Source organism: Polaromonas sp. P1_F8, assembly GCF_056405635.1.
The window spans coordinates 280,353-337,439 of sequence record NZ_JBFUBS010000004.1; the positions used below are offsets into that span (position 1 = coordinate 280,353).

Annotated in this window: 49 protein-coding genes (2 of these 49 running past the window's edge); 21 read left to right on the plus strand and 28 right to left on the minus strand. The window is 63.9% G+C overall.

The features are described 5' to 3' along the window. Positions 1-1,267: the 3' portion of an acetoacetate--CoA ligase gene (locus AC1D1J_RS16245; RefSeq protein ID WP_477695239.1), read on the plus strand. It extends 905 nt beyond the left edge of the window; only the last 1,267 of its 2,172 coding nucleotides appear in the window; its start codon lies off the left edge, out of view; it ends in the stop codon at positions 1,265-1,267. A 12-nt stretch (positions 1,268-1,279) separates the two neighbouring features. On the opposite strand, the gene AC1D1J_RS16250 is transcribed toward AC1D1J_RS16245, so the two are convergent. The 8 genes from AC1D1J_RS16250 to AC1D1J_RS16285 all read right to left on the minus strand — a co-directional run bounded on the left by AC1D1J_RS16250 (position 1,280) and on the right by AC1D1J_RS16285 (position 12,478). Further along, positions 1,280-2,239 carry an alpha/beta hydrolase gene (locus AC1D1J_RS16250; protein ID WP_477695240.1) on the minus strand — a complete coding sequence of 320 codons (960 nt, stop codon included), beginning with the start codon at positions 2,237-2,239 and terminating at the stop codon, positions 1,280-1,282. A gap of 112 nt (positions 2,240-2,351) precedes the next feature. Next, positions 2,352-3,491, minus strand: a complete 1,140-nt coding sequence (locus AC1D1J_RS16255; RefSeq protein ID WP_477695241.1) for an ABC transporter substrate-binding protein — start codon at positions 3,489-3,491, stop codon at positions 2,352-2,354. After that, positions 3,488-5,911: an efflux RND transporter permease subunit gene (locus AC1D1J_RS16260; protein WP_477695242.1), complete on the minus strand. Its 2,424-nt coding sequence runs from the start codon at positions 5,909-5,911 to the stop codon at positions 3,488-3,490. Before AC1D1J_RS16260 ends, AC1D1J_RS16255 begins: the two co-directional genes overlap by 4 nt. 39 nt (positions 5,912-5,950) lie before the next feature. Then, positions 5,951-7,030, minus strand: a complete 1,080-nt coding sequence (locus tag AC1D1J_RS16265) for a WD40/YVTN/BNR-like repeat-containing protein (RefSeq protein ID WP_477695243.1) — start codon at positions 7,028-7,030, stop codon at positions 5,951-5,953. Beyond that, positions 7,030-8,388 (minus strand): DUF1329 domain-containing protein, encoded by a 1,359-nt coding sequence (locus tag AC1D1J_RS16270; RefSeq protein WP_477695244.1) that lies wholly within the window; start codon positions 8,386-8,388, stop codon positions 7,030-7,032. Before AC1D1J_RS16270 ends, AC1D1J_RS16265 begins: the two co-directional genes overlap by 1 nt. 23 nt (positions 8,389-8,411) lie before the next feature. After that, positions 8,412-10,091: a DUF1302 domain-containing protein gene (locus tag AC1D1J_RS16275; RefSeq protein WP_477695245.1), complete on the minus strand. Its 1,680-nt coding sequence runs from the start codon at positions 10,089-10,091 to the stop codon at positions 8,412-8,414. Between the two features lie 84 nt (positions 10,092-10,175). After that, positions 10,176-10,943 (minus strand): coniferyl-alcohol dehydrogenase, encoded by a 768-nt coding sequence (locus tag AC1D1J_RS16280; protein ID WP_477695246.1) that lies wholly within the window; start codon positions 10,941-10,943, stop codon positions 10,176-10,178. 80 nt (positions 10,944-11,023) lie between these two features. Next, positions 11,024-12,478, minus strand: a complete 1,455-nt coding sequence (locus tag AC1D1J_RS16285; RefSeq protein WP_477695247.1) for a benzaldehyde dehydrogenase — start codon at positions 12,476-12,478, stop codon at positions 11,024-11,026. 267 nt (positions 12,479-12,745) lie between these two features. Between AC1D1J_RS16285 and AC1D1J_RS16290 the strand changes: the two genes are divergently transcribed. After that, positions 12,746-14,548, plus strand: a complete 1,803-nt coding sequence (locus tag AC1D1J_RS16290; protein WP_477695248.1) for a sigma 54-interacting transcriptional regulator — start codon at positions 12,746-12,748, stop codon at positions 14,546-14,548. Positions 14,549-14,568: 20 nt separating this feature from the next. On the opposite strand, the gene AC1D1J_RS16295 is transcribed toward AC1D1J_RS16290, so the two are convergent. The 4 genes from AC1D1J_RS16295 to AC1D1J_RS16310 are packed head-to-tail and all read right to left on the minus strand — an operon-like array spanning position 14,569 to position 17,691. After that, entirely contained in the window at positions 14,569-15,189 is a 621-nt protein-coding gene (locus tag AC1D1J_RS16295; RefSeq protein ID WP_477695249.1) for an ATP-binding cassette domain-containing protein, read from the minus strand. Between the two features lie 5 nt (positions 15,190-15,194). Further along, entirely contained in the window at positions 15,195-15,941 is a 747-nt protein-coding gene (locus tag AC1D1J_RS16300) for an ABC transporter ATP-binding protein (protein WP_477695250.1), read from the minus strand. Continuing rightward, positions 15,938-16,681, minus strand: coding sequence for an ABC transporter ATP-binding protein (locus AC1D1J_RS16305; protein ID WP_477695251.1), 744 nt, complete (start codon positions 16,679-16,681; stop codon positions 15,938-15,940). Before AC1D1J_RS16305 ends, AC1D1J_RS16300 begins: the two co-directional genes overlap by 4 nt. Beyond that, positions 16,678-17,691, minus strand: a complete 1,014-nt coding sequence (locus AC1D1J_RS16310; protein ID WP_477687674.1) for a branched-chain amino acid ABC transporter permease — start codon at positions 17,689-17,691, stop codon at positions 16,678-16,680. The genes AC1D1J_RS16305 and AC1D1J_RS16310 overlap by 4 nt, the downstream gene beginning before the upstream one ends. 171 nt (positions 17,692-17,862) lie before the next feature. On the opposite strand from AC1D1J_RS16310, the gene AC1D1J_RS16315 reads away from it, so the two are divergent. From AC1D1J_RS16315 to AC1D1J_RS16345, 7 genes are all read left to right on the plus strand, one after another. Then, positions 17,863-18,753, plus strand: a complete 891-nt coding sequence (locus AC1D1J_RS16315; RefSeq protein ID WP_477687675.1) for a MurR/RpiR family transcriptional regulator — start codon at positions 17,863-17,865, stop codon at positions 18,751-18,753. Continuing rightward, entirely contained in the window at positions 18,750-20,693 is a 1,944-nt protein-coding gene (locus AC1D1J_RS16320; RefSeq protein ID WP_477695252.1) for a bifunctional 5-dehydro-2-deoxygluconokinase/5-dehydro-2-deoxyphosphogluconate aldolase, read from the plus strand. Before AC1D1J_RS16315 ends, AC1D1J_RS16320 begins: the two co-directional genes overlap by 4 nt. A gap of 33 nt (positions 20,694-20,726) precedes the next feature. Further along, positions 20,727-21,629, plus strand: a complete 903-nt coding sequence (locus AC1D1J_RS16325) for an NAD(P)-dependent oxidoreductase (protein WP_477687677.1) — start codon at positions 20,727-20,729, stop codon at positions 21,627-21,629. A 40-nt stretch (positions 21,630-21,669) separates the two neighbouring features. After that, entirely contained in the window at positions 21,670-23,022 is a 1,353-nt protein-coding gene (locus tag AC1D1J_RS16330) for an ABC transporter substrate-binding protein (RefSeq protein ID WP_457281808.1), read from the plus strand. Between the two features lie 25 nt (positions 23,023-23,047). Further along, positions 23,048-23,977, plus strand: a complete 930-nt coding sequence (locus AC1D1J_RS16335; protein ID WP_457281807.1) for a branched-chain amino acid ABC transporter permease — start codon at positions 23,048-23,050, stop codon at positions 23,975-23,977. Positions 23,978-24,116: 139 nt separating this feature from the next. Then, a complete protein-coding gene (locus tag AC1D1J_RS16340) occupies positions 24,117-24,860 on the plus strand; it encodes an SDR family NAD(P)-dependent oxidoreductase (protein ID WP_477687678.1) in 744 nt (247 codons plus the stop codon). Between the two features lie 51 nt (positions 24,861-24,911). Next, positions 24,912-25,721 (plus strand): SDR family NAD(P)-dependent oxidoreductase, encoded by an 810-nt coding sequence (locus tag AC1D1J_RS16345; protein WP_477687679.1) that lies wholly within the window; start codon positions 24,912-24,914, stop codon positions 25,719-25,721. A gap of 3 nt (positions 25,722-25,724) precedes the next feature. On the opposite strand, the gene AC1D1J_RS16350 is transcribed toward AC1D1J_RS16345, so the two are convergent. Both AC1D1J_RS16350 and AC1D1J_RS16355 read right to left on the minus strand, forming a co-directional pair. Further along, complete coding sequence (locus AC1D1J_RS16350) at positions 25,725-26,915, minus strand: pyridoxal-phosphate-dependent aminotransferase family protein (protein ID WP_477687680.1); 1,191 nt, start codon at positions 26,913-26,915, stop codon at positions 25,725-25,727. Positions 26,916-26,924: 9 nt separating this feature from the next. Then, positions 26,925-27,827, minus strand: coding sequence for a DMT family transporter (locus AC1D1J_RS16355; protein WP_477687681.1), 903 nt, complete (start codon positions 27,825-27,827; stop codon positions 26,925-26,927). Positions 27,828-27,914: 87 nt separating this feature from the next. Between AC1D1J_RS16355 and AC1D1J_RS16360 the strand changes: the two genes are divergently transcribed. The 4 genes from AC1D1J_RS16360 to AC1D1J_RS16375 all read left to right on the plus strand — a co-directional run bounded on the left by AC1D1J_RS16360 (position 27,915) and on the right by AC1D1J_RS16375 (position 32,198). Further along, the gene (locus AC1D1J_RS16360) at positions 27,915-28,817 is read left to right on the plus strand and encodes a LysR substrate-binding domain-containing protein (RefSeq protein ID WP_477687682.1); all 903 of its coding nucleotides are present in this window, start codon (positions 27,915-27,917) and stop codon (positions 28,815-28,817) included. Between the two features lie 85 nt (positions 28,818-28,902). After that, positions 28,903-29,910, plus strand: a complete 1,008-nt coding sequence (locus AC1D1J_RS16365) for a Bug family tripartite tricarboxylate transporter substrate binding protein (protein ID WP_477695253.1) — start codon at positions 28,903-28,905, stop codon at positions 29,908-29,910. Positions 29,911-30,119: 209 nt separating this feature from the next. After that, complete coding sequence (locus AC1D1J_RS16370) at positions 30,120-31,202, plus strand: asparaginase (RefSeq protein WP_477695254.1); 1,083 nt, start codon at positions 30,120-30,122, stop codon at positions 31,200-31,202. A gap of 3 nt (positions 31,203-31,205) precedes the next feature. Then, the gene (locus AC1D1J_RS16375) at positions 31,206-32,198 is read left to right on the plus strand and encodes a M14 family metallopeptidase (protein WP_477687685.1); all 993 of its coding nucleotides are present in this window, start codon (positions 31,206-31,208) and stop codon (positions 32,196-32,198) included. 23 nt (positions 32,199-32,221) lie between these two features. Here the strand turns inward: AC1D1J_RS16375 and AC1D1J_RS16380 are convergent, their stop codons facing one another. Beyond that, on the minus strand, positions 32,222-32,740 hold the full coding sequence (locus AC1D1J_RS16380) for a flavin reductase family protein (protein ID WP_477687686.1): 519 nt from the start codon (positions 32,738-32,740) through the stop codon (positions 32,222-32,224). Positions 32,741-32,837: 97 nt separating this feature from the next. On the opposite strand from AC1D1J_RS16380, the gene AC1D1J_RS16385 reads away from it, so the two are divergent. Continuing rightward, complete coding sequence (locus AC1D1J_RS16385; protein ID WP_477687687.1) at positions 32,838-33,710, plus strand: M14 family zinc carboxypeptidase; 873 nt, start codon at positions 32,838-32,840, stop codon at positions 33,708-33,710. Positions 33,711-33,732: 22 nt separating this feature from the next. Here AC1D1J_RS16385 and AC1D1J_RS16390 read toward each other — a convergent pair whose 3' ends face one another. Beyond that, positions 33,733-34,029, minus strand: a complete 297-nt coding sequence (locus AC1D1J_RS16390) for a hypothetical protein (RefSeq protein WP_477687688.1) — start codon at positions 34,027-34,029, stop codon at positions 33,733-33,735. Between the two features lie 97 nt (positions 34,030-34,126). Beyond that, positions 34,127-34,693: a flavodoxin family protein gene (locus tag AC1D1J_RS16395; protein ID WP_477695255.1), complete on the minus strand. Its 567-nt coding sequence runs from the start codon at positions 34,691-34,693 to the stop codon at positions 34,127-34,129. 96 nt (positions 34,694-34,789) lie between these two features. Here AC1D1J_RS16395 and AC1D1J_RS16400 point away from each other — a divergent pair, with 96 nt between their 5' ends. Then, the gene (locus tag AC1D1J_RS16400) at positions 34,790-35,239 is read left to right on the plus strand and encodes a VOC family protein (protein WP_457281788.1); all 450 of its coding nucleotides are present in this window, start codon (positions 34,790-34,792) and stop codon (positions 35,237-35,239) included. On the opposite strand, the gene AC1D1J_RS16405 is transcribed toward AC1D1J_RS16400, so the two are convergent. Next, positions 35,208-35,843: a LysE family translocator gene (locus tag AC1D1J_RS16405; protein WP_477687690.1), complete on the minus strand. Its 636-nt coding sequence runs from the start codon at positions 35,841-35,843 to the stop codon at positions 35,208-35,210. The two genes, AC1D1J_RS16400 and AC1D1J_RS16405, sit on opposite strands and share 32 nt — an antisense overlap. A gap of 17 nt (positions 35,844-35,860) precedes the next feature. Continuing rightward, the gene (locus AC1D1J_RS16410; protein ID WP_477687691.1) at positions 35,861-36,382 is read right to left on the minus strand and encodes a hypothetical protein; all 522 of its coding nucleotides are present in this window, start codon (positions 36,380-36,382) and stop codon (positions 35,861-35,863) included. A gap of 98 nt (positions 36,383-36,480) precedes the next feature. Between AC1D1J_RS16410 and AC1D1J_RS16415 the strand changes: the two genes are divergently transcribed. Then, positions 36,481-37,431 carry a helix-turn-helix transcriptional regulator gene (locus tag AC1D1J_RS16415; RefSeq protein ID WP_477695256.1) on the plus strand — a complete coding sequence of 317 codons (951 nt, stop codon included), beginning with the start codon at positions 36,481-36,483 and terminating at the stop codon, positions 37,429-37,431. Positions 37,432-37,446: 15 nt separating this feature from the next. On the opposite strand, the gene AC1D1J_RS16420 is transcribed toward AC1D1J_RS16415, so the two are convergent. After that, positions 37,447-38,799 carry a D-amino acid dehydrogenase gene (locus AC1D1J_RS16420; RefSeq protein ID WP_477695257.1) on the minus strand — a complete coding sequence of 451 codons (1,353 nt, stop codon included), beginning with the start codon at positions 38,797-38,799 and terminating at the stop codon, positions 37,447-37,449. Between the two features lie 107 nt (positions 38,800-38,906). On the opposite strand from AC1D1J_RS16420, the gene AC1D1J_RS16425 reads away from it, so the two are divergent. Further along, positions 38,907-39,851: a LysR family transcriptional regulator ArgP gene (locus tag AC1D1J_RS16425; RefSeq protein WP_477687692.1), complete on the plus strand. Its 945-nt coding sequence runs from the start codon at positions 38,907-38,909 to the stop codon at positions 39,849-39,851. A 158-nt stretch (positions 39,852-40,009) separates the two neighbouring features. After that, complete coding sequence (locus tag AC1D1J_RS16430; protein ID WP_477695258.1) at positions 40,010-44,080, plus strand: PAS domain S-box protein; 4,071 nt, start codon at positions 40,010-40,012, stop codon at positions 44,078-44,080. A 227-nt stretch (positions 44,081-44,307) separates the two neighbouring features. Here AC1D1J_RS16430 and AC1D1J_RS16435 read toward each other — a convergent pair whose 3' ends face one another. Both AC1D1J_RS16435 and AC1D1J_RS16440 read right to left on the minus strand, forming a co-directional pair. Next, complete coding sequence (locus tag AC1D1J_RS16435) at positions 44,308-44,859, minus strand: hypothetical protein (protein ID WP_477687694.1); 552 nt, start codon at positions 44,857-44,859, stop codon at positions 44,308-44,310. A 277-nt stretch (positions 44,860-45,136) separates the two neighbouring features. Beyond that, complete coding sequence (locus AC1D1J_RS16440) at positions 45,137-45,988, minus strand: metallophosphoesterase (protein WP_477687695.1); 852 nt, start codon at positions 45,986-45,988, stop codon at positions 45,137-45,139. A gap of 117 nt (positions 45,989-46,105) precedes the next feature. On the opposite strand from AC1D1J_RS16440, the gene AC1D1J_RS16445 reads away from it, so the two are divergent. Next, positions 46,106-46,519 carry a DUF1801 domain-containing protein gene (locus tag AC1D1J_RS16445; RefSeq protein ID WP_477695259.1) on the plus strand — a complete coding sequence of 138 codons (414 nt, stop codon included), beginning with the start codon at positions 46,106-46,108 and terminating at the stop codon, positions 46,517-46,519. Between the two features lie 33 nt (positions 46,520-46,552). On the opposite strand, the gene AC1D1J_RS16450 is transcribed toward AC1D1J_RS16445, so the two are convergent. Beyond that, a complete protein-coding gene (locus AC1D1J_RS16450) occupies positions 46,553-48,094 on the minus strand; it encodes a sensor histidine kinase (RefSeq protein ID WP_477695260.1) in 1,542 nt (513 codons plus the stop codon). A 190-nt stretch (positions 48,095-48,284) separates the two neighbouring features. On the opposite strand from AC1D1J_RS16450, the gene AC1D1J_RS16455 reads away from it, so the two are divergent. Next, a complete protein-coding gene (locus tag AC1D1J_RS16455) occupies positions 48,285-48,461 on the plus strand; it encodes a hypothetical protein (RefSeq protein WP_431099058.1) in 177 nt (58 codons plus the stop codon). Between the two features lie 136 nt (positions 48,462-48,597). On the opposite strand, the gene AC1D1J_RS16460 is transcribed toward AC1D1J_RS16455, so the two are convergent. The 4 genes from AC1D1J_RS16460 to AC1D1J_RS16475 all read right to left on the minus strand — a co-directional run bounded on the left by AC1D1J_RS16460 (position 48,598) and on the right by AC1D1J_RS16475 (position 55,437). Then, entirely contained in the window at positions 48,598-49,599 is a 1,002-nt protein-coding gene (locus tag AC1D1J_RS16460) for a Bug family tripartite tricarboxylate transporter substrate binding protein (protein ID WP_477687698.1), read from the minus strand. Positions 49,600-50,003: 404 nt separating this feature from the next. Beyond that, complete coding sequence (locus AC1D1J_RS16465; RefSeq protein WP_477687699.1) at positions 50,004-50,891, minus strand: hypothetical protein; 888 nt, start codon at positions 50,889-50,891, stop codon at positions 50,004-50,006. Positions 50,892-50,972: 81 nt separating this feature from the next. After that, the gene (locus AC1D1J_RS16470) at positions 50,973-53,753 is read right to left on the minus strand and encodes an autotransporter family protein (protein ID WP_477695261.1); all 2,781 of its coding nucleotides are present in this window, start codon (positions 53,751-53,753) and stop codon (positions 50,973-50,975) included. A gap of 727 nt (positions 53,754-54,480) precedes the next feature. Then, a complete protein-coding gene (locus AC1D1J_RS16475; RefSeq protein ID WP_477695262.1) occupies positions 54,481-55,437 on the minus strand; it encodes a LysR family transcriptional regulator in 957 nt (318 codons plus the stop codon). 182 nt (positions 55,438-55,619) lie between these two features. Between AC1D1J_RS16475 and AC1D1J_RS16480 the strand changes: the two genes are divergently transcribed. Then, positions 55,620-56,276 (plus strand): hypothetical protein, encoded by a 657-nt coding sequence (locus AC1D1J_RS16480; RefSeq protein ID WP_477687702.1) that lies wholly within the window; start codon positions 55,620-55,622, stop codon positions 56,274-56,276. 138 nt (positions 56,277-56,414) lie between these two features. Here AC1D1J_RS16480 and AC1D1J_RS16485 read toward each other — a convergent pair whose 3' ends face one another. After that, a protein-coding gene (locus AC1D1J_RS16485) for a phosphoenolpyruvate carboxykinase (GTP) (RefSeq protein WP_477687703.1) crosses the window boundary here: on the minus strand, positions 56,415-57,087 show its end. 1,220 nt of this gene lie beyond the right edge of the window; only the last 673 of its 1,893 coding nucleotides appear in the window; the start codon falls outside the window, past its right edge; the stop codon is at positions 56,415-56,417.

The following is a 57,087-nucleotide window of genomic DNA, read 5'->3' on the forward strand; positions in this document are numbered from 1 at the left end:
CGGTGTGGCGCTGGTGGGGCTCGCGTTGCTACGCCTGCACAACGACCTGGCGCCCAGCTACGCCGACCCGGCCAATCCCGAGCGCTTTCACTGGTACAGCTCCACTGGCTGGATCATGTGGAACGTGCAGGCCGCCAGCCTGCTCAACGGCACCACTTGCTGCATCTACGACGGCAACCCGGCGGGCGTGAACAAGGACAAGCCCGACTGGACCACGCTGTGGCGCTTTGTCGCCAACACCCGCGCTACCTTCTTCGGAGCGGGCGCGGCCTTCTTTGCCAACTGTATGAAGGCGGGCATTGACCTCGCGCAGTGCGGAGACCTGAGCCGGCTCAGAACTTTAGGCACCACGGGCTCGCCGCTGAGTGAAGATACGCAGCGCTGGGGTACAGCGCAATTCGCAAAGCTACATGATCGGGAAAACCGGACGCGGCTGGCCGCCGGGCCGTCCCAAGGCCCGCCAGCCCCCTCGGGGGGCAGCGTATTACACGAAGTGAAAAGCGTGGGGGCACCAATCTGGTGGTGCAATATTTCCGGTGGGACTGATTTCGCCGGTGCGTTTATAGGCGGCAATCGCGAACTGCCCGTGGTCCCCGGCGAGATGCAATGCCGCATCCTCGGCTGCGCCGTCGAAGCCTGGAACGACAAGGGCGAGTCCGTCGTCGATGAAGTCGGTGAGCTGGTCTGCACGCAGCCGCTGCCGTCCATGCCGCTTTACTTCGTTGGCGACAAGGACAACCAACGCTACCTCGCGAGCTACTTCGACACCTACCCCGGCGTGTGGCGGCATGGCGACTGGCTCAAGGTTACGCCCTCGGGCAGCTGCATCATCTATGGCCGCAGCGATGCCACTATCAATCGCCACGGCCTGCGCATGGGCACCAGCGAGCTCTACAGCGCGATTGAGGCGCTGCCCGAAGTATTGGACTCCATGGTGGTCGACCTCGAATACCTTGGGCGTGAAAGTTATATGCCGCTCTTTGTCGTGCTGCGGCCCGGCCATGTGCTTGACGAAGCGATGAAGATGCGCCTGAACCAGGCCGTCAAGACCGCGCTGTCGCCGCGCTTTGTGCCTAACGACATCTTCGCCGTGCCAGAAATTCCGCGCACGCTCTCGGGCAAGAAGCAGGAATTGCCGATCAAGAAGCTGCTGCTGGGCCAGCCGCTGGAGAAGGTGGTGAACCGCGACGCGATGGCCAACCCCGGTTGCCTGGACTGGTATGTGGACTTCGCGCGCGGACGTGCCGCACCCGATTTGAGGGATTAAGCCCGGAAGCCTTTACACCCGAGCGCGCAACCACTGCGCCAGGTCCGTCATGACCCGCAGGCCGACAGGCGATACGGCAGTGAAATGGATACAGGCATGAATCGCCTCCGGGTAGTGCCGGTGCGCCACCTCCACCCCGGTCGAGGCCACGCGCAGTGCGAGGGCATGGCCTTCGTCACGCAACGGGTCGTGGCCCATGGTGGCCACCCAGATGGCGGGAAGGTTCGCCAGGCCCCCTGAGTCCAGCAAGGCAAAGTCAGGATGCTTGTCCGCACCGGCCTGCTTGCCGAGATAGCTGGCCATAAACCACTGCATCACGCCCATACTGAGAAATTTGCCTTCGTTCTCCGGGTAGGAGGCACTGGGCTGGCTGGGGTGTTGTGCCACCGGATAGATCAGGCCGAGCGCGCGAACGGCTTTTGCGTTCACGCGCCGTGATGCCACCAGTGCCAGCTGTGCGCCGGCGCTGTCGCCGGCCATCGTGATACGGTTTGCGTCGCCGCCCAACGCGGATGCATTTGCCAGCACCCAGCGCAAGGCGGCCTCGACGTCGTCAGGTGCGGCGGGGAAGGGGTGCTCCGGCGCCAGCCGGTAATCCACCGCCACGACCAGCATGCCGGTGTGGTGGCACAGCGTGCGGCAGACCTTGTCATGGGTCTCCAGGTCGCCGATTACAAAACCACCGCCATGCGCATACAGCAGCACAGGCCAGGGGCCGATGGTGTCGGGGCTGTACACGCGCAGGCGCACGGGGCCGCCCGGACCGGGAAAGCTGGTGTCATCCACCTTCCCGATGGCCGGGGCCGGCAACCCCAATGTGTCGGCCAGCTCGCGGTAAACCTGTCGAGCGACGGCAGGGGGCAGGCTTTCCAGCGGCGGGTTGCCTTGTGCAGCGGCCTGGGCCAGAAAGCCGGCTAGCGCGGGGTCCAGGGGAGCCGTCTCGAGCGCGGTGGGAATGGCAGATGTGGTCATTGCAGTCCTTAATGGTTCACAGTTGCAGTACAAGGGCCAGCGCGGAACCGGCTTTGCCGGGCCGCTGGTGGCGCCCCCTTGAGGGGGAGGCGCCGCAGGCGCTTCGGGGGTGTCATCTGATCAATTTGCCGTCACGGGCGCGCATGCCGATCTCGACATGGTCCGAGGCGTGGTGCCGCTCCCGGCCGAACGAGAGCCTGAAGCCGCCCAGGTCCAGTGCTCCAAGGCTTTCAATCGCCTCGCCGAGGCGCAGCCCGTCGGCGCGGGGCCCGGCGCGGCGCAGTGCCTCCGTGCAGACACGCAGATTCAGGTAGGACTCCAGGCCTTCGAAGGTCATAGCCTCGGGGCCGATGAAATCGTCTGCATCGCGCTCGAGCTCGCGCACGATGGGCAGGCGGGCCACCTCGGGATTCGGCACCACGCTGGTGTAGCCCACCAGCCGGTTGCGGAACAGCCGTGTCAGCTGCGTCAGCCCCGCCGTCGACAAAGTGGCGACGGTGGACGGCACGCTGTCATAGGCTGAGGCCGGAAGCCGCCCCAGCGCATCCAGCACCTCGTTGCCCAGGTTGAGGACCAGGGCCTGCGGCGCGGCCTTGGCCACGTCGCGGAATGCCGCTTCGATGGACGCCAGCCGCGCGTCGGCGATGATGCGCGTGACCTGCCGGCCATCGCGTTGCAAGGCTGCCACCAGCGCCTCGGTGCGCGCCGGTTCGGAACCGTCGGCCAGCACCGCCACCCGGGTGACGCCGATGGATGCCAGCTGGCGCACCAGTGCATCGGCCTCTCGCGCATCATCCGGCCGCAGGCTGAAAACATGGCGGACATCGGGAGAACGCAAAGCCGACGCGCCCGACATCGGGCCGACCAGCGGCACGCGAAGTTCGCGCGTGGCCTGGGCAGCCTCAAGGCAGGCTCGTTCACCGAGGCAATTGGCGATCAGCACCGCCTTGTGCTGGCTCACCAGGGTGCGCAGATTGGCCGCCACGCGCCGTGGGTCTCCGCCGTCATCCAGGGTCACCAGTTCAACGCGTCGCCCGGCAATTCCGCCCGACGCATTGACGCGCTCCACATGCGCGCGGGCGCCGGCCAGCACACGGTTGGCGACCGGAAAACCCGCGCCGGTGAGCGGCAGAGACTGGCCGATGACCAGGGCCTCGGGCGCGGCATGGCCTGCCGCGGCCGCGCCCAGCAGCATTGCCGCCGCAAGAAGCCTGCGCGTGCGGCGCGCCAACGTGTCGCTACGTGGGTTCATACCGGTACTCGTGCATTAACCGGCGTGGGCAGGGCCACTGCCGGCCGCAGCAGGAAATACCCGAGCGCGGGCAGCAGGATGAGCGCCCCCACCATGTTCCACACAAACATGAAGGCCAGCAAAATGCCCATGTCGGCCTGGAACTTGATGGGCGAAAAAGCCCAGGTGCCAACGGCTAGCGCCAGCGTGATGCCGGTGAGCAGCACCACGCGGCCGGTGAACTGCAGCGCGTGGTGGTAGGCCTCGGACAGACTGGCACCTTCGCGCATGCGGGCCAGCGTGATGCTGAGCACGTAGAGGGCATAGTCCACGCCAATGCCGACGCCCAGCGCAATCACCGGCAACGTGGCGACCTTCACCCCCATGCCCAGGCCCACCATCAGTGCCTCGCACAAGATCGAGGTCAGCACCAGCGGCAGCACCGCCACCACCACGGCGCGCCAGGAGCGAAAGGTGATCCAGCACAGAATCACCACCGCCGCATACACCCACAGCAGCATCTCGCGCATGGCCTTGCCCACCACGATGTTGGTTGCCGCATCAATGCCAGCGCTGCCCGCGGCCAGCTTGAAGGTGACGTCCTGCGTGTTGTTGACTGCCGCGAAGCGGTCCACATCAGCCACCACGCGTGCCAGGGTTTCAGCCTTGTGGTCTTTCAGGTAGACGTACAACGCGAGGAATGAGCAACTCTGGTTGAAGAGTTCGCGCGGTGCGCGCGTCTGCACGCCGCCCAAAGCGCCTTCGTTGGGGAGCAGCTCAAACCACTTGAAGTTGCCCTCGTTGTAGCCCACCATGGCCAGCTTGGACAGTGCGGCCATCGAGTTGGTGGACTCCACCCCGGGCAATTGCTCAAGCTGCCAGGCCAGGGCGTCCACCTTGGCCAGCGTGCCGTAGGCCGTGCATTTGTCCGCAGGCGTGGTCACCATCACGGTCAGGATGTCGGCACTCGCGGCGTAATGGGAAATCTGGTAGGCGTTGTCCTGGTTGTAGCGAGAGCTGGGCCGCAGTTCGGAGGCGCCGGGGTCGAGGTCGCCGATTTTCAAATGCAGGCTGATGGCATAGCCGCCTGCGGCCATGAGCGCCGCAACGACCACTGCTGCTGTGGCCCAGCGCTTTTGTGTGAAGTGGTCCAGCAAGGCCCACAGCCATGAACGTTGCGCCCCTTGCGATGCTTCCTGGCGCAGGCTGCGCGCCGCCGCCGCGGGTGCCACGCCCACGTAAGACAACAGGATGGGCAGCAGCACGAGGTTGGTGAAGATCAGAACCGCCACACCGATGCTGGCAATCAGGGCCAGGTCCTGGATGACCTTGATCTGGATGATGACCAGCACCGCGAAGCCCACAGCATCGCAGAGCAGAGCGGTCAGGCCCGCGACGAAGAGGCGCCGGAAGGTATAGCGGGCCGCCACCACCCGGTTTGTGCCGCGGCCGATGTCCTGCATGATGCCGTTCATCTTCTGCGCGCCGTGACTCATGCCGATGGCAAACACCAGGAAGGGCACCAGAACCGAATAAGGGTCGAGCTCGTAACCCAGCAGTGCCAGCAGACCAAACTGCCAGACCACCGCCACCAGCGAGCACGCCACCACCAGCGCGGTGCTGCGGGCGCAGCGGGTGTAGGCAAACAGCACCGCGCTGGTGATGGCGAGAGCCAGCAGGAAGAACAGCAGCACCTGGTGCAGGCCCTCGATCAGGTCGCCGGCCACTTTGGCGAAACCGGTCACGCGGATCTGCAGTGCATCGCTGCCATGCTTGGCGCGCAGGACTTCGATCTGGCGCGACAGGTCGCCATAGTCCAGCGCCTTGCCGGTTTCGGGGTTGCGGTCCAGCAAGGGAACAAACACGATGCTGGACTTGAAGTCGCCCGCTACCAGCTGGCCGATTTCGCCCGAGCGCTCGACGTTGGCACGCAGCCCGGCCAGGCTGGCGGGTGAGCCATCGTAGGCATCGGGGATCACCGGCCCGCCGTCCAGGCCTTCTTCGGTCACGGCCACCCAACGGGTGTTGGATGTCCACAGCGACTTCATGAAAGGCCGGTCTACGCCGGGCAGCAAAAAGATTTCGTCGTTGATCTTCTGCAGCGCATCGAGGTAGGTCTTGTCGAAGATCGTGCCCTGCCGGGCCTCCACCACCAGCCGCAACGCATTGGCCTGGCCGCCCAGGTCGGCTTTGTGGGTCAGGTAGTTGACGATGTAGGGATGGCCCGTCGGTATGGTTTTTTCAAAACTGGCGTTGAGCTGTAGCTTGGTGGCCCGCCAGCCCAGTACCAGGGTCAGCAGCAGGCACACCGCCATGACCCAGGGCCTGTGATTGAAAAAAGCGCGCTCAAGCAGCGTGCCCGAACGCGTGTCGAAATCTTCAAGCCGGGCGACGACGGGCTGGGTATCTGAAGGGGAAGCGGGGGAGGAATCGGCGTGCATAAAGTTTCGCCGTTGGCGGCGCGTGTCTCTTTGTTGTTTTCAATTAGCCGGCAGCGCGGGCAAGCGCCGCATGCCGCGCAGGCTTGCCAGCACCAGGCTGCCGTCGGCCGCCAGGGCAACGCCGGAAACGGGAACCGGTTCACGTGCCGGGATGCGCCGCAGGCTGGGCCCGCCTGCGGTGCCCATCAGGGCATCACCCGCCTGGCTCATCAGCACAAAACCGCCATCGGGCAAAGCCATGCCGGCCCCCACCGCCATGGGCACGCCGGTGTCGAGCTTGTCCCAGTGCGCGCCTTCGTCTGTCGAGCGGTAGGCCGAGCCGCGCAGGCCATAGGCCACCAGCGCGCCGCCACGGGTTCGCAGCAAACCGAAAAAACTGCCCTTGTACGGCGACGCCAGTGCGTTGAAACTGGCGCCCCCATCGGTGGAGCGCAGCAGCAAGCCCTGCTCACCGGCGACCACCAGCGTGCGGCCGTGGGCGCGCACGCCATACAGGTGCAGGGCTTTTGGGTTGGGTAGCCGCGGCCCCCAGGCGGTCCAGGTCTTGCCGCCGTCTTCGGTGGCAAACATCAGGTTGTAAGCGCCGACGGCAAAGCCGCGCCGGGCATCCACAAACTCCAGGTCAAAAAATGGTTTGTCCGCACCTTCTTCCACCAGGTGCTCTGCCTGCGCCATGGCCTGGGTGTCGCCGCTGCGCTGCGCAGCCTGCTTCACCAGCTCGGCCGCCTGGATGCCATCGAGCTGCTTTTCCCAGGTGGCACCGGCGTCAACGCTGCGCAAGATGACGCCCAGATGTCCTGCCGCCCAGCCGTTGCGTTCGTCAGCGAAACACACGGCCGTCAGGGTGGCTTGCACAGGCACCTGCGCCTGTCGCCAGGTGGCGCCATGGTCATCCGACAGCAACACCGTGCCGCGCTCTCCCACCGCCACGAGCCGGGTGCCGGCCCGTGTCACGGCCAATGTGGCCGCGCCTGACGCCTTGGGCGTGACCAGCGCCGGCTGTGACAACACGGCGGGCCCGTTGGCAGCCCACGCGGGGAGTGCAGCGGAGGCCACCCAGCCGAGCAGCCCCATCAGGGCTGCCCGCCGCGCAGCGCGAGGCTGGGCACTTCCGGTCATCAGCGAGCGCCTTCGCTGGCGAGCGATTCAGCGCTGAAGAAGGAGCGCGGAATCGGCGGCTGCACTTCGTACTGCTTGGGCAGCTCGTTGGAAGCCATGTTCAGGTAATAGGCGCCGGTCTGCATGTCATAGCCGCCCCACAGCACGACGTTGCTCACGGCCGGAATGTCCGGTGCCGTCAGCATCAGTGCGTAGTTGGTGCGCCAGAGCTGGCCTTTGGCGTCCCAGCCGTCGAACAGCGCGATCTGCCAGGAGTCTTCGTCGATGTAGTACTTGCGCTTGGGCACCACGTGGCGCTTGCCGGCAGCCAGTGTGGCTTCCACTTCCCATACCCGGTGCAGCTCCCAGCGTACCTGCGCAGGGTTCAGCGTGTTGGGCGTCACCAGGTCTTCGATCTTGGCGGAAGCTGCGCGGTTGTTGTTGTAGGGAATGTAGATTTCTTTCTTGCCAATCAGCTTGAGTTCGTGCTTGTCGATGGGGCCGAACAGCGTGAACGCTTCATCGAACAAACCGATGCCCGAGGTCACCGAGTCGGGCGTGTCATAGGCCACGGAAGGCGCTTTGCGCACGCGGCGCTGGCCCACCAGGTACTGCCACAGGCCGCGCGGCGCGGCATCCGAAACACCGTCGAGCGCGAGAATGGCTTCGCCCGCCTTGGAGCCCGGCGCGTTGACCACCAGCTTGCCGTACTGGTAATAGCCGTCGAACTTCTCGGCGGTGCCGTCCTTGTCGTAGAAGGCCTGGCGTATGGTTTGCGTGCCGCCGGAGGCCATGGTGCGCTTGCCGTCGGACGTTACCACCCACACGCGCATCGGCATGGAAAAGTTGCCGCCGCGCCAGGCTGTGCGCTGGTTCCACATGGCTTCATAGCCGTCTTTGGGAATCGGAAACGGCGTGCCGCCAAAAGCGCCTTCCATGCCGTAGCCACCTTCAATGGTCTTGGCCCGGGTGGCGTTCCTGAAGGTGTTGTCGTACACCGACTGCGGCGCCGCCGCGGTGCGGTGCGTGGGGTACACGTCGACGCGGAAGTCGGGGTACTTCTTCATCAGGGCCTGCACGCCGTCGGTCAGCTTGTCGACGTGCTGCGCCATGTTTTTGGCGTTGATCGACAGGATGGGTTTTTCGTTGGGGTAGAGGTCGGGCCGCGCGTCGCCGTTCTTGTAGCCCGGGGTGGCCTTGGCGAGGCCCCCTTCCCACGGCGGAATGGTGCCTTCCTTGTTGCCGGCTTTCTCGGCGCCCATGGGCGTCAGCGAGGATTTGAGTTTGGCGGCCTCTTCGGCGGTGACAGCGGCCTGGGCGGACATGGCGCCGGCCAGCAGGGCGGCCACGAGCAATGAAAGTTTTGCGGTCTGCATCATGATGGTTGTCTCTGTAATGTTTTTCAGAAAGTGCGGGAAGCGGTGAAGGAAACGTAGTTGCGGTCTTTCAGTGTTTGCCCATAAGACAGCATGCGGGTGGGGGTTCTGGGGTCCGTGACGGTCAGGGTGTTTTCCTTGCCGAAGAAGGCGGTGTAGTTCAGGGCGAAGTTCCAGACGTTCTGGTATTTGCCCTTGATGCCTATGCTCACGTCGCCCGCTTGGCTGGCCCCGCCGGCAAAGTTGATAACGGCTGCGGAACGGCCGCCGAAGTTGTAGCCCAGGCCCAGCGGGATGGACAGGTCCAGGCCCGGCAGCACCTGGAAGTACTGCGGCTCAAAGATCATGCGGAACGCCGCGGCGTTCCGCGTTGCGTTCGGGTCCAGCCCGCCGAAGCCAACGGCGCTGGGGTTTTTTGTCACGCTCATGAGCCGGTTCCAGGCCAGTTCGGCCACCAGGGCGCCGCCGTCCCACAGGCTGGACTTGTTGAGCACGTAAATGCCCGACAGATTCAGGTGCGCCGTCTTGCCGGTTGCATAGCACGGGTTGGAGGGCGAGCCGTCGCAGTTGACTGGTGGCATGAAGGGTGCGCCGCCCAGCACGGCGGGATCGCTGGCCAATGGCGCGTCGGTGCGCACCGAGCCCTCGAGTGCCCAGTTAAGCTGTCCTATCGATGACGTGACGCTGGCACCAAAAGTCTTGATGCCCTTGGCATAGACGTTGTGCACATTGCTGTTGATCAGGTCAAACACCGGAACGGCCGGGGTCTTGTCGTTGTAGCGTGCCGCGTACACGCCGAACTCATAGTTGCCGCCGGCCGGCGCCCAACGCAACTGGGCGCCGAACTGGCCGCTGTCGCCCGGCTTCTGGTCGCGGCTGGTGTCGGTGGGCAGCACCGGCCCGCCGAGATAGACACGGCCGCCGCCTATGTAGTCCTGGTTGGAAAAATAGCTGCCGACCCCGGGAATCTTGCTGGGCCGCCACTTGAGCTGGTAGTAGCCGCCCAGCGTCACGCCCTCGGCTACCTGCAGCGTTCCGGAAATCTGCTCCACCGGCAGCAGCACTTCCTTGAACTGCCAGTTCGGCACCGAGACGATTTTGGCGATGTCCACCGGGCCCTGCGCGTTGGCAATGCCGTTCTGGCCGAAGAACACGCTCTCGCCGTACTGCAGCGCGTGTTTGCCGACGCGTATCGAGGCCGGCATGCTGCCTATCGATCCTTTACCCCAGACGAAGGCGTCGAGGAATTCGTCTCCGCGGCCGTGCTGGTCCCGTGTTGCCGGGACGAACTGGTTGGCGGCCTGGCCGGCGAAGTTGCTGACGCCGGCCGTGCCGTCATTGGCATTGGCGCGCAGGTACTGCGAGTCGTACCAGGCGGAGTGGCTGATGCGCAGGCCCCAGTTGCTGCGGCTGTAGTCAAATTCGGTCAACAGGTCGGCGCGGTTGGAGATCAGGCCCTTCTTGAAGTTGAGGTCGCCGTCATTCTCGTTGGTCACACCGCCATCGCCGCGGGCGGCCGGCGAGGTGAGAAGCGCGGACGGGTCTTTCAGCCGCCAGGCCAGGCTGTACTTGGGTGTGAAGTCCAGCCGGATTTTGGTGTCGGGGTCGCCGTTGTCCAATTCCAGGGCGTGGGCCGGCAGTGCGCAAGTCAGGCCGCAGGCCAAGGCCAGCGCGGCTGGCCTGAAGGGGGTGAATACCTTGTTCATCGAATGTCTCCTCGTTATGTGTAGTTGTTGCGTGAATGGGGGATGGGTGCCCTCGCACCCGCGGCGTGTCAGCGTTAGATGTAGTTAGATATAGGTGGAGGCCAGGCCGCCATCGACGGGAATGTTGGTGCCGCTGACCCAGCGCGCGGCGTCGCTGCACAGCCAGGCGATGACGGGTGCGATTTCGTCGGCAAAGCCGGGGCGCAGCATGCGATGCGCATCGGCCTGGACGCGCTCCTGGCCCAGCATCGCGACGAAGTCACCCAGGATGGGCGTGAACACCGGGCCGGGCGCCACGCAGTTCATGCGCACGCCTTTGCCCAGGAACCACTCCTGCGACTGCACGGCGTTCCAGACGATCAGGGCTTCCTTGAAATACTGGTAGCAGGTCGCCTGCGGCACCGGGTGGCCGCGCAACCATGCGGCGCCGGCTTCAAATCCTTTGGCTGCCGCCAGCTCCTTGTGCAGGGCCAACCGCTGCGGCCATTCGGCGCCCAATATGGACGCTACGTTGACGATGCTGCCGCCGCGTGGCATGCGCGCCAGCACCTTTTCCGTCAGGTGTCGCAGGCCCAGGTAGTTCACGCGGGCCACCAGCTCACCGTCGGCCGTGCCGGGTACGCCGGCAATGTTGCACAGGGCATCGACCTGCGGCGGCAACTGGGCCACTGCGGCATCGATGGCCGTGGCGGTGCCGAGGTCGGCCTTGATGAAGCCGTCCAGCGTGAGGCTGGGATCGTTGCGGTCCATGCCGATGACCGTGGCGCCCTGGAAGCGCGCCAGCCTGGCCACCTCGGCGCCGATGCCGGACGAGGTGCCGGTGATGACAATGGTTTTGCCTTGCAGGCTCATAAAGCCTCCCGGGTATGCGGATTCATGAAGGTCTCCTTCAGGTGGTGAGTCAAAAAAGTCGGAAAAAGCGAAGCGTTCCGTTAGAACGGGAACATGGGCGCGGTGTCCTTGACGGTCATCCACTGCCATTGCGTGTATTCCTCCCAGTCGGACGGGCCGCCCACGCTGGTGCCGTTGCCCGCGATGCCGGGGCCGCCGAAGGGGTTGACGCAGTCGTCGTTGACGGTCTGGTCGTTGATGTGAACCATGCCGGTCTTGAGCTGCTGCCCGACCGCCATGGCTCGGCCCACGGAGCGGGATATCACGGCGCAGGCCAGGCTGCCGCTGTTGTTGTTGGCCAGCGCGACCGCTTCCTCGTCACTGCCGAAAGTGACGATGTTGGCCACCGGGCCGAAGGTCTCTTCGTCGAACACGCGCATGCCGGGCTTCACGCCGGACAGTACCGTCGGCTTGTAGAACAGGCCGTCATAGCTTCCGCCGGCTTCCAGCTTGGCACCGGCCTTGATGCTGTCCTGCACGATGGCATGCACGCGATCACGCTGGCGCGCATCGATCAGCGGCCCGAGCGCGACCTGGCCGGTGGCGCCGTCGCCGACCGGCAGGTGCGTGGCCTTGGCGACCAGGCGCTGCAGCAGCGGGGCCGCGATGCTCTGGTGAACCAGGATGCGGTTGGCGGCCATGCAGATCTGGCCCTGGTGCAGGTAGGCGGCCCATGCGGCGTTGCTTGCGGCGATGTCCAGGTCGGCGTCGTCCAGGATGATCAGCGAGTTCGCGCCGCCGAGTTCCAGCGACACTTTCTTGAGGTGCTTGCCCGCGAGTTCGCCGATGCGCCGGCCCACCGCGGGCGAGCCGGTGAAGGCGATCATCGGCACCAGCGGGTCGGTGACCAAAGCTTCGCCGGCTTCGGCGTCGCCGGGCAACACGTGCAGCAAATCCCTGGGCAGGCCGGCCTCCGCAAAAATGCGCGCAATCATCAGGCCGCCGGTCACCGGTGTGCGGGTGTCGGGCTTGATCACCACGGCATTGCCCGCAGCCAGCGCCGGTGCCACCGCGCGCAGCGTCAGGATCAGCGGAAAGTTAAAGGGCGAGATGACACCCACCACGCCGTGCGGCACGCGGCGGGCGATGCTGGTGCGCCCCGGCACGCTGGGCAGCACATGGCCCTGGGGCTGCAGCGGCATGGCGGCGGCCAGGTGGCAGATGGTGATGGCTTCGCGAATCTCATGCTGCCCCTTGGGCAGGATGCCACCCGTCTCCCGCGTGGCATACAGCGCGAGTTCGTCGAAGTGCTGCTGGAACAGCGCGCCGGCACGGCGGAAGACGTCGGCCCTCTCGCGCGGGGGCAGGGCGGCCCAGGACTTTTGCGCGTTGGCCGCCGCCCGCGTGGCCGCGGCCACATCCGCCGCGTTGGCGATGCCCACCGTGCACATCACTTTGCCGGTCGCAGGCTCGACCACGTCGCGCTTCCCGCCGCCCAGCGGCACTTGCGCCAGCGCGGAAAAATCCAGAAATGCCATCGCGTCGGATACACCCATTTGCTTTTGTCCTTACGGTTGTTTGATCAGCTCGCCACATCGGCGCGTCGTGCTCCTGTATCGCAATGCATGTACCAGCGCCGCGCGAAAGAGTCCGCTTGCTGCGCTGCACCCAAAGTTTTTTCACTGGGAAACCCGGGACATACCCTAGGTATGTTTGCTGCGGCGCAGCACATGGAAACCACCCATGTTTTCCTGATCAAATGGTTATAAAGTTGAATCAAATTTCACCAATTGATCAAATCAGTCAAATCGAGGAGCAGAGCCATGCGCGCATCCGATCGCATTTCCCTGGCCGAGGTGGCCCGGGCCACCGGGGTCGCGCTGGGCAGCTTCGACAGCGCGTCGGTGGCCAAAGCCATGGGCGGGTTTGCCAGCACGCATATAGGCGGCGACACGCACCCGACGATCGCTGACATCAGCGAATGCCTGTTCTTCTCGCCGGGCGACGGGCGCATCTGGCTGCAGGACCAGCGCATGGTGCTGCTGCACACCGAGGCGCTGGGCTCCATGCGCCGCGAAATGATTGACAGCCTGGGCATCGAAAAAGCCCGCGGCCTGTTCACCCGCGCCGGTTACGTCAGCGGCGCCCGCGATGCCCAACTGGTGCGCAAGCACTGGCCCGACGCCGACCCGCCGGCCGCCGCCATGGCCGGCACGCGGCTGCATGCGCTGGAGGGCGTGGTGAAGGTCGAGCTGGTCAGCGTGACCTACGACCCGGACACCAGCGGCTATGAGGGTGAATTCATCTGGCACAACTCCAGCGAGGACGATGAACACATCGCCGCCTACGGCATAGGCGGCTCCCCGGCCTGCTGGATGCAGGTGGGTTATGCGACAGGCTACGTCAGCACGCTGTTCGGCCGCCTCATCGTTTTCCGGGAAACCATGTGCCGGTCCATGGGCCAGGCGCAATGCCGGGTGGTCGGCAAGTCTGCCGACAAGTGGGACAACATTGAAGAGGACATGCGTTACCTGAACGCCCGGGAGTTTGTCGACACCGCGGCCTATGCGCGCAGCGAAGCGAGCCCGGCTGACCTTGCGATCAGCGACGTGCCGGCCGGCGACGCGATGGTGGGGGCCTCATCTGCCTTCAACGCGGCCTGCCATCAATTGAGCCGGGTGGCACGCACGACCGCTACCGTGCTGTTCACCGGCGAGTCGGGCGTGGGCAAAGAAAAGTTCGCGAGCATGCTGCACAGGATCAGCCCGCGCAAGGACCAGCCTTTCATTGCCGTGAACTGCGCGGCCATCCCGGAAACCCTGATCGAGTCCGAGCTGTTTGGCGTGGAGCGTGGCGCCTACACGGGGGCCAGCCATTCGCGGCCGGGCCGCTTTGAGCGGGCCAGCGGCGGCACCCTGTTCCTGGACGAAATCGGCATGCTGAGTTTTGTGGCCCAGGGCAAGCTGCTGCGTGCCCTGCAGGAGGGCGAGGTCGAGCGTGTGGGCGGCACGCGCGGCATCGCGGTTGACGTGCGTGTGGTGGCCGCCACCAATGAGGACTTGCGCCAGGCCGTGCGCGAAGGCCGGTTCCGCGAAGACCTGTTTTTCCGGCTCAATGTGTTTCCCATTCACCTGCCGCCGCTGCGCGAGCGACGTGACGACATTCCCCTGCTGATGAACCACTTCCTGAACCACTACCGGCGCAAGCACGGCTGCAACACCGGCGGCTTCACGCAGGCCTCGGTGCGCACGCTGCTGAACTACGACTTTCCCGGCAACATACGCGAACTGCAAAACCTGATCGAGCGTGCCGTGATCATGGCCGATGCCGACGGCTTGATCGACGTGCACCACTTATTCACCGGTGGCGAGACCTTGAGCACCGAGGTCATGACCTTGCGGATGCAGGGCAGTTCAGGCACCTTGAACTTCGACGGGGCGCCGGCCGGCGCGCATCCCGTGTCGGCGGGCGCCACCGCTTCGCCGCAGTCCCTGGAGCAAACCGAGCGCGACATGCTGGAACGCGCCATCTCCGCCTGCCAGGGTAACCTCTCGGCGGCGGCGCGGCGGCTCAACACCACGCGGGCGAAGCTGGCTTACCGCGCCAGAAAACACAGCCTGATTTGAACCGCGTGCGGCGCCGTGGATCAAGCTGCCGGCGCCAGCGCCCCCAGGTAGGTCCGCACCTTCTCGTCGCGCGCCAGCGCGTCAAAGTTCGGTGCTTCACTGATCGCGCCCTTTTGCACAAAGATGAAACGCTCGCAGCATTGCCGCAGGATGTCGATGTGATAAGGCTCGTTCGGGTGCAGGCATAAGAACACCAGCCGGCCGTTGGCCTTGAGTTTGGCGAAGAAGTCCAGCATGAAGCCGATGTAGCCGTCCTGCGTGTTGAATTGCGGTTCGTCGAACAGGTGCACCAGCGGCGAATCGCTCTGTGCGTGTTCCAACATGAAGTCGGGTTTGGTTTTCTGGAAAGACCGCACCTGGTAGGACTGGTGGTAGTGAATGGCGAGGCGATCCCGCTCACGCGTGCGCACCTGGTGGATGTCCTGGCCGTTGACCAGCACGCGGCCCGCGCTCGGCAGGTTGCTGCCGGTGATCAACTCGAACAGCGTGGTCTTGCCCGAGCCGTTAGGGCCCATGACACCGACCACGCAGGGCTTGTGCACCTCGAAATCGGCGTTCAATGAAAAGGTCGTGGTCTTGCGGAAGACGCCGCGCTGGTATTGCTTGGCGACGTTCTCAACGCGTAACAGTGGATGGCTCATGCTGGTCAGACTCCCAAAAGCTGCCGGCACAAGGCGGCATCGTTGCGCAATTCGGCCGCGGGGCCCTCGTGGACGATGACGCCCTGGTTCATCACATAGGCGCGGTCGGCCACCTGCAGCGCGCTCTGCACGTTTTGCTCGACCACCAGCACCGCGATGCCCTCAGCCTTGAGCCGGCTGATGGTTTTCATCACGTCCTGCACCACCTTGGGCGCCAGGCCCTGGCTGGGTTCGTCGAACAGCACCAGGCCGGGCGAGCCCAGCAGCGCGCGCGAGATCGCCACCATCTGCATCTCGCCGCCCGAGAGGTTCTCGCATTCGCGGTGCATCAGGTATTCGAGTGCGCTGAAGATCTCAAAACATTCCTTCTCGTGCCAGGACCGGAAACGCGTGGCCTTGCGCGCGATGGCCAGGTTGCGCGCCACCGTCAGCGTCGGGAAGATGCGCCTGTCGTCGGGTACCCAGCCCATGCCGGCCTTGGCGATCTCGTGCGTGGGCATGCGTGTGATGTCGTGCGCGTCGAAGGCAATGGCGCCCTTGCGCGGTGGCGTCAGGCCCAGCACAGAGCGCAGCACCGTCGTTTTGCCTGCACCATTGGGGCCCAGCAGCGCAACGACTTCGCCCGCGCCGACTTTCATCGATACGTCGAACAGCACCTGCGTTTCGCCGTAGAAGGTGTCTATGCGGTCCACCGCCAGCATGTCGGCCTGCGGTGAAACAGTTTTGATCATGGACTTCAGCACCGCGCTCATGCCAGCGCTCCCAGGTTGGAGCGGCGCACCCATTCGTTCTCACGCAACTGGTCAGGTGTGCCCTGGCTGATGACCTGGCCCCAGTGGATGACGGAGATCTGGTCGGCGAGCTTGAAGAGGAAATTCATGTCGTGTTCGATGATCACAATCGTGAGCTGGCGTTTGAGTTCTTTGACCAGGTCCATCAGGCGTGCCGTGCCTTCGGCGCCTAGGCCGGCGGTGGGTTCGTCGAGAAACAGCATGCGCGGCTCGGCCGCCAGTGCCACGCCGATCTCCAGCGCGCGCCGCTCGCCGTATGAAAGGCTGCTGGCCAGCACGTGCTCCTTGCCCTTGAGGCCAACGCGCTCCAGCACGACTGCAGCCAGCTGTTGCGCCGTACTGTCGGCGCCCAGGTCACGCCAGGGGTTGAAGCCCTGATTACGGACGTGCGGCGTGGCCACCAGCACGTTGTCGAGCGCGGTGTAGCTATCGAACAAATTCATGATCTGGAAGGAGCGCGACACGCCCTTGCGCGCGATCTCGCGCGGCGACAGGCCGGTGATGTCCTCGCCGGCAAAGGTCACACGGCCGCGGTCGGGCTTGTAGCGTCCCGTCAACACGTTGAAACAGGTGGTCTTGCCCGCACCGTTGGGGCCCATGATGCCGTTGAGCTGCCCCTCCTCGAAGCTGAGGGTGATGTCTTGCAGCACCACCTGGGCGCCAAAGCGTTTGGACAGGCCGTTGGCCTCGAAGAGCTTCACAGTGCACCTCCTGCGGGCGCGGGCTTGGCGGCCACTGGACGCTTTGGCCGGGCCCTCCAGGCCTGCCAGGCGCCGGCAATACCTTCGGGCTTGAACAGCACCATGGCCATGAAGACAAGGCCATACCAGAGCAGCCAGGTCTCGGTATAGGCGCCCAGCAGGTCGCGCGCCAGGATAAAGAAGGTGGCGCCGATGACGGGCCCCCAGAAGCTCACGAGGCCGCCGCCTATCAGCACCATCATCACGACAAAACCCGAGTTGTGCAGGCTCATGACATTCGGGTAAGCCGATTGCTGCGCCATGGCAAAGAGTGCGCCGGCCAGGCCCGCGACGGCGGTAGACAACGTGAATGCCAGCCACTTGTAGAGCCAGACGTTGTAGCCCACAAAGGCCGCGCGGGTTTCGTTTTGCTTGATGGCGCTGAAGATGCGGCCCAGTGGCGAATGGATCAACCGCCACAGTGCCAAAAGAACCAAAGCAAACAGCACCAGAGAAAAGAAGAAGAGGGCGTTGTTGCCAGAGAGGTTGAAAGACACAAAACCGAAATCGGCCGGCAGGCGCTTGATATTGAGCAGCCCGTCTTCACCGCCTGTGACGGTATGCCATTTGTTGGCGATGAACCAGAACACCTGGCCGAATGCGATGGTGAGCAGCGCGTAATAAATACCGCGCCGGTGCGAGATGAACAGCGCCACCAGCGCGCCCAGCGCCGCCGTGACCAGCACCGCGCCGGCCAGGTCGAACCACAGGTTGGGCCAGACCTTGAGTTGCAGCAGGCCGAAGGCGTAGGCGCCCGTGCCAAAGAATGCACCGTGCCCGAAGGAGGGCAGGCCGGTGAAACCCAGGAGCAGGTTGTAGCCCATCGCAAACAACACCCAGATCATGATTTCCAGGGCCAGGTATTGGTACAGCCCGACGCGGCCCACCCAAAGCGGCGTGGACAGCAGCACCAACAGGGTGATGAGCATCGGTAAAGGAATGAGTGGCGCGCGACCGGAAGCGAGTTGCATGGGGACCTTGTCTCTTCGGTTTTTCTGGATGAATGGGTGAAGGAAATAGAAATAAATACTGGACAAAACAGAATGTACGTTCTATTATTTAAATACGCAAGAACATTTATTCTAATTTGATGCGATGCAGGCCCGGTCGGCCCATCGCATTCCCGAGGCGGCAAACGACATATGGACTCTGCAACGACTTACGAAGAACTCAAGGCGCTGATTGGCCGGACTTACCCGGACATGTCCAAGCAGCTGCAGCGCATCGCGCGCTTCGCCCTTGAGCAACCCAACGATCTGGCCCTTGGCACGGTGGCGACGGTGGCTGAGGCTACCGAGGTACAGCCTTCGGCCATGATCCGCTTTGCCAACGCGCTGGGCTATGGCGGCTTCTCCGAAATGCAGCAGGTGTTTCGCGGCCACCTGCTGGAGCGGTCCGACAGCTACCGCGAGCGTATTGACCAGATCCGCCGCAAGCAGCTCAACGGCGAGCGTGCGCCAGCCGGTGTGTTGCACCAGCTGGTGGGCGAGTCAGTGGCCGAGCTCGGGCACCTGGAGGAAAGCATCGCCCAGGTTGACCTGAAGGCCGCGGTGAAACTCATGGCCTCTGCCCCGCGCATCCACGTGCTCGCCCAGCGCCGCGCCTTTCCTGTGGCTGGCTACCTGGCTTATGCGCTGAGCCAGCTGGAGCTGCGCACCCATCTGCTCGACGGAACGGGTGGCATGCTGCGGGAAAGCCTGCGCTCCATCGCGACCGGCGACGTCCTGATCGCCGCCAGCTTTCGCAACTACTCGCCCGAAGTCATCGCGGCTGCAGCAGAGGCCGCCAAACTGGGAGCGCTGGTGATTGCCATCACCGACGGTCCCCTCTCGCCGCTCAAGGCGCATGCCAAGGTCTGCCTGGAACTGGCCGACGATTCGTCCAAACCCTTCCGCTCGCTGGTCGCACCGCTGTGCCTGGCACAGGCGCTGGTGGTCAGCACCGGTCATCAACTGGCCGAGCAGGGCGCAGCGAAAGCCAAAACCAGGAACAGCAAGGCCGCAGCCAAGTCAACTCGCAAGGGGGCCGTATGAGCCGTGCGCTGGATCTGATCTGTGTCGGCCGCGCTGCGGTGGACCTGTATGGCGAGCAAATCGGAGGGCGTCTTGAAGACATGCAGAGCTTCACCAAGTATTTGGGCGGCTCGCCGGCCAACACCGCAGTGGGTGTGGCGCGCCTCGGTCTGAAGCCCGCCATGCTGACCCGTGTGGGTGACGAGCACAACGGCCGTTTTGTCCGCGAAACCCTCGCGGCGGAAGGCGTGGACGTGAGCCATGTCGCCACCGATCCCAAGCGGCTGACAGCACTGGTGTTTCTGGGAATTCAGGACCGCGACACCTTTCCGCTGGTGTTCTACCGCGACAACTGCGCCGACATGGCGGTCAGCCCGGACGACTTTGACGCGGCTTTTATCGCCTCGGCCAACGCCCTGCTGATCTCCGGGACACACCTGTCGCAGCCGCTCACTTACGAAAGCTGCAAGCGTGCCATGACGATGGCCAAAGCCGCGGGCACGCGTGTGGTACTCGATATTGATTACCGCCCCGTGCTGTGGGGCCTGACCAGCCCCGGCATGGGCGAGCAGCGTTTTGTGCCTTCGGGCGAAGTCAGCGCGCACCTGCAAACCGTTGTAGGCCACTGTGACCTCGTAGTTGGTACCGAAGAAGAAATTCACATCGCCGGCGGCAGCACCGACACGCTCGCCGCATTGCGCCGCTTGCGTGAGTTGACGCAGGCCACCCTGGTGGTCAAACGCGGGCCCATGGGCTGCATCGTGTTCGACGGTGCGATTCCCAATTCACTGGAAAAAGGTTTGCAAGGCCCCGGCTTTCCGGTGGACGTCTACAACGTATTGGGCGCCGGCGATGCGTTCATGTCGGGGTTTCTGCGCGGCTGGATCCCGGGGGAGCCGCTCACGCGCTGCTGCGCCTATGCCAACGCCTGCGGCGCTCTGGTGGTGTCGCGCCATGGCTGTGCGCCAGCCATGGCGAGCTGGGAAGAGCTGCAGTTTTTCTTGATGCATGGCTCGGCCACTCGGCGCCTGCGCGAAGACGCGCAGCTCGAACACCTGCACCGTGTCAGCACGCGCACGCGCCGTTGGGAAGAACTGGTCATCCTGGCGTTCGACCACCGCATGCAGCTGGAAGAGGTGGCGGCACGCCATGGCGCGCCTAGCGAACGCATCCCGCTTTTCAAGTCCCTGATCGCCGAAGGTGCGCGGCTCGGAGCCGGCCAGCGCAGTGGCGTCGGCGTGATCGTTGACGGACGCTTTGGTGAAGAGGTGCTTCCAACGGTGACCGGCAAAGGCTGGTGGGTCGCAAGGCCGGTCGAGCTGCCGGGTTCACGACCGCTGCAGTTCGAAGCCGGCGCCGGCCTGGGCGCGGTCATGCGAACCTGGCCCGGCGAGCACGTCGCCAAATGCCTGGTGTATTACCACCCGCATGACAAGCCGGCCTTGCGCGACAGCCAGCTGGCCAAACTGGCCGACCTGCAGCGAGCCAGCGTGGACAGCTTTCACGAGTTCCTCATCGAGGTGATCCCACCCAAGGACATGCCCGCGGATGGCGACACCGTACCGATGGCGCTCGAACAAATCTACCAGGCTGGCATCTTCCCCGATTGGTGGAAGCTGCCGCCAGCCGTTAGTGCGGCTGCCTGGGAAAAGATTGCGGCCGTGGTGGCGCAGCACGACCCGCATTGCCGCGGTGTGCTGGTGCTGGGTCTGGAGGCCAGCGAGGAAAAACTGGATCAGAGCTTTCGAATCGCAGCGCCGCACGCCATCTGCCGCGGCTTTGCCGTGGGGCGCTCGATCTTTGCCGATGCCGCAGCTGGCTGGTTCTCAGGCGCCATGGACGACGCGGCGGTGGTCAAGGCCATTGCCGAGCGCTATGCGCGGCTGATCTCGCTGTGGGACCAGGCGAGGACAGGTATAGGAGCCGGCGCTTCAGCCAGTGCTGCCGAAACCGTGAACTGAACGGCAAAACAAGAAACAAAACGGAGACAAAACATGACACCCAAAATCGGATTTATCGGCATTGGCATGATGGGCCACGGCATGGCCAAAAACCTGCTGGCCAAGGGCTTTGGCCTCACCTTCAAGATCAACCGCAATCGCGACAACCTGGCCGACCTGATCGCGGCTGGCGCGAAAGAGGCCAGGACCAATGCCGAATGCGCACAGGCTTCGGACATCGTTTTCATCTGCGTGACGGGTTCGCCCCAGGTCGAAGACATCGTCTACGGCAAGGACGGTTTGCTAGACAGCGGCCGCAAAGGCCTGATCGTGGTCGACACCTCCACGGCCGAGCCTGCCTCCAGCACTCGCATCCGCAACGACCTGGCGGCCAAAGGCATCAAGCTGGTCGATGCGCCGCTGGCACGCACGCCGAAGGAGGCCGAAGAAGGCCGGCTCAACACGATGGTGGGCGCGGAGCCCGAAGACTTCAAGGCGCTGGAGCCGGTGCTCAAGGCTTTTTGCGAAAACATCTTCCACGTCGGCCCGCCCGGCCACGGCCACGTGCTCAAGCTGGTCAACAACATGATGGCCATGAGTTTTGCCGCCTCGATTGCCGAAGCCTTTGCGGTTGCAGCCAAAAGCGGGTTGGACCTCAACCGCCTGTATGACGTGATCTCGGCCGGCGGCGTGAACTGCGGCATCTTCCAGATGATGGCAACGAAAACGCTCAAGGAAGGCGACGTCACCGGCTTCAAATTCGGCATCGCCAATGCGCAAAAAGATTTGCGCTACTACACCCATCTGGCCGAGATGCTGCCCGTCACCAGCTTCATGGGTGAGGCCACGCACCAAAGCCTGATCCAGGCCAGCAACGCCGGTTTCGGCGACAAGCTGATCGCCTCCCTTTTCGAAGCACAGGAAAAACTCAACGACGTCAAGATCGTTCCCCGTTAAGCCAACCCGTTTGACCCATTTACACGCAGGAGACAAAACCATGAGCGACATCAAGAACAACCACGCAACACCTGAATCCCAATCCGACAGCAAGGCCACCTCGCGCCGCGCGCTGCTCAAGCACTCAAGCCTGGCGCTGGTGGGCGCGGGCCTGTACGGCGCGGCGCCCTTCATGGGGCCGTGGAAGCACAACCACGCCTGGGCGCAGACCGGCCAGAAGAAACCGCTGACCATTGGCCTGACCATGGACGCTTCGGGCCTGTACGCAGCCTCGGGCGCCGAAGAGCGCCTGGGCGCCATGATGGCCATCAAGGAATTTAACGACAAGGGCGGTGTGCTGGGCCGACGCATTGAGGCCATCCATATCGACACGGAAACGACGCCGGCCACCGGCTCGCGCGTGGCCGAACGCATGATCACGCGCAATGAGGCCTCCTTCCTGATCGGTGCAGTGCACTCAGGCGTCTCCAATGCCATCTCGCAGGTTGCGCAAAAATACGGCACGGTATTTTTTAACACCAACTCCAGCAGCCCGACCGAGGCCGGCAAGGACTGCCACCGCACCAAGTTCGTCTGGGACGGCAACGGCACCAACTTTTCCAACGCGATCGTCAAGAACGCCATCAAGGCCAGCGGCAAGAACTGGGTGCTGCTGACCAACGACTATGTGTGGGGCCACACCACCTCCAAGGCGACACGCGCGATCGTGGAAGCCAACGGCGGGCGCATCGTTGAGGAGCTGCTGGTGCCGCAAAACACCCGCGACTTCTCGTCCTACCTGCTCAAGCTGCAACAGCTCAAGCCCAATGTGGTGGCCACGGCGGTGGGCGGTGACGACATCAAGGCGCTGCGCCAGCAAGTTGTGCAGCTCAAGATGAACCAGTCCATGGCGTGGATCAACAACCAGCAGGACTGGCCAGATGTCTACGGTCTGGGCCCTGAAGCCATCTTCGGCGTCTTTGGCACCACCTGGTACTGGCGCCTGGGCCTGCCGGGCGTCAAAGAGTTTGTGGCGGCCTACCAGAAGCAGTTCCCTGGCATGGCGATTCGCGTGCCGGGCAATGTGTATCACAACGGCTATATGGCCACGCGCGAACTTCTGCGTTGCGTGGAAGAGGCCGGCACCACCAACAACATTGCCGTGATCAAAAAACTCGAAGGTCGCAAGATGAGCGCGGCCGACCGCCTGCAGCACTACGACGCGTGGATGGATCCCGTCACCCACCAGTGCCAGCAGACGATTTACATGGCGACCTACAACGACCAGCCCGCCGAGAAAGACGACATCTTCAAGATCCTCACACAGGCCGATCCCAAGGATGTGGCGGACAAGGATGCCGGCGGCGCCTGCAAGCTTGAGAGCTACGACGCGACACCTAGCTACGAAGTCTGATTTACTTCAAGCTCCAAAGACCGCAATGGACTTCTTGCTTCAGCTTATTCCGCACCTCGTCAACGGCATCTCGCTGGGCTTGTTGTTCGCGCTCATCGCGCTGGGCTTCATGCTCATCGTGGGGGTGATGGAAACCATCAACCTGGCGCACGGTTCGCTGTTTGCGCTGGGCATGTACTTCGCGCTTTTCCTGATCGCACCGCAGCTGGGCATGTTTCCGAATCTGCAGGCCTGGTACATGAGTTTGCCGCTGGGAACGCGTTACCTGGTGGCACTCATTCTTGCGCCCATCCTGGTGGGTATTTTCGGCATGTTGCTGGAGCTGTGCATGCGGCGCACTTATGGCCGTGACCCGCTCTATGGCCTGCTGCTGACCTTCGGTGCGGCGCTGGTCATTGAGGAAACCATACGCCTGGTGTGGGGCTCCTCGGAAAAGCAGTTGATGCTGCCCGAGGTCATCTCCGGCGCCTTCCTGATGGGCGACCTGGTTTATTCAAAGTATCGCTTCTTCGCCAGCGGATTCGCCATCCTCATGATTGTGCTGCTGTGGGTGTTTTTGCAGAAAACACCGTACGGCGCCATCATCAAGGCCGGCGCGCATGACAGCGAAATGGTGCGCGCGCTGGGCATCAACCTGTCGCGCCTGCGCCTGTTTGTGTTTGGTCTGGGCGTGGCGTTGGCCGCCATCGCCGGCGTGGTCATGGCGCCGATCTGGGGTATTCGCCCGCATGTGGGCGTAGACGCAGTGGTGCCGGCATTCCTGATCATTGTGCTGGGCGGCGTCGGTTCGCTCTGGGGTGCAGTGATCGCCGGGCTGATGGTCGGCATGGTCGTCGGGCTCACGGGTTCGTATGCGTCCGAATGGTCGTTGATGTCCATGTACCTCTTGTTCATTGCCGTCGTGACATTCCGCTCACGTGGATTGTTTGGCAAGAAGAGCGTCCTGGACGCTTGACATTTGGTACATCCCCGTCTCGGCTCACTTCGTGTAGCCGGATCCCCCCTTGCAGGGGGCAACAGCTGCGGCCTGGCAAAGCCAGTTCCGCGCTGTTACTGGTTTAGTCATTCTTTGGTTCGCTATGGAAAGTTAAGTAATGAAACCGCTTCAAGACAAAGTCGCGCTGGTCACCGGCGCGGCAGGGACTATGGGCCTGGCCGTTGTCAAGGCCTTGCTCGAAGACGGCTGCAAGGTCGCGATGGTGGATGTCAGCCATGAACGCAACCGTGCGCTCGCACATGAGTTGGGCTCGCGTGTCCTGCCGTTCTCGTTTGACATCAGCGATGCGGCCGCCGTGAGCGACGGCCATGCGCTCATAGTCAAGGCCTTCGGGCCAGTCGACATCCTGGTCAACAACGCGGGCATCCTGTCCAACAAGAAGATCGAGGCCACCGAAGCGGGTGAATGGCGGCGCGTGATGGGCGCCAACCTCGACGGCGCGTTTTACCTTGCGCAGCAGGTGGTGCCGGCAATGAAGGCGCGGCGCTTCGGCCGCATCATCAACACCAGCTCCCTGGCGGCCAAGACAGGTGGATTGACAGCAGGCACGGCCTATTCGGTGTCCAAGGGCGCGATGAGTTCGCTGACCTTTTCACTGGCGCGCGAACTCGCGCCCTTTGGCGTCACGGCCAATGCCGTCGCGCCCGCTTACGTTAAAACGCCCATGATCACCGAACAGCTCAATGAAGAGCAACGCCAGAAGCTGCTCAAGGACATCCCGGTCGGCCGCTTCTGCGAGCCCGAGGAGTTCGCCCACGTGGTGCGCTTCCTGGCCTCGCCGCTGTCGGGCTTTATCACGGGCGAGATCATCGACCTGAACGGCGGGCTATTGATGGACTGAGGGAAAGCCCTTTCGCCGCTAGCCGGCTTTGCGCCCACAATTTCGCCATCCATGAGCATCACACCCCGGATTGATTTCAACACTGCGCTTTCAGGCCTTTTTGACCTGCGCGGCAAAACCGCTTACGTGCCCGGCGGCTATGGTGGTATTGGCGAGGCCGTTGCCTGGGGCCTGGCGATGGCCGGCGCACGGGTGGCAGTTTCGGGGCGCGACGAAGCCAAGGCCGAGGCCGTTGCCTCCGCGTTGCGTGCGGCAGGGCACGAGGCCATGGGTCTGGCCATGGACGCGCATTCGGTGCCGCAGATGCAGGCTTCCGTTGATGCGGTGGCGGCGCAATGGGGCGCCCTCGACATCTTGATGAACTGTGTCGGCATGCAGCGTGAGCAGGCCTTGCTGGAGGTGACGGAAGAAGCCTTTGACGAGGTGCTGCAGGTCAACCTCAAGGCCGCCATGTTTCTTGCGCAGGCTGCGGCTAAAAAACAGATTGAAGGCGGCAGGGGCGGCGCTCAGGTGCATCTGCTGTCGGTGCGCGCGCAGCTCGGTTTGCGCGGCCGTGGCTATTCGGCCTACAGCAGCAGCAAGGGCGGCCTGGTCATGCTGATTCGCCAGCATGCGAGTGAACTGGCGCCGTACGGCATCACTGTCAACGGCATCGCACCTACGGTGGTGCAGACAGAGATGGCGCGCCACTGGCTCGAAAATCCTGAGACGCGCAAGCAGGTGCTGGAACGCATTCCGCTGGGTCGCGTGGCCGACCCGCAGGACGTGGCGGGTGCGGCCGTTTTTTTTGCGGCGCCCGCATCCCGCTTTGTGACCGGGCAGGTGCTTTACCTCGACGGCGGCATCACTGCCTCGCAGTAGGTACTAGCGTTTACCTGCCAAGGCTGCAACGGCATGCTGCACGCCGCCGCCGATGGGAATGCCCTGTACCTGCATGGCCGCTTCCAGGCCGGCCAGGCAACCCAGGATCATGGCCGGGTTCATGTCACCCAGGTGGCCGATGCGAAAGGTTCTTCCCGCCAGCGGGCCCAAACCGCCTGCAATCGCCACCTGAAACCGTTCGCGCGCAACGGTGCGCAAGGCTTCGGGATCAATGCCCGCAGTGACAGACACCGTGGTGACGGAGACCGAACGTGCGGCCGGCTCGCGCACAAAAAGACCCAGAGCACCGCCTTCACTCCAGGCATCGACAGCGGCGTGCACCGCACTGGCGATCAGCTGGTGGCGGGCGATGACCTCTTCGACGCCCTCATGAAAGATCAGCCCCAGTGCAGCCTCCAGGCCGAACAGCAGGCTTTGTGGCGGCGTGCCGCAGAACTTGCGGTAGCTGAGCGGGCTTTGCCGCCGCGCCCAGTCCCAGTAAAAGCGCGGCGAGGGATTGGCAGCGGCTACTTTCATCGCGGCGGCATCCGCGGCGACAAAGGCCAGGCCGGGCGGCACCATCAAGCCTTTTTGCGAGGCGCCCAGCACGACGTTGGCGCCCAGCGCATCCATGGCAAAGGGCGCCGCCCCCAGCGACGCGACCACATCTACCACCAGTAGCGCGGGGTGGGCCGTGGCTTCCAGCACCCGCCGGACCTTGCCCGGGTCACTGGTCATGCCGCTCGCAGTGTCGGTATGAACCACAAACACCGCCACGATGGCATGCGCAGTGTCGGCGCGCAGCGCGGCTTCCATCGCCGGCACGTCAATCGGGTAACCCTCGCGCCAGGGCGTGCGGATGACTGCTGCGCCCATGGCCTCGGCCTGTATGGCCCAGGATTCGGAGAAGTGCCCCGTTCCGGCGATCAGCACCTGCTGCCCAGGCGCCAGCAGGTTGGCGATCACGGCCTCCCAGGCGCCGTGGCCGTTGCAGGCATACAGGAAGACGTCGGCCGCGGCGGTTTGCAGCAGCGCCTTGAGCCCGGTCTCGCAGGCCTGGATCACACGATCAAGCCGCGGGTCGGCCAGGTCCATGGGCTGGCGCCGCATCGCATCCATGACCTCGTCAGGCACCCGCGTGGGGCCAGGTGAATGGAGGAAGCGATGGCCGGGGATGCGTTTATGAGGCGTCATGACAAAAAATTATGCACCTGCCGGCTTGCGATTGACCAGCACAATGCCCGCCGCGACCGTGGCCAGCGCCACCAGCAGGCCGGTGGTGACACTTTCTTTCAGCCACAGCGCGCCGAACAGCAGCGCGAACAGCGGCGTGAAAAACACGAACACCGAAATCTTGGTGGCCGGGTAGCGCCCCAGCATCCACATCCAGGCCAGGTAGCTGGCGAATGCGCCTATGACGGTCTGCAGCAGCAGGGAAGTAATGGCAAACGGGCTGAAATGCCACGACCATTGCTCGCCCAGGTAGAGCGACAGGGCCGGAAACACTGCGGCGCTGACGGCCAATTGGTAGAACAGGAGTTTTTCAGCGGAGATGCTGACCAGTTTGGTGGCACGTATTACCACCGTGGTCAGGCCCCACAGCATGCCGGCGGCCAGCGCGAGCAGGTCGCCGCGCGCGGTCGATGCGTGGTCACCGGTGAAGCCTTCACGCAGCGCGAACACCACGGCGGCGAAGGCGCACAGCAGGCCCAACCATTGCACGCCGCGCAGGCGTTCGGACTTCACCCACAGCGGTACCAGCAGGGCGACCCAGAAAGGCGAGGTGTACAAAAACACCGTGAGGCGGGAAGCACTGGTGTATTGCAAGCCTACATAAATGCAGGCGAACTCCGCGCCGAACAGCGCGCCCGCCAGCAGCCCGGCTTTGAGCGAACCGTCGTGTCGAAACAGCGGGATCTTGCGCCACAGGCACCAGAGCCAGAGCAATGCCGTGGCGCCAACCAGCCGCAGCGAGGCCTGGAACATCGGCGGTATTTCGCTGATCGTGGCCTTGATCAGGACCTGCTGCAGGCCCCAGAACAGGCAGCAGCCCAGCAGCAGGGACATGGCGAGGAGATCGAGATTGGCTTTGCGGGCTGTTGTCATGCCTTGATGGTAGCCCGACCCCAGGCAGCTCGCTGGCCGGGGTAACAAGGAATACCATTGCGTTAAATCCCTGGACAAGGTGCTGCTGTGGACCACAAATGGCTGGAAGATTTCATTGCACTGGCGCGAGAACGCAGTTTTTCTAGAGCGGCAGAGCTTCGCCATGTGACGCAGCCGCAGTTTTCGCGCCGCATACGCGCGCTGGAGCTGTGGGTGGGCGCCGACCTGATCAATCGCGCGGTGATGCCTCTGGCCCTGACGGCCGCCGGGGAAGAGCTGCTGCCGGTGGCGCGCCGCGCAGCGGCGAGCCTTAACGATGCGCGCTCCCGCATCCGCCATGCACGGGGCGGGCTGGACTGGGTCACGTTGGCAACAGGCCGCACGCTCTCACGCAGCGCCGTACCTGACTGGCTCGCACGCGCCAAGCGCGGGGCCGGGGAGTTTCGCTTGCGCATTCTCACAGGCTCCATCCATGAAGGCGCCACGGCCCTGGAGCAGGGGGCTGCTGATTTCCTGCTGTCGTTCACGCATCCGCGGCTGCCGCTGTTGCTGGACGAACAGACGTTCGAAGGACTCGCGCTGGGCACCGACGAATTGGTGGCCGTCAGCGCACCGCGCGCCGATGGCCAGCCGCAGCATGCCCTGCCCGGTACGGCCCGCAAGCCGGTGCCGGTACTGGGTTATGCGCCTACGCTCGCGCTTGGCCAGATCCTTCAGGACGGGCTCAGCCGCAGTGCGCGCGAGCTGCATCTGCACACCGTGACCGAGTCTGACTTCGCCGAGTCGCTGCATGAGCAGGCCTTGCAGGGCGTGGGACTGGCCTGGCTGCCGCGCGGACTGGTCGAAGGCGACCTGCGCAACGGAAGGCTGGTCGAAGCGGACGGCAAGGGCGTGACGGTCCGGTTTGAGATCCGCCTGTACCGGCCGCGCAGCCCGCGCAATGAATTGGTGCAGCGCATCTGGTCCGCCAGCACGCCGGCTGCTTCCTGAATCCAGGTCGCATGCGCCCATGCGTGATACGCATGGGCCGCGCAGGGGCGGCTCCTAGACTGGCGCCATCAACAAGGAGACCGCCATGCCAGGAATGTTTACCCTCAATCGCCGCGGCGTGAGCCGCACACTTTGCCTTGCCGCCGCAGGGCTGCTGGGCTTGCCGGCTGCGTGGGGCCAGACCTGGCCCGCCGGCAAGCCCATTTCGCTGGTGGTGGGCTACCCTGCCGGCGGAAGCGTGGACCTGGTGGCGCGCATCATCGCCGAGCCGCTGGCGAAGCGCCTGGGCACACCCGTGGTGATCGAGAATATCGGCGGCGCCGGTGGAACCATAGGCGCCCAAAAAGTGGTCAGTGCCGCGCCCGACGGCTATACGCTGCTGCTGGGTTCGGGCAGCGAAATCTCGATTGCCAAACTGTTCAACGCTGCAGTCAAGTACAACGGTGAAACCGACTTGAGCCCGGTCGGGCTGATAGGCGTCACGCCAATGGTCTTTGTGACCAATACCAAGACCGGCGTCAAAACCATGGAGGAAGCGATTGCCAAATCCAAACGCGAACGCAACCAGCTGAGCTTTGCCTCTTCGGGCATAGGCACGCCGCTGCATGTGTCGGGAGAGCTGATCAACCTGATGGCTGGCACCACCTTCCGCCATGTGCCCTATCGCGGCGCAGGTCAGCAGCTGCAGGACTTGCTGGGCGGCAATATCGAGTTCAGTGTCTCTGTGCTTTCCTCCGCGCTGCCACACATCGAGTCCGGCAAGATGATCCCCTTGGGCGTCACCACGCCGACGCGTTCGCGGGCTGCACCGCAAATCCCTGCACTCGGCGAGAACCCCAAGCTCAAGGGTTACGACATGAACGTCTGGTTCGGCCTCTTCGGGCCCGCCAAGCTGCCGGCGCCCATGGTGGCGCGCCTGAACAGGGAGCTCAACGAAATCCTGCGCGAAGAAGCCGTCTGGCAAAAGCTCCAGAAAGCGGGCATCTCCAATGACGGCGGCGCGCCACAGGCGCTCACGGCCTTTATCCGGGCTGAAACCCAGCGCGTGCGCAACGTGGTCAACAAGGCGGTGGCGACCGGCGCTACCTCGTAAGCCGTCAGCGGGAATTCACCCAAGCCCATGCGGTGCCGTTGAAGCTGCAGCCGCCGGGGCCGGGGCAACGGCGGCAGGCCCAAAGAAGACCGTAACTCGCCCTGAACTGTATTTGTTAGTCGCGAAGCGTGCTGGCCAGGCTCCTCCGGAGCACTGGCGGGGCTCTGCACGCCGCGCAATATTTTTAGCCCGACACGGAGGGAATTGTCATGCACTTATCTGTCATATCAATGTTGCGCAGGCTCGCCTGCGGTCTGCTATTGCCGCTTGCTGTTTCGGCTTCGGCGCTGGCCCAGGAAGCGAAGAAACCTAACGTGGTGCTCATCGCCACAGGCGGCACGATTGCCGGCGTCGGCGCATCGAGCACCAATATCGGCGCCTATCAGGCCGCTGTGGTTGCTGTCGACAAGATCATGGCCGCCGTGCCGGAAATCCAGACGATTGCCAACGTCAAGGGCGAGCAGATCTTTCAGGTCGGCTCACACAACCTCACCAACGACCGCCTGCTTCAACTTGCCCGGCGGGTGTCTGAACTCCTCCGGTCGGACGAGGTCGATGGCATCGTGATCACCCACGGCACCGATACCCTGGAAGAGACCTCGTACTTTCTCAATCTCACCGTCAAAAACAACAAGCCGGTCGTGATGCTCGGGTCCATGCGGCCCGGCACGGCGCTCAGCGCAGATGGGCCGCTTAACCTCTACAACGCGGTGGCGGTCGCCGGGAGTAAAGAAGCGGTGGGGAAAGGGACTTTGGTGGTCATGAATGACGAGATTCACAGCGCTCGCGATGTCACTAAAACCAATGCCACCCGGGTTGACACCTTTAAATCTCCCTACGGTCCGCTCGGTCTCGTGGTCGAAGGTCAGGCCAGGTTCTACCGTGCGCTGATTCGCCCGCATACAGTGCAGAGTGAGTTCGACATTGACAAGATACAGGCGCTGCCGCAGGTCGACATTGCTTACGGCTATCAGAACATGAACCGTGCGGCATACGACGCGCTGGTCGCATCCGGGGCCAAGGGCATCATTCATGCGGGTGTCGGTGCGGGAAGCGTTCCTGAGTACATAGCTGGCCCGCTTAACGAGATTCGCGCCAAGGGGGTGTTTGTCGTTCGGGCAACCCGTACCGGCAGCGGTGTGGTCATTCGGAATAATTCGGTGAAGGATGACGTCAATGACTGGCTCGTTGTTGACGACCAGAATCCCCAGAAGGCCCGAATTCTTCTGGCCTTGGCCTTGACGAAGACAAGGGACACCAAAGAGCTGCAGAAAATCTTCTGGCGGTATTGAAACGTGAATCGATCAGGAAGCGATCAGGCCAAGTCTGGCGAGCTCACCCCAAAACCCCACGCGGTGCAGCTTCAGCCGCCCGGGTTGTCGTTTTGGGCGGCGTCCTCCACAGGGGTGGCGCATGTGCAGGAGCGCACTTCAACCGAAGCCGGCCCGGACGTGCTGGTGACGGCGCTGGTGCACGGCAACGAATATTCGGGCGCCTGGGCGCTGGACGCGTTTCTTCTTAGCGGGCTGCAGCCGCGGCGCGGGCGAATCACTGCCGTGTTCTGCAACACCGAGGCCTTCATGCGGTTTGACACCCGCAAGCCCGATGCCTCCCGCTTTGTGGACGAAGATTTCAACCGCGTGTGGTCCGCTGACCTGCTGGACGGCCCCACGCGCAGCGCCGAGCTGCTGCGCGCCCGCGAAATCCGGCCGTTTGTTGACCGCGCCACCCACCTGCTGGACCTGCATTCCATGCATGAGCCCGGTGGCGCTTTGCTGGTAACGGGCATGCTGCCGCGCAATATTGCTTTTGCGCAAAGCCTGGGTACCTCGGGTCAGGTGGTCGTCGATGCCGGCCACGCCGATGGTGTCCGCATGCGGGACTACGGGCCGTTTGGTGACGAAAACGGCGACCGCGTTGCCCTGCTGCTGGAGGCCGGCCAGCACTGGGAACTGGCGTCGCTGCAGGCGGCACGCAACGTGCTCATGCGGTTTTTGGTGTGCGCCGGGGTGATGGATCGCAGCGACGTGCCGCCCGGCTGGCTGCTGCCCGATGCGCCGCCGCCGCCGCCCGTGACGGTGACACACCGCGTTGTTGCGCGGTCAATGGACTTTGCGTTTGTGCAGGATTTTTGCGGCGGCGAAACCATACGCCATGCCGGCACGCCGATTGCGCATGATGCGGGCGAGCCGGTGGTGACACCCTACGACGACTGTGTGCTGGTCATGCCGTCGGTGAGGCAGTTGCGGCCCGGTGTGACGACCGTGCGGCTGGGCCGGCTGGGCTGAACACAGCCCAGCGCAGGAGCGGTTTACAGCGGATGCTCGGTATAAAACTTGCCGCCGTGAAACAACAACGGCGCGGCGCCCGCACGGTGGGTGCAGCGCTCCACTTCGCCCACGAAAATCACGTGGTCGCCTTCTTCATACCGGCTGCGGTTGAAGCACTCGAAAGTGGCGGCTGCGCCTGTCAGCAGCGGCGTGCCGCCGACGCCCTCCGTAAACAGCACGCCCTTCCAGCGGTCTTCGCGCCGGCTGGCAAAGCGCTCGGCCAGCTCTTTCTGGTCAGCCGCCAGGATGTTGATGGCGTAGTGTGATCCGGTGCTGAGCGCGGCCATCGATCCGGCCGCCTGCGCCAGGCTCCAGAGCACCAGCGGCGGCTGCAGCGATACCGAGTTGAAAGAGTTGGCGGTCAGCCCGACCAAGGCGCCCTGCGGCGTCCGTGCGGTGACGATGGTGACCCCGGTGGCAAACATGGCCAGCGAAGCCCGAAACTCCCGCTGGGAGAAGCTGGGGCTGCTCGCTTTGCGGGGAATGGCGGGGGTCAGCATAGAAGGGTAATTTAACTGAACTGCCACGGGCGCACCTGCGGCGGGGTTTAGCCGCCTCTTGCGGGCAGCCGGTTGCCTGCCAGTTAAACTGGCTGTCATGTCTTTTTCTCGTTCCGCCGCCGTTTTTTTTGCTATTTATTTGATAGCTGCTGGCGCACGTGCAGATTCGCCTTGCGCCGATTACTCATCCAAACTCCCCAATGTGAGGCAGGAGCTGTGCGCGGCAGCGCAACTGCAGCCTTCGGGGACGCGCTCGGTTAACGGCCGCGTACTCTGGGTGCGCGATATCAAGCCAGAATCCCCCAGCTTGCGTGTGCTGGTCGTCGGTGCGATTCACGGCGACGAGCTGTCCTCCGGGGCGGTGGCGCTGCACTGGATCAGGCTGGCTTCCCAGCCGCCGCTGGACTCTCCGCAGGCGATCCACTGGCGGTTCGTTCCTGTGCTCAATCCGGACGGCGTGCTCTCCAGCCCGCCGCGCCGCGCCAACGCGCGCGGCGTGGATTTGAACCGCAATTTCCCCACCCCGAATTGGGAGCGGGACGCGAAGGTTTATTGGGAAAAGCGCACAGGGAAAGACCCGCGCCGCTGGCCCGGCCCCAGGCCGCTGTCCGAGCCCGAGTCACGGTTTTTGCACGAGCAGATGCAGAGCTTCAAACCCAACCTGATTGTCAGCATTCATGCGCCTTATGGCGTGCTCGACTTTGACGGCCCCTCCGTGCCGCCCTCCAGGCTGGGGCGCCTGTACCTTGATCAGGTGGGCATCTTCCCGGGCTCGCTGGGCAACTATGGCGGTGTGCACAAGGGGGTGCCCGTGGTCACCATCGAATTGCCCAATTCGACACGCACGCCGCTGGACGCAGAGATGCGCCAGATGTGGCTGGATTTATTGCGCTGGATGAGCGAGAAAGTGGTTGTTCAGGCACATCTGCCGGCCGGCGGAGCGGTGCCCGCTGCGCATCCGGTGCCGTGAGCGGCTTCCACGCTCACGGCACCTAAAGCTTTTTGTAGGCCCGATCAAGCTCCACACCCTTGGTGGTGTCGGTGAGTCCTCTTTTGACATCCTTGCCGGCCTGTTCAATTGCGGCATCGGGCATGGCATGAGTCATGTCCACCGCCTGGTCACGTTCGTGCGGCAATTCCAGGCTGGCCTCAACGGCGCCATCCTTCAGGGTGTCCTGCTTGCCGGGACGGGAGCGTTGTGCGCGAGGGTCTTTGGCCGGCATGCCTTTGCCGGCAGGGCGGTCGGCGGGCCTACCCGGGTCGGGATTGCCGTGTTGGGATGAGTTCATGTATCGACTGTGCAGCAGCACCCCTTGCCGGGCTGTCAGCCTGGCAAACCATGCCCTGTAGGAAAAGGCCACCTGTCCCACAGGGGCAGCGCGATCCTCAGCCGGCGAGAAAACCAGCCGCCTGCGCCAACGCCACCGAGTCGGCCTTGACAGCGTCGGGCGGTCCGCCTTTGCCCCACAGCTCGCCGCCATAGTTCATGGCCATGAACTGCGCGCAGAGCCTGATTGAGTCCACCATGGGCTGCGCTTTGGCGCGGTCGCCGCTGGTGGTGATCAGCCACAAGGTTTTTTTCGCCATCTCGTCCTTGAAGGGCAGGCCGGGCACGCGCATCCAGGCGCTCCAGTGGTCGAGGTAAATCTTCAGCGGCGCCGGAATGCTGTACCAGTACACCGGGGCCACAAACACAATGTCGGTGGCGTCCATCGTGGCGTCCAGCAGCATCTTCATGTCGCCTTCCGGCATGGCGTACTGACCCATGGTGTGGCGCTGATCGACAAACAGCGGCATCCGCATGCGGGACAGGTGATGCCAGGCCTGGGGCGTGCCGGCCGGCAGTGCGGCGGCGGCTTGCTGCGCCAGCCACTCGGTGTTGCCCAACGCGCCGGGCTCGCGTGTGGAGGTGGCAAGAAAAAGAAATCGGGGGTTCGGATTCATGGCGGCCATGGTACTGGCTGATGCAGGCCTTTGCTTGTACAGGGTCTGGGTACCGCGTGCCAGAATAAAGCGATAAAACGCAGCCTCACCGGAGCCTTCCTCGCCATGATCCATATTCGCGACATCGACCACATCGTCCTTCGGGTCACAGATCTGCAGGGCATGCTGCGCTTTTACCAGCAGGTGCTGGGCTGCAGCCTGGAACGCCGGCAGGACGAAATCGGCCTGGTGCAACTGCGTGCCGGGCGTTCGCTGGTGGACCTGGTGCCGGTGGATGGCACGCTGGGCCGGGCCGGCGGCGCGGCTCCAGGCAAGGAGGGCCGCAACGTCGATCATGTCTGCTTTCGTGTCGAGCCCTTCGACGCGGAGGCCATTCGCCGCCACCTGGCGGCCCACGGCGTTGAGGCAGGCAAGGTGGAGTCGCGCTATGGCGCCGAGGGCGAAGGGCCTTCGATTTATCTCAACGACCCCGAAGGCAACACCGTGGAACTCAAGGGGCCGGCATGGCCCGAGGGCGCCAACCCTAAAACTGCCGCCAGCCCTGCCACGCCGTGAAGCATGCGCCGGCGATCAGCACGGCACCCACGGCGCGCGCCATGGCAACACTGGCGCCCGGCCGCTCCGCCAGCCATCGCCGGGTACCCGCAGCAGCCAGCGCCAGCGAACCGTATACGCCGCTCTGGGTAATGGCGATGATCAATCCAAGCGCCACAGCCTGAACCCAGAGCGAGCCGTATTCCAGCCGCAAAAACTGCGGAAAGATGGCCAGCATGAAAAGGTAGGCTTTCGGGTTGAGCAGGCAGGTGAGTGCGGCTTGCCGGAAGGTGCGCCACGGGGACGGCGGCTCGATGTCCGGCAAGGCGCCGAAAACAGACGTGCTGCGCATCAGTGACCACCCGATCCAGGCGATATACAGGCTGCCCGCCGCCAGCATGACATTGACCATGCCCGGAACCAGCTGCAGCAGGATGCCCAGCCCCAGCGCGCCTGCCACGACGTGGCAAATACCGCCCGCCACAACGCCCGCGACGGCGAAGAGGCCGGCCCTGCGCCCGCCGGTCAATGAGCTGGCCATGACGAACGCCATGTCCATGCCGGGCAGGATGATGATGCCCAGCACCATGAGAAAAAACAGCCAGAGGTGTGCGAAGTGGTCCATCAACGAGCCTGTTTTTTTTAGCGGTGTACTGCGTGGTAAGCGGGGCGTGACAGGCTCATCACCCAATTGGTTTCCCAGTGGCGGCCGCCGTCTTCCGAAAAGGCCTGTTCCCAGCGGGCGTGGGTAGGTGTGATGCCGGACCAGGTGAAGCGAACCCGCACCGGCCGGCCTTCATGGCTGTCGTTTCCCTCAAACCGGCCTATGCCGCCGGCAAACGAACCGGTCATCGGCGGCTGCAGCAAGCCGTTGTTCTGGCTGACCCAGTAAATGCACCACAACCGCGTTTGCGGATTGAAAAACCGCAAGGCCATGCCGATGGTCTCCTTGTCTTCGGTGACCAGGTCGTTCATGTTGCCGAGCCCGCCCAGCAGCAGTGCGCCGTCCTGCACGGCTTCGAAACTTTCCCAGTCGGTGCAGCCCTCCAGTCGCCGGCGCAGACGCTTGTTGCTGACCAGCCAACGCCCGGTGATGAAATTGAAGTCATGGCGCCCGTCGACGAGCTCGGCAAGGTCCGGTGTGTGAGTCAGGGTGGTGGTCATGGCTTGAAGTGCTTGTGGCACTGCAGTGGATATGTGAAAACCAGTCTATAAAGGTAATAGGGCTGTTTCGGCCCTAATTAGGCGTTAGACTTTTCACCATGTATTCCCCCACTACACGCGTGCTCACCGTCCTGGAACTGCTGCAGTCCCATGGCCGGCTGAGCGGTGCCGAGCTGGCGCGGCGGCTGCAGGTGGATGGCCGCACCCTGCGCCGCTACATCGCCAAGCTGGAAGACCTGGGCATTCCGGTGGTGGCCGAGCGTGGCCGCTACGGGTGCTACAGCCTGATCGCCGGCTTCAAGCTGCCGCCGATGATGTTCACCGACGACGAAGCGCTGGCCCTGTCGCTGGGCCTGCTTGCCGCGCGCGGCCTGGGGCTGGCCGAGGCGGCGCCTGCTGCGGAAAGCGCGCAGGCCAAGCTGGAGCGCGTGATGCCGTACCAGCTGAAAAACCGCGTCCGTGCGCTCGGTGAAACAGTGACGCTGGACATGCGCCATGCGGTGGCCCCCGGCGACAACACGGCGTTGCTGGCCTTGAGCACCGCAGCGCATGGCTGGCAGCGCGTGCACATGGCGTACCGTTCAGCCGACGACGACGTCACCGAGCGTGACTTTGATGCCTACGGCCTGGCATTTCGCCGCGGCCGCTGGTATGTGGTGGGCTGGTGCCATCTTCGCGGGGCGCTGCGCTCGTTCCGCCTGGACCGTGTGCAGGAAGTGCGGCCGCTCAACGTGGTGTTCACGCCGCCGGCAGATTTCAATGCCGCGCAGCATCTCGTCCTGGGGCTGGCCACCATGCCGCGCACAAATACCGTGCGCCTGTTGCTGCACACCGACCTGCAGACGGCGCAAATGGAGCTGCCGGACAGCATCGGCGTGTTCCAGCCCAGTGACGAAGGCGTGTTGCTGCACAGCCAGACCGACCACATCCCGTGGTTCGCCCGACAGCTTTCGCGGCTGCCATTTGCTTTCGAAATCCAGGAGCCGCCTGCGCTGCGCGCCGCACTGCGCGAACACGCACAACGCACGCTGGCCCAGCATGCGGCCTGAACAGGCAGGCGTGGATCAGGCGGTTTCAGGTTCCAGGCGGCCGCGCGCACGGGCCAGCCCATAAAAACCGAAATCCATGGCCGGGACCTCCCCGCAGATCAGTTCGGCCATGGCCTTGCCCGACCCGGCGCCATGCGTCCAGCCCAGTGTGCCGTGCCCGGCGTTCACCCACAGGCGGCCGACTTTGGTCTTGCCGATATAGGGAATGTTGGTGGGCGTGGCGGGACGCAGGCCGGTCCAGAAATTCGGCGTACCGCCCTGCGCTTCAAGGCGGGTGTCACACACGCCCGGCAGCACTTCTTCGATGCGGTCGGCCAGCATTTTGCAGCGCGCCCTGGCCAGCGGAGTGTCCAGCGAAAGGTCGTAGCCGCCGACTTCGATGGTGCCAGCCACGCGCAAGTGATCACCGAGGCGGCTCATGGCGCATTTGACTTCGTCGTCAATGGTGCTGACGAAGGGCGCCAGTTCCGGCTTGAGCAGCTTGAAGGTGGCGCTGTAGCCCTTGCCCGGATAGATCGGCAGGTCAACGCCCACCGTGCGCAACAGCGGCGCCGTGTACGAACCGCAAGCCACCACGATCTCGTCGGCCTTGAGTTTCATGACGGGATTCTCACTGCTGCCCGGCACGGTGCGTGCCTGGACGGCGACTGACTGGACCGTTCCACCGGACTTTTCCAGTCCCTTGATGTCGTGTCCGTAGAGAAAGCGTACGCCTCCGTCGGCGCAGCGCTGCGCCAGCGCCTGGGTGAAGACGCGCGCGTCGCCGCTTTCGTCGCTGGCGGTATAAGTGCCTCCCACGATGCGGTGCGCAAATGACTTGAAGGCCGGCTCTATGCCCAGCAACTCGGCCGTGCTCACCACGCGGCGCGCCACGCCGTACTTCTGCATCAACGCGGCCGCTTCACCGGCGGTATCGAACGATTTCTGGTCGGTGTAGTAGTGCGCGATGCCGCGCTCCAGCCGGTTGTATTCAATGCCGGTGACCCTGACCACCTCCTTGAGCGCGATATGGCTGTAAGCGCCGAGCGCCACCAGCTGCTGCACGTTGCGCTCAAACGCGGTGTCGTTGCATTGCGACAGGAACTGCAGGCCCCAGCGCCATTGCTGCCAGCCGTCGCCGAAGGGCAATTGCGGCCGGAACAGCAGGGGGGCGTCGTTGCGAAACATCCATTTCAGGGCCTTCAGGGGGGCGTCCTTGTTGGCCCAGGGCTCGCAATAGCTGACCGAAATCTGTGCGGCATTGCCAAAACTGGTTTCCAGGGCGGCTCCGGGCTGCCGGTCCACCACGGTCACCTCATGGCCGCGCTCCAGCAGGTGCCAGGCGGTGCTGACGCCGATGATTCCCGCTCCCAAAACCACTACTTTCATACAAGCCCCTTTACAGCTTTCAAGTGTGAAGGATGTTGCTTTCAATTAATAGAAAAATTAAACTATCAGTGAAAACATCAGAACAACTAATACAAAGGAGGCTCTGCATGAGCACTTTTGATCCGGATGCGCTCGAATGCCTGGCAGCCATCGTGGAAGAGGGCGGCTTTGAGCGGGCGGCCCAGCGCCTGTCGATCACGCAGTCGGCGGTGTCGCAGCGCCTGCGTGCACTGGAGGCCCAGGTCGGCACCGTGCTGATCGTGCGCAGCAGGCCGCTCAAACCCACATCCGCCGGGCAGCTGCTGCTGAAACACACCAAGATGCTGCGCCTGCTGCGCGCCGACCTTGAGCGGGACATGAAAGAGCTGGCGCCCAGCTCCCTCGGCGGCGCGCGCGAAGAAGAACGAATCTCGATTGCCATCAATGCCGACAGCATTGCCACCTGGGCCCTACCGGCGCTGACCGATCTGGCGCAGCAGGGCCTGCCCATGGAGATCATCCACGACGACCAGAACTTCACCCACGAGTGGTTGCGTGAAGGCCAGGTGCTGGGCTGCGTCACCACGCTCAAGCAGGCACTGCGCGGCTGCAAGGTGGAACCGCTGGGCGCGATGCAGTACATCGCGGTGGCTACACCAGGCTTTGCGCAAAAAAGGCTTGGCCTGGGCGAGGGCCCTGGCGGCAAGCAGAACGCGCCCGCCCTGACGCAATACAACTTTCGCGATGTGCCTTTTATCGCGTTCAACCGCAAAGACGAATTGCCGGTCGATTTCGTCGGCAAAGCTTTCGGGCTCAAGCGCGTCACCCTCAACCAGCTCTTTGTGCCGTCATCGGAAGGCATGGTCAGGGCTGTGCTGGCGGGCTGGGGCGTCAGCGTGGTGCCGCGCCTGCTCGCGCAAGGACTGATTGACACAGGCCAGCTCGTCAATGTGGCCTCCAGCTACACCCTGCCCATCCAGCTCTACTGGCATTGCTGGAACCTCGAGTCTGAAGTGCTGGATGCGCTCACCGCCGCACTCAAGCAGTCTGCAGCGCAGTCGCTGGTACCCTGATTAATGGGACACCGGGGCAGCCATGCGGTGGTCGCTGTTTCACTCGCTGACAAAGACGGGGAAGGGAGTAATCCCATTTACAAAAGGCAGCGGCTTCCGCACACTGTGACCTGATGCGCGCTTGGCGCTGCATTGCAGTGAAAGGCACGAGGTAACGAATGCTGGGATGGCTGGGGCTGCGTACCCGTCTGGTTTTGCTGGTGCTGCTCGCGCTGCTCCCGCTGTTCGGCTTGCTCGCGTATTACGCCGAACAAGGCCGCCGCACTGCACTGGAACATGCACAGGTTGACCTGCAGGCCCAGGTCGCGCTGCTCGCCACACACCAGCATCGCACGGTGGACAAAGTCCATGAGCTTCTCAACGGCCTGGCCAGTGCGCCTCATATCAAGAGCCACGAGCCCGGGCTGTGCGGGCAACAGCTGAAAAACATCCATCAGGAGCACCCCGAGTTCACCCATGTCGGCGTTGCTGCGCCGGACGGCCGGCTGGTCTGCAGCTCATTGGGCCTTCCTGCCGGCAGTATCCAGGAAGATGACCGGCCATTTTTCCTGCAAATCATGGCCGGCCAGCGTTTTGCCATTGGGACTTACGGCATTGGCCGCAGCAGTGGCCTGCCGGGCCTGATCTTCGCCATACCGGTCCACACCGATTCCGGCGCCATGGGGGGCGTGGCCTTTGCCTCCCTGGGCCTGAAGGCGCTGGCAGAACCCTTGAGCGCCGTGTCGATGATGCCGGGCGCAAGGTTGACGGTACTCGACCGGGATGGCGTGGTTCTGGCTGTTTCCCCGCAGGCACCTTCCTGGCTGGGCCGGCAGCACCCGGACGCCGCCGTGCGCCAGGGTGTGCAAACGCGCCACCTGGGCGTATTGCATGCGCCTGATGCGCAGGGAAGCCAGCGGGTCTACGCTTTTGCGCCGGTCCCCGTCGAAGGCCACGATGGGCTATTTGTGGCAGTCAGTGTCCCGCAGGAAATCATCGGTGCAGAAAGCCGCGACAACCTGCTTTCGGAGCTGGCGGCCCTGCTCGCCATGGCCGTGGCAAGCGCAGCCTGTGCGTGGTGGATGGGCAACCGCCTGATCGTCAATCCGGCCAAGGCGATCCTGAAAGAGGCCAATGAAGTTGCAGAGGGCAATCTTGCGGCGCGCGTCAGGCTGGGCCCTCTCTACCGGGGCGAGCTCGGTGATATCGGGCAGACCTTTAACCGCATGGCGGGCTCGCTTCAGGCGCGCCAGGAAGAGCTTGACGCCGCGCTCAGCCGCGTCGACAAAGAGCGCTCATTGCTTGACCTGATTCTCAACAGCATGAGTGAAGGGGTGATCGCAGCGGACACCGAAGGGCGCTTCCTGGTGTTCAACGCGACGGCCCGCAAGCTCTTCAATGCGGCTACACCGGGCCCTGGCATGCGGGTCGAGGAATGGCGGCGCAACCATGAGCTGCTGATGCTTGACGGCAAAACCCACTTGCCGGAAGCTGAACGGCCGCTGACACGCGCTGCCCGCGGCGTCAGCACCGACAACTGGGACCTCGTATTTCGCAGGCCCGGCGCCGAAGATCGGGTGCTCCGCATGAGCACCCGGCCCTTGCGCGGTGACGACGGCACGCTGGTTGGTGGCGTCGCGGTGTTCAACGACATCACCAAAGCCAAGGCCGCCGAACAATTCGCGAAGGCACAGGAACAGGTGCTGGCGCTGATTGCCGGGAGCGCGCCCTTGCAGCGCTCGCTCGAAGCCGTGGTGCAATTAATTGAGACGAGTTCCCCGGACAGCCTGTGCTCGATCCTGCTGCTGGATGGCCAGCACCTGCGCCTCGGTGCAGCGCCCAGCCTGCCGGACAGCTACAACCAGGCCATTGAAGGCCTGCCGGTGGGTGAAGGGGTGGGTGCCTGCGGTACCGCGGCGTTTCGCAACGAGATGGTCGTGGTGGAAGACACCCAGCTGGATCCGTTGATGAAAGACTATCGCGAACTCCTGGCCACGCACAACCTGCGCGCCTGTTGGTCGCATCCCGTGGTGTCTACCACTGGCGAGCCGCTGGCGACGTTTGCCATCTACCACCGCTATCCGTGTGCCCCCCAGGCGCACGACCTGGAGCTGATCGCCACCGCGGCGCGGCTGGCCGGCATTGCGCTGGTACGTGCCCGCGCCGAGGCGGCGCTGGTCAGCAGCGAAGCGCGCTTTCGTGAGCTTGCAGAAAACATCAACGACGTTTTTTACAACGTGGATCCCCGCTCGGGCCAGCTTCTCTATATCAGCCCCGGCTATGAGAAGGTGTGGGGGCGCAGCCGCGAGAGCCTGTATGCCAACCCCCTGTCATATGCCGACGCGGCGCTGCCGGAGGATCAGCCTTTGCTGAAGCTCGCCAGGAAGCGCAACCGAACCGGCGAATCCTCCGACATCGAATACCGCATCCTGTCCACGGACGGCAAGCTCCGGTGGATACACGACCACTCCTATCCGGTGCTCGATGCGTCGGGCGTGCTCGAACGTGTGGTGGGCACCGCGCGCGACATTACCGACCGCAAGCTTGCCGACCTGGCGCTCGCAAACACCAACCGGGCCCTGCAGATGCTGAGCCAGTCCAGCATCGCCATTAACCGAATCGAAGACGAGGAGGCCCTGTTGGCCGAAGTCTGCCGTGTCGCTGTCGACGTGGGCAACTACCGCATGGCATGGGTCGGGTATGCGCAGAACGACGAAGCGCGCACCATACAGCCCATGGTGCACGCCGGTAACGAGGGTGGCTACCTGACGGTGATCCGCCTGACCTGGCGCGATGACCAGGTCACGGGCCAGGGCCCCGCGGGCCAGGCCATTCGTACGGGGCTGCCCCAGCAAAGTGGCGACATCGGTCAGGCTGAAAATCACTTCTACTGGCATGCCGACGCGATGAAGCGAGGCTACCGGAGCGCGGTCTGCCTGCCCTTGCGCGAAGGGGCCCGCAGTTTTGGTGTGCTGTGCCTTTATTCGGCCGAAGCGCAGCACTTCACCCCTGAAGAAATCAAGCTCCTGCAGGAGCTTGCCGACAACCTGGCATTCGGCATCGTCAGCTTGAGAGAACGGCTGGAGCGCCAGCGCAGCCAGGAGGCTGCGCGCCAGGCCGCAGTCAAACTGCGCGAACAGGCCTCGCTGCTGGACAGGGCCCAGGATGCCATCATGGTCCGCAACCTGGACCGGACCATACGTTTCTGGAACAAGAGTGCCGAACGCCTTTACGGGTGGACGGCCGAAGAAGTGCTGGGAAAATCGATGGAAGAGTTCATGTACGAGGATCCCCAGGTGCTTGTGGGCGCCATGGCCCGCACGCTGGCCAATGAAGGGGACTGGACCGGTGAACTGGAGCAGCGCGCCAGGGATGGTTCAACGGTGGCCATCGAAGCACGCTGGACGGTGGTGCGCGACGAAGAAGGCAAGGTCAACGGGGTGCTCGGCATCAACACCGATATCCGAGAACGCCGGCGTGCGCGTGAAGAAATTTTGCGGCTCAACGCCAGCCTGGAAGAGCGCGTGCAGCAGCGCACCGCGCAGCTCGAATTTGCCAACAAACAACTGGAAGCGTTTTCCTATTCCGTATCCCATGACCTGCGCAGCCCGCTTAGTGCCATCGACGGATTCAGCGACCTGTTACAGCGTGCCATGAACAAGTCCGACAGCACACCGCTGTCGGAGCGCAGCCGGCATTACCTGGCGCGCATACGGGCCGGGGTGGGGCAAATGGGGGAGTTGATCGATGCGATGTTGACGTTGGCACAGGTGTCGCGCTCAAGCCTGCGCTGGGAGCCGGTCGACCTCAGCGCGCTGGTGCAGGGCATCCTTGATGGCTACCGTGAACGCGAGCCCGAAAGGCCGGTGGATCTCCATGTTGAAGCGGGTTTGACGGGGCAGGGTGACCCGCGCCTGCTCATGCAGTTGCTGGACAACCTGCTGGGCAACGCCTGGAAATTCAGCGCCAACCAGGAGCGCACCGAAATCACCTTCGGCCATGAGATCGGGGAAGACGGAGAGACGGTTTATTTTGTCCAGGACAAGGGCGCCGGTTTTGACATGGCCTATGCGGAGAAGCTATTTGGCGCGTTCCAGCGCCTGCATTCGCTGTCGGAGTTCGCCGGCACCGGCATTGGGCTGGCCACGGTGCACCGCATCGTGGCACGGCATGGCGGCAAGGTCTGGGCCCAGTCATCACTTGGGCAAGGCGCCACGTTCTATTTCACGTTGGGTGAGAGGACTCTGTAGCACCCCCGTCCAGGCTCACTGCGTGTAGCCTGTTCCCCCCTCAAGGGGGCGGCGCCTGGGGCCGGCGAAGCCGGACCCGCGGCCCCCATTGGTGAAATACCTTCATCACTGGTCGTACCCACCGAATTCTTCAAGCCAGCGGGTGCCGCGGAACCGGCTTTGCCGGGCCACAGGCGGGCGGCCCCCTCGGGGGGCAGCGACCCACACGAAGTGGGGGAGCGTGGGGGCTAAAAGCTTTGCTGCCGCAGAGTTTCGCGCAGCGTCTGTGCCTTGTCCGCGTCGAACTGGCCTTCAACCCGTGCCAGCACTTCACCCTGGCGGTTGACCACTACGGCGTAGACCTGGTCGGTGCCGTTGAGGCCGGCCGCACGCACAAAACTGGCCCGGTCAGTGAACACCGGCACCAGCCTGGCGCGCTCGGTATCTGCGGTGTAGTGCTTGAGCAACTTGTTTTCGACGGCGCTGCGCCCCGTCGGTGTGCCGGGGTCATTGACGATCGGCATGCGCATCCACGCGATGGACGAGTCGTTACGCAGGTTCAGCCCCTGAATCCAGCTCTCGGCCTGGACATGCTGGCCGCGCTGAAAGGTGATCAGTGCAAGGGTGCGGTCAGAGGGCAAGCCATCCGGCACGTTGACCGGCTGGCGCAGCAGCGTTTGCGCCATGAAGGCCGGCATGTGCCCCATGACGCTGGCCTCATTGGGTGATGCGAACGCAAACGCAAACGCAAGGCCGACGGCAAGCAGCCAGGCGCCAAGATACGACACGTTGCTTTTCATGGTGCTCTCCCCTATGCGGGTGCGGTGCAGGAAGTCCTGCATGAACCCTTCATGCAAGATACATGCAAGCCGAACAGTGCGCAAACCAACAATTGGAACAAAGTGTTATCACTGGTGATCACCCTTTGAATTCCGCGTTGCCGGTCAAGCTTAGGTAGCGTGGTGCGCAGGAAGTTCAAAAAGAAGCGCCGCCGTTGTGCGCGACGCGGCGCTACGACTTTAGTCAGCGCCGGCATGCGGGCCACACGTCCATAAGAGTGCTATTGGCTATTAGCAACTATTGGCCGATGCTGATCAGCAAGTCGGGCAGAAACCCGTCCTGCTCCTGTTTGCGCGCATACCCCAGGGGGTTGGCCACCACGCGGCAGCCGCGGCTGACGTAGTCGATGGCGCAGTGCAGGTGCCCGTGCAGCCACAGGTCGGCCAACGGAAGCAGGTCGTCCAGCGTATTGCAAAAGCCCGCCGTGCCCGGCACCAGGCCGTAGCGCGGGTCGGCGCTCAGCAAGCTGGGGGCGAAATGCGTCACGGCCACGGTAGGCCCTTCAAATGGTACGGCCAGTGCCTGCCGCAACCAGGCCTGGCTTTTGAGGCCCTCTTCGCGCAGGTCGGCCGCCAGCAGTGGCTGGCCATCGCGAAAGGAATGGTTTTTTCCGAGGTAAAAGTTGGCTGCGCGGAATGCTTTTTCGCGCGCTTTCAGTTGCTCGCCCGGCGTGATGTCCGATGCCTGGGCCTGGCCTGCGCTCAGGGCGTCAAAGTCGGTCCACAGCGTGCTGCCCACAAAACGCACACCCTGCAGCACCACGATTTCACGCTCGAGCCAGACCATGCCCAGGCGCTCGCAGGTTTCGCGCAGCCGCACATGGGTTTCATCAAAGTCCAGGCCGTCGTATTCGTGGTTGCCCGGGACAAACAGCACCGGCGTCGGCCAGTCCGCACCGCCTTGGGCCAGAGGCAAGGGCGAAAACTGCCCCAGGCCGAAGTCGGCAATGCCCCTCTCGCCCAGCAGCGAGCCCTGCTGATAGGAGCCAATGTCGCCGGCCAGTACCAGCAGGTCGGCGCCGGGTACGGGCACGGCCTTGAAGTCGGGGTTGCTCTCGAGGTGCAGGTCGGACAGGAGCTGGATGTTCACCCCGCCGATTGTGCGGGAAGACGGGCCCGGTTCCGGGTGGCGGGCTTTTTCGCTTGCGGCCCCACCCGCCCTTGCGCTAGATTGCGCATGGCATCAGCAAATGAACAGGAGCCGCTTGTGAAGCAGATCGGGAACGCAGCCGTCGCGCAGACCTTCGCAGCCTACCCGCCGGCACTGCGGCGCAAGCTACTGGCCCTGCGCCAGCTGATCCTGGACACGGCTTTGGCCACACCCGGCGTCGGCGAGCTGGAGGAAACCCTCAAGTGGGGCGAGCCGGCCTACCTCACGTCAGCCAGCAAAAGCGGCAGCACCATCCGGCTGGGGCCGGTCAAATCCAGCCCGGCGCAGTACGCCCTGTACTTTAATTGCAACACCACGCTGGTGGACACCTTCCGCACCTTGTTTCCGGGGGAGCTGCGCTATGAGGGCAACCGGGCCATCGTGCTCGATGCGGCTGATCCATTGCCCCGGGATGCCTTGTCGTTGTGCATTCAGGCGGCACTGACCTACCACCGGAAAAAAGGCCCCTGAAACGACAAAACCGCCGGCGCCGGGCGGGGTGTGTCAGGCCAGCGGCGCCAGCAGGCGCACGGTGAATGTCGTGCCTTGCCCGGGCTTGCTGGCAACTTCAATCTGCCCCTGGTGCAGGTCAACGCATTCCTTCACGATGTGCAGGCCGATGCCTGTACCGGAAATATTGCCGACATTGGTGCCGCGGTGAAAGCTGCCGAACAGGCGCGGCAGGTCGGCTTCCGGGATGCCGATGCCGTGGTCGCTGATGCGCAGGTGAATCTGGTCGCCCACGCCGCGAACGGCAAACTGCACCGGCGTGTCCGGGTCCGAATATTTCAGCGCATTGCCCAGCAGGTTGACCACGATGTGCCGCAGCAACTGCTGGTCCGCCGTGCGCGGCGCGTCCAGGCCGTCGCAGGTCAGCGACACGCGCGCGGCCTGCGGGTTGCCGCGCTCAAGCTCACCCATCACCTGCACCAGCCAGTCGGGCACGGCCAGCGGTGCGGCTTCGAACTGAAACTTGCCCAGCTCCAGGCGGCTGGTCAGCAGCACCTGCTCGACCATGCTGTTCATGCGGGCCACCGCCGTCTTGATCTGCCCCAGCAGCTCCCGGCGTTCGCTGGCCGGAAAGCTGGCGCCGTAGGCATCCAGCAGCTCCACGGACGACAGGATGGCGGCCAGCGGCGTGCGGAACTCGTGCGATGTCACAGCGACAAACCGTGACTTCAGCTCCGACAGCTCGCGCTCGTGCGCCAGCGCCTTGCGCATGTCTTCCTCTGCCTGGCGCTTGCGCGTGACATCGGTCAGGAAGTTGAGCGTGGCGGGCGCGCCCTGCCATTCAAACATCACCGCGCTGATCTCAAGCCAGCGTATGGCGCTGCGGCTGTGCTGCACGCGAAACTGGTAGTAGTTCTCCACCGGCTCGCCGCGCAGGCGCTTCATGTGGTTGCTCAGCACCTTCTCGCGGTCGTCGGGGTGGATGAATTCGATGAAGGGCCGGGACTTGGCGGTTTCCTCGTCCAGCGAGGTCAGCTCCAGTGCCTTGGGGTTGGCATACAGGATGCGCCCGGCCGCCGTGACAAGAATGCCCTCGCTGACGTTTTCCACCACCGCGCGGTACTTGGCCTCGGAGTCGGTGCGCCGGCCGATCTCCACACGCAGCTGCTTGGAGGTGTCGAGCTGCCAGGTGATGTTGTTGGCCAGGTGGATGACGCGCAGCAACTGCCCCGAAGGGCTGTGCATGGGCAGTGCGCGCTGGCTCAGCCGCGCGTTGCCGCCCTGCGGCCGGATGACCCTGTATTCTTCGCTGCGCTTCAGGGGGCTGGTTTGCAGGCTCAGCACCCGCTCGCGGTCTATCGGGTCCACATGCTCGAGCCATTGCCACGGCCGGTCTGCCAGGGTGTCGGCCGACAGGCCCCAGAACGCCTCGAACGCCGGGTTGGTATAGGTGATGCGGCCGGTTTGCGGGTCCCAGGACCAGAGCATGGCGTCAATATTCGAGGCGATCTGCCGCAGCAGCGCCAGCGCCCCGTCCGGCGATGAAGCAGGGGTCTCAGCCGTGGGCAGGGAAGAGGGATTTGGGGGATGGGCCACAGCCCAAGCATAGCCGCCGGCTCCGTGAAGTTTTCCCCGGAAATCACGTAGAAATGACCTGCATGTGCCGTTGCGGAGCACGGTATGCATTTTTTGCATGGGTTTGGGCCCCGGTTAGGCTTGAAACCCTAGGGAAAACCCTTATTCTTCATTCACCGCAACTTTTTCACCCCATGAAGGTGACCCTGACATGTACAGCCTGATTTCCCAGATCGCTCGTTTCCTGCCCGCCGCAACCCGCGTGGCCCCCGTGAACGGTGTGGCCCACAACCTGATGGAACGCGCCGAAGCACGCGCCGGCCGCAATCCGCTGCAGGCCCAGGAACTGCGCAGCGCCGCCTACGCTTATCTCAGCGTGGTTCGCTGAGCCCCCACGCTTCCCCACTTCGAGCCTGCGGCGCGCTGCCCCTTTTCTCACGTACGGGGCCGCCCGCCTTGCGGCTGGCAAAGCCAGACCGCGGCTTCAGCTGGTAAAGACGGGGTCTTGCTCGGGGCGGATGCGGTCAGAGCTTGACCCCTGCTCCTTTGACGGCGGGCGACAGTACGGCTACCTGCTCCCTGACGAAGCCGGTGAACGCCGCCGGGCTCATCGGCTGTGTGGTGATGCCCAACTCCAGCATCTTCTTTTTGATCTCCGCCGTTGCCAGTATTTCGTTGCAGGCGCTGCTCAGCCGTGCCACGACGTCGGCCGGCATGTGCGCCGGACCGCTCAAACCAAAGAAGTTGTCCAGAACCAGCTTGCGGTAGCCAAACTCCAGCACGCTGGGCACATCCGGCACCAACGGTGAGCGGCTGGCCGACGTTACGGCCAGCGGCACCAGCTGCCCGCTCTTGAAGTAGGGCACAAACGCCGTCAGCACGTCGATGCCCACGGGAATCACGCCCGCGATCAGGTCTGTCGTCATGGGCGCACCGCCGCGGTACGGGATGTGCACCAGGTTCACGCCCATGGACTTTTTCATCAGCTCGCCGTAAATGTGGCCGATCGAGGCCGGACCGCCCGAGCCGAAGTCGAGCCGGCCCGCTTTGCGGGCCTGCGCTTCGACGTCGGTGATGGTTTTGATGGGGGCATGCGGGTTGGCCATCACCACGCACGGGGCGTTGCCGATCAGCGCGATGTGGGTGAAGCCTTCCACCGGGTCATAGGGCTGCTTTTCCAGCGCGAATGGGCCGATGGAAACCGGTGTCGAGTTGCTCAACATCAGCGTGTAGCCGTCTGCCGGCGCCTGCGCCACCACCAGGCCTCCCACGCTGCCGCCCGCGCCCGGCCGGTTGTCGACCACCACCGCCTGCCCCAGCTTTTTGCCCAGCTGCTCGGCCATCACCCGCGCGACGATGTCGCTGGCGCCGCCGGCCGGAAAGGTCACCACGATCTTGATCGGCTTGTCCGGCCAGGCAGCCAGGGCCGGCAGCGCCATGGATGCGGCGCCGCTGGCCAGGATCTTCAGCGCGGTGCGGCGTGCAAGTGGGTGTGAGGGCGTAGGGGGGTGTGGGTAGTCTGGCATGGGTGGCTCCTGCATACAGTTTGTGTGCAAAAGTGTGTGCAAAAACCATGCCCCTCGGCCGCGAGCCGCTTGAATGGGATTGCCCGCGGGCGTTCGGCGTCAGCGTGACGCTACTGAATTGGTAGCGGCTCGCGCCTGTCCTCATTGGCTTACAGCCCGATTGAGGGGGTAAAAAAGCGACTCAGGGAGCTTTGGACCCTCCAGCCTGCCCCTGGGGTGCCGCAAAAGCCTTGGCGATGCCGGCAACCCCGCGAAAACCACTGATTTCAAGCATCAAAGATGGCTGAAATCCAATACGGACGGGCGCAGGCAGCTATCTATTTGATAGCGAATGGCATGGCAATCTGCCGCCGGCTTAAGCCGCCTCGATAGGGTGCGTGCGTGACCCTGCTGCCGGCCCGCGATTACCGCCAAAGCTCCCCATTAAAGGAAACGCTTTTGACCATGTGTTCCTCCAGGTAGGCTTCCTTGTAGGCGGAACGCACGGTTTTCCAGGTTTCGCTGGTCACCGGGAGTTCCGTGCGTGCCGAGATGACGGCGCGAAACGGAATGTGGCCGACACCGGTGAAGGTGGCTTCTGAACGCAGCACCACATTGCAGTTAATGGTCTCTCCCGGTCCGATCAAGCCGCCAGGGCAGATGTCAGCCTGCACATCGCTGGATTTCACGGTCAGCTTCGTATTGGGCAGAGGGTTGAGCGTCAGGGCGATGCGCGGCGGGGTCACGCGGACGGCGCGGCGGCTTGCGTTGGTCAGGCTGAAACCGAAGGAGACGCTGCGGTCCAGCCACGTGACCTTTTGCTGGAACTTGACCTGCAGGTTCGGCGTCAGGGAGTCCACCAGTTCATCGACCACCTTGACGCGCTCCAGCCGCTTGCGTTCCGCGGCCTGGGCGTCGGGCACCGGTTTCTGCACCGGCTCCGGAACCGGTTCCGCTGCGGCCTTGGGCTGCTGGATCTCGGCCTTCATCTGCTCCATGTTGGCGCGCAAGGCCTCGGTCTGGGCCTTGGCTTCGGCGAGTTTTTGTTCAAGCTGCTGCTGGTTCTTCTGGTTCGCGGCCATCAGCTGCTGCATCAGCAGTTGGGCTTCCTTTTGTGCCTTGGCCGCAGGCCGGTCTACCAGGGTGTAACGCGCTGCGCTGCCGGCCACCACAATCGCCAGGCCGATGATCAGCAAAAAAACGATGGTGTCGTATCGGTGGGCGCCGGCGTCCTTGCCGGGTTTCGGTTTGGGTTGGCGCGGCGGGAGAGGCGGCAGGGATGGCGGGATGGGGGGCATGCTTTTGTAAGCCATGAGATATGACGCGGGTGTGGCTGGATTAAATGTGTTGTGAATCAGGTCGGTCAGGGGCCAACATGTTTTGAGATGCCCGGCTCACCATTTGCCGCGCACCCCCATCAGCAGGGCCAGGTTGCGCTGGCGTGCGTTCTGTTCGGTCTGAAGGTCGGCGAAGAGGTTGAAGTTGTCGTGGATGCGGCCCGAAACGCCTACGCCCAGAACCACCGTGTTGGCATTGAGGGCCACGCCCGCAATCTGGAACTGGTAGGGTGTGCCGGCGCCCTGCAGCTGCGCCGTCATCGGGGTGTTGTATTTGCCAAACTCATGCGCCCACACCACCCGCGGTTCGATCCGCAGCCGGCCCACGTCAAAGCCGGCTTTCAGCCCCAGCATCGATTTGGTCGAGTACACGGTTTGCGCGGCGACCTGCAGGTTGAGCGCTCCGGCGCCCTGCTCGGCGAAACCGTTGGTCTGGTTGCGGCTGAAGGCCAGCGCGGCCATCGGCTGCAGCGTCCAGCCGGTCATGTCCAGGTCGTAGGTCAACTCGCCGTAGGCCGTGGCGGTGCTGCTGTCGAAATTCGACGAGGCCAGGCGGGCGATCGGCCCGACCACGATGCCGCGGTCCATGTGGTTGCCGTGAAACGCCACGCTGGTCACGCCATTCAGGCGCCAGGCCCCGTCGGTGTAGCCGGCGTACATCGCCAGCGCCGCGCTGCGAGCCCTGCCCTGGTCACCTGAATCAAAACTGACCCTTGATGTGCCGATGGTCACGGCGCCGCCCAGCATCAAGCCTGGCGACACTTCGGCGTCGTAACCCGCGCTCAGGCCGGTGCTGTTCAGGCGGCTGGCCATGGCATTGCCGTCGCTGTCGGTGATTTGGTGGCTGCCGTAACCGCGCAGCCAGAAACCGCAGCCGTCTTCGATGGCCGGGAAAAGCGCCCTCAGGGCTTCGCGGCCCGCAACGTCGTCGCTGCCGCAGACTGAGCCCAGGCTGCTTCGGCCCACGCGTGCCTGCAGCTGTTCGCCGAATGCGGCGGCAAAGCTGGGGCCGGCACGGCGCAAGGCGACCAGGTTGGCACCGCCTATGGCATCGAAGGCGGCGAGGGCCTGCGGCACTGAAAGGCTGTTGAGGGCGCTGAGCACCGTGCTCATGTCGCCGCTCGCGCTGCCGGAGGCATTTTGAAGTGCGTTGGAGGCTGACTGCTGGTTGGGCGTCATGCCGGGCAGGGTGTTGTAGCCGGTGCTGTTGCGCGCCAGGGTCAGGTACACATTGTTGGGGTCGTAGGTGAGCGACGGCGTCAGAAACGCCAGGTTGGTCGTGAGCCCGCTAAAGACGCCGGTGCGCCCGCCTGTGGCATTGAGGATGGTGTACTGCGTGGTCGGCGAGTAGGTACCGGCGCTGGCCAGCACGTTGACCGTGCCGCCGTTGATGGTCAGCGTGCCGGTGGCGTTGGTGCGGTCGTTGCTGCCGGCTGCATCGACCTCCACGCTGTAATTGGAGCCGGCGTTGAAGGTCAGGTTGCCGACCACGGTGAGCGTGCCGATGGAATTGCCCGGCGCCAGCGTACCGCCCGACTGGATGGTGGTGTTGCGCACGGAACCGGTGCCGCCCAGCGTGCCGCCGTTCTGCACCTGCACGGCAGAGTTGGTCAGGCTGCCGTTGACCGACAGCGTGCCGCCGCTGACGACGGTAGTCCCGCTGTAAGTGTGGGTTCCGGAAAAGGTGACATTGCCGGTGCCGCTTTTGACCACGTTGCCGGTGCCGCTGATGACGCCGCCAAACGTTCCGTTGCCTGTTTGCAAGAACTCCAGGTTGGCGTTGGTGGTAATCAAGCCCTGCAGGTTGGCGGTAGTACCGCGCAAGGTGCCGCCATTGATGGTGGTGCCGCCGGTGTAGGTGTTGGTGCCAGAAAGAATCACCGTGCCGGTGCCTTCCTTGACCAGCGCGCCGCCGCCGCTGACGGACCCTGCATAGGTGCCATTGGTGGTCTGGTCGAAGGTCAGCACGCCGTCGTTGCTGATGGCTCCCTGCAGGCTGGTGGTGCTGCCGGTCAGGCGGGCATTGGTTCTGATGAAAGTGCCGCCGGTGTAGCTGTTGGCGCCCGTCAGTATGGTGGAGGAGCCCCCGGGGTGGCGGAACACTTCTACCCAACCGGCGCCGCTGATCGCCGCGGAGAAGGTGTAGGGCGTGGCGTCGTTTTGGTTGAACTTGATGCTGGAGCTGGCATTGCCGAAAACCACGGCGTCAGCATTCAGGGTGCCGCTGGGCCCGATGTTGCCGATGACCAGCGTCCCGGTGCCCACATTGCCCAGGTGCAGGGTGCGGGTGCCGCCCACCGTCACGGTGGCGCCGGTGCGGATGCCCAGGAGCCCGTCTCCATTGTTGCCAACAATGAACTGGTCGCCCGCAGCCAGGCTGGGGGGGGACACGTTCAGGCTGGCGCCGGCGCCGTCCATGAGGATCTGCCCTCCGGTCACCGTGTCGCCCACGCTCAGCCGCGTGGCCGTGACGCTCCCATTAATCAGCATTGATCCCGCGTTACCCGGCGTCGGCGTGGTGCCCAGCAGGAGCGTGCCAGCGGCCAGGGTGCGGCCCGCATGGACGACCACCTGGCCGTTTTCCTCCACTTGCAGTGTGCCCACCTGGGCGGCTGGTCCACTAATAATGTCCACCTGCTGGTTCGTCGGGACCCTTGCCAAGCTGGCGGCTGTAGGCGTGCCGCCACTCCAGTTGGCCGCGTCGTTCCAGTCCTGAGTGCCTGCGGCCGAGAAATCGTTGGTGACCTGGGCATGGCCGGCATGCGGTGCCATGGCCAGGCCGGCGAATGCCAGCGCCAGGCCAAGCGGCTTGAGGGGAAAGTGCGGGCGGGAATTCATGCGGGCCGGTTTTGGGGTGAGGGTTCAAGCCGTGCCGGTCAACGCAACCCAAAGACGATTGCCCCGCCAGAGGACATCGCGATTTCGGCTGCAAGCGCAAGTAACGATTTAGCTAACATTTTTTAACGTATGCCTCGCAGTAACGACGCCCTCCGGGAAGAGCTCTGTACGGGTGTGATGTCCATGTTTTGACTTTGCTTCACGTTACATTTTTTTGCAAGTAGGTCGTTTGAAGACTTATGGCGCGCAGAACACCAAATGAGAGAACTAAAGAATTAATTTGTTCTGGCGGCGCCAGTCAGGAGCGGCCGGAGGCTGGCCTGTAGCCAGAAAAAGCGGCGCCACACGCTGAAAATCGCGCCGCAGGGCACCGGATCCGGGTCATTAAGTGCGCTGTTTTGGTGTCTGCGTTGCGTGCTGACCACACCGCAGCCGGGAACTGCAGCGGTTTGATCCGGTCGCTACGGCTGCTATCAAATAGCTAGCTCCTTGCGCCCGTCTTTATTGCTCAAAACACCAGTTTGAGGGGTAAAAATGCGTGCTGGAGAAGCGCGCTGCAGTAGCGCTGGCCGACGGCGATTCCCGCACCCAAGACGGCCTGTTTTTGGCATCAAAAATGAATCAAACCCAATACTGACGAGCGCGAGCAGCTATGATTTTTATAGCGACGTGTAGGCGTCTCTTCGGGATAGCCAGGCTGGCCAGTCCTTTGGGTGAATCAGGGGCCTCAGGCCAAAAAAGCCTTGTCGGCCGCGCGCACCAGTGCCTGGCGCAACCACACATGCGCGCTGCGTTGCTGCGAGCGCCGGTGCCACACAGCGTCCACGTGCACCGGTGACACGTCAAACGGCAGGGGGCGCAGCACCAGCTGGTCGGCAATCCCGGTCACCCCGACGAAATGCCGCGGCAAAACGGTGAGCAGGTTCGAGTTGGCCACGACGCGCCCGGCAGTAAAGAACTGGTTGACGGTCAGCACCACATGCCGCTCCCGGCCCAGGGAGGCGAGGGCCTCGTCGACGAAACCATAGGGCCGGCCCGAAAAGCTCACCAGCATGTGGCGCGCCGCGCAGAACTTGCTCAGCGTGAAGGGGCCTGTGGCCAGCGGGTGGTCCTTGCGCATGACGCAGACGTATTCGCCGTCATACAGCCGCTGGTGCAAAAAGGGCAGGGGTTCGCCGCTTTGCGCCCCGGCCGTCAGGTCGGCCAGCACCGAGGGAAAGTAGCCGACCGCCAGGTCGCACAGCTCCTCGTCCAGCAGGCGCCGCGGGTCGCGTGTGGTCAGTGGAATCACGCGGATCGACACGCCTGGGGCTTCCTGGTCCAGTGTCTCCACCAGGCCGGGAATCAATTCGGCCGCGGTGGCGTCGGCCATGGCCAGCACAAAGATGGTGGTGGCTTCGCCGGGCACGAATTCGTTGGGCACCAGCGACTCCTGCAATTGCTGCAGGGCCTCGCGCACGGCCGGCCAGATCGCCACGGCGCGCGGGGTGGGTGCCATGCCCTGGCCGCTGCGCTGCACCAGCTCGTCGCCCAGGGTTTCACGCAGCCGGCGCAGGGCGTTGCTGACAGCCGGCTGCGTCAGCGACAGGTTGCGCGCCGCCCGGGTCAGGCTGCGTTCGGCCATCACTTCGTCAAACACGCGAAGCAGGTTGAGGTCCAGGGTCCGGAAATTGAGGGGGGTCAAGGGCTCGGGGCGGGTGTTGAAAGGTGGAAGGAAGGTGAGAAAAGGCCGGAAAACCTCAGGTTATCACCAATGTGAATGAATCACATCATAAAGATAAAGTTGAATAACATCAGTGGTAACCCTAATATCCCCTTACCCGCTGCAATTTTGGTTCAGCGGAGTTAACCCAAAGGGAGTTCACCATGACCAGCTTCGTCAATATCAAATATTCCACACAGCACCCCGGCGTTGTCCGCGCTGAGTCGGCCTTTGGTGCCGTACGTCAGCTGGGCGGTGCATTCTCCGGCACCCGCGGCCTGGCCACGCTGCTCTTGTCCGCTGTTGCGGCTGCCGTGATGGTGGTGGCGTACCAAGTGATGGACAGCGTCGCCGAAGGCCACCTGCTGGTCATGTGGATCGGCCTCTGGGCTGTCGCTTTTGCTGTCCTGGCGATTTTCGCCGGCGCTGCGCGCAATGCCGCTGTCAGCCTCAAGGTTGGCCTGGACGCCTGGTCGCGTAGCCTGGCTGAGGCCCGCGCCGACCAGCGCCTGTGGCAAGCCGCCAAGAACGATCCCCGCGTGATGGCCGACCTGCAAGTTGCAATGGCTCGCCAGCAAGTCGCCGTTGAAGAGGCTGTTGCTGCCCCCGCAGCCGTGGTGTCCGCTCCGGCCGGCCTGACACAGCGCGCTCTCCGCCTGGGTGGCGCAGAACTGAAGGCCTTCCTGCGCAGCCAGGCCGACACGAAAGTCGTTGCTGCCGAAGCTGTGGTTGATGAGGTATCTGCTCCGGCCGGTCTGTCGCAGCGCGCCCGCCGCCTCGGTGGTGCAGAACTGCGTGCTTACCACCGCAGCTACATCTAAGCGCCAGGCGCCGCTCTTTGCAGCGGCCCACAAAAAAGCCACCGGATCGGTGGCTTTTTTTTGCCCCGGCGCAGTCACTGCACCGGGAAGTGAGGCGTACCGCAGGTTGTGCGAAACGCCCCGCGCGTGGCGTGCCGGTCAGGCGGCCAGGCGGCGCTCGATCGCGGCTTTGGTCTCCTCCAGCTCTTTCGGCAGGTGATGTTCGAGTTGCTTGAACAGTTCGGCGTGCAGTTCCAGCTCCTTGAGCCAAGCGGCCTTGTCAATGCTGGTCACGGTCTTGAACTGCTCGGCGCTGAAGTTCAGGCCGGTCCAGTTCATGTCTTCGTAGCGGGGGCTGACGCCGGTGATGTGCTCGACGCCCTGGCCCTTGCCTTCGATGCGGTCGATCATCCACTTCAGCACGCGCATGTTTTCGCCGTAGCCGGGCCAGACAAACTTGCCGTCTTCGCCTTTGCGGAACCAGTTGGCCGTGAATATCTTGGGCAGTTTGGCGCCGGAGGCTTCCAGTTTCTGGCCCACGTTAAGCCAGTGCTGGAAATAGTCGGCCATGTTGTAGCCGGCAAAAGCGATCATCGCGAACGGGTCGCGGCGCACCACGCCAACCTGGCCGGTGATGGCGGCGGTGGTTTCGGAGCCCATGGTGGCGGCCATGTACACGCCTTCCACCCAGTTGCGGCCTTCAGTGATCAGCGGCACGGTGTTGGAACGGCGGCCGCCAAAGATAAAGGCGTCAATCGGCACGCCGGCAGGGTCGTTCCAGGCCGGGTCCAGCGCCGGGTTGTTGGTGGCGGCCACGGTAAAGCGTGAATTG

Coding starts and splice junctions, on each gene's coding strand:
- AC1D1J_RS16250 (WP_477695240.1), bottom strand. CDS start 2,239: ATGACCACATCTGCCATTCCCACCGCGCTCGAGACGGCTCCCCTGGAC.
- AC1D1J_RS16255 (WP_477695241.1), bottom strand. CDS start 3,491: ATGAACCCACGTAGCGACACGTTGGCGCGCCGCACGCGCAGGCTTCTT.
- AC1D1J_RS16260 (WP_477695242.1), bottom strand. CDS start 5,911: ATGCACGCCGATTCCTCCCCCGCTTCCCCTTCAGATACCCAGCCCGTC.
- AC1D1J_RS16265 (WP_477695243.1), bottom strand. CDS start 7,030: ATGACCGGAAGTGCCCAGCCTCGCGCTGCGCGGCGGGCAGCCCTGATG.
- AC1D1J_RS16270 (WP_477695244.1), bottom strand. CDS start 8,388: ATGATGCAGACCGCAAAACTTTCATTGCTCGTGGCCGCCCTGCTGGCC.
- AC1D1J_RS16275 (WP_477695245.1), bottom strand. CDS start 10,091: ATGAACAAGGTATTCACCCCCTTCAGGCCAGCCGCGCTGGCCTTGGCC.
- AC1D1J_RS16280 (WP_477695246.1), bottom strand. CDS start 10,943: ATGAGCCTGCAAGGCAAAACCATTGTCATCACCGGCACCTCGTCCGGC.
- AC1D1J_RS16285 (WP_477695247.1), bottom strand. CDS start 12,478: ATGGGTGTATCCGACGCGATGGCATTTCTGGATTTTTCCGCGCTGGCG.
- AC1D1J_RS16290 (WP_477695248.1), top strand. CDS start 12,746: ATGCGCGCATCCGATCGCATTTCCCTGGCCGAGGTGGCCCGGGCCACC.
- AC1D1J_RS16295 (WP_477695249.1), bottom strand. CDS start 15,189: ATGAGCCATCCACTGTTACGCGTTGAGAACGTCGCCAAGCAATACCAG.
- AC1D1J_RS16300 (WP_477695250.1), bottom strand. CDS start 15,941: ATGAGCGCGGTGCTGAAGTCCATGATCAAAACTGTTTCACCGCAGGCC.
- AC1D1J_RS16310 (WP_477687674.1), bottom strand. CDS start 17,691: ATGCAACTCGCTTCCGGTCGCGCGCCACTCATTCCTTTACCGATGCTC.
- AC1D1J_RS16315 (WP_477687675.1), top strand. CDS start 17,863: ATGGACTCTGCAACGACTTACGAAGAACTCAAGGCGCTGATTGGCCGG.
- AC1D1J_RS16320 (WP_477695252.1), top strand. CDS start 18,750: ATGAGCCGTGCGCTGGATCTGATCTGTGTCGGCCGCGCTGCGGTGGAC.
- AC1D1J_RS16325 (WP_477687677.1), top strand. CDS start 20,727: ATGACACCCAAAATCGGATTTATCGGCATTGGCATGATGGGCCACGGC.
- AC1D1J_RS16330 (WP_457281808.1), top strand. CDS start 21,670: ATGAGCGACATCAAGAACAACCACGCAACACCTGAATCCCAATCCGAC.
- AC1D1J_RS16335 (WP_457281807.1), top strand. CDS start 23,048: ATGGACTTCTTGCTTCAGCTTATTCCGCACCTCGTCAACGGCATCTCG.
- AC1D1J_RS16340 (WP_477687678.1), top strand. CDS start 24,117: ATGAAACCGCTTCAAGACAAAGTCGCGCTGGTCACCGGCGCGGCAGGG.
- AC1D1J_RS16345 (WP_477687679.1), top strand. CDS start 24,912: ATGAGCATCACACCCCGGATTGATTTCAACACTGCGCTTTCAGGCCTT.
- AC1D1J_RS16350 (WP_477687680.1), bottom strand. CDS start 26,915: ATGACGCCTCATAAACGCATCCCCGGCCATCGCTTCCTCCATTCACCT.
- AC1D1J_RS16355 (WP_477687681.1), bottom strand. CDS start 27,827: ATGACAACAGCCCGCAAAGCCAATCTCGATCTCCTCGCCATGTCCCTG.
- AC1D1J_RS16365 (WP_477695253.1), top strand. CDS start 28,903: ATGCCAGGAATGTTTACCCTCAATCGCCGCGGCGTGAGCCGCACACTT.
- AC1D1J_RS16370 (WP_477695254.1), top strand. CDS start 30,120: ATGCACTTATCTGTCATATCAATGTTGCGCAGGCTCGCCTGCGGTCTG.
- AC1D1J_RS16380 (WP_477687686.1), bottom strand. CDS start 32,740: ATGCTGACCCCCGCCATTCCCCGCAAAGCGAGCAGCCCCAGCTTCTCC.
- AC1D1J_RS16385 (WP_477687687.1), top strand. CDS start 32,838: ATGTCTTTTTCTCGTTCCGCCGCCGTTTTTTTTGCTATTTATTTGATA.
- AC1D1J_RS16390 (WP_477687688.1), bottom strand. CDS start 34,029: ATGAACTCATCCCAACACGGCAATCCCGACCCGGGTAGGCCCGCCGAC.
- AC1D1J_RS16395 (WP_477695255.1), bottom strand. CDS start 34,693: ATGGCCGCCATGAATCCGAACCCCCGATTTCTTTTTCTTGCCACCTCC.
- AC1D1J_RS16400 (WP_457281788.1), top strand. CDS start 34,790: ATGATCCATATTCGCGACATCGACCACATCGTCCTTCGGGTCACAGAT.
- AC1D1J_RS16405 (WP_477687690.1), bottom strand. CDS start 35,843: ATGGACCACTTCGCACACCTCTGGCTGTTTTTTCTCATGGTGCTGGGC.
- AC1D1J_RS16410 (WP_477687691.1), bottom strand. CDS start 36,382: ATGACCACCACCCTGACTCACACACCGGACCTTGCCGAGCTCGTCGAC.
- AC1D1J_RS16415 (WP_477695256.1), top strand. CDS start 36,481: ATGTATTCCCCCACTACACGCGTGCTCACCGTCCTGGAACTGCTGCAG.
- AC1D1J_RS16420 (WP_477695257.1), bottom strand. CDS start 38,799: ATGAAAGTAGTGGTTTTGGGAGCGGGAATCATCGGCGTCAGCACCGCC.
- AC1D1J_RS16425 (WP_477687692.1), top strand. CDS start 38,907: ATGAGCACTTTTGATCCGGATGCGCTCGAATGCCTGGCAGCCATCGTG.
- AC1D1J_RS16430 (WP_477695258.1), top strand. CDS start 40,010: ATGCTGGGATGGCTGGGGCTGCGTACCCGTCTGGTTTTGCTGGTGCTG.
- AC1D1J_RS16435 (WP_477687694.1), bottom strand. CDS start 44,859: ATGAAAAGCAACGTGTCGTATCTTGGCGCCTGGCTGCTTGCCGTCGGC.
- AC1D1J_RS16455 (WP_431099058.1), top strand. CDS start 48,285: ATGTACAGCCTGATTTCCCAGATCGCTCGTTTCCTGCCCGCCGCAACC.
- AC1D1J_RS16460 (WP_477687698.1), bottom strand. CDS start 49,599: ATGCCAGACTACCCACACCCCCCTACGCCCTCACACCCACTTGCACGC.
- AC1D1J_RS16465 (WP_477687699.1), bottom strand. CDS start 50,891: ATGGCTTACAAAAGCATGCCCCCCATCCCGCCATCCCTGCCGCCTCTC.
- AC1D1J_RS16470 (WP_477695261.1), bottom strand. CDS start 53,753: ATGAATTCCCGCCCGCACTTTCCCCTCAAGCCGCTTGGCCTGGCGCTG.
- AC1D1J_RS16480 (WP_477687702.1), top strand. CDS start 55,620: ATGACCAGCTTCGTCAATATCAAATATTCCACACAGCACCCCGGCGTT.